The following is a 56846-nucleotide window of genomic DNA, read 5'->3' as shown; positions in this document are numbered from 1 at the left end:
CCCTTGCCTACTACGCGGCGCGCTTTCCCGGCACCGCCGCCATGCCGCCCGGCAAGTAGCCACCGATTCCGCAGCGCAACGCCGGCTAAAAGCGCGGCGCGGGGAACGCGCGCCTTTGCCGCCAGCCATTCACCCCACATCAACCCACACCAACTTATCGGAGCCGAATCTCTTGGAAGTTTCATTCAGCAAGGAAGTGCAATCGCTGCGCCTGGGCGCCGGCGACACATTCCACGGCGAGGGCATCCTCGCGATCACCAAAGGCCTGCTGCAATCCGGCGTGGCCTACGTCGGCGGCTACCAAGGCGCGCCGGTTTCGCACCTGCTCGACGTGATGGTGCAAGCCAAGACATACATGGACGAGCTGGGCGTGCACGTGGAGGCCTGCTCCAACGAGGCCTCCGCGGCCGCGATGCTCGGCGCTTCCATCCACTACCCGCTGCGTGGCGCCGTGACGTGGAAGTCCATCGTCGGCACCAACGTGGCGGCCGATGCGCTCTCCAATCTCTCGTCGCCCGGCGTGACGGGCGGCGTGCTGGTGGTGGTGGGCGAGGACTACGGCGAAGGGGCGAGCGTGATCCAGGAGCGCACGCATGCCTACGCGCTCAAGTCGAGCATGTGCCTGCTCGATCCGCGGCCCGACCTCGGCCAGATGGTGCGCATGGTCGAGCACGGCTTCCGGCTCTCGGAGGCCTCGAACATGCCATGCCTCATGGAGCTGCGCATCCGCACCTGCCATGTGCGCGGCAGCTTCGAGTGCAAGGACAACATTGCGCCGGCCGTCTCTACCCGGGCGCTGATGACGGAACCCGCGGGCTTCGACTACATGCGGCTCGCGCATCCGCCGGTCACCTTCCGCCACGAAAAGCTCAAGGGCGACGAGCGTATTCCGGCGGCGCGGCGCTACATCGTGGAGCACGGGCTCAACGAACTCATTCCGGGTAGTCGCCACGCCGACCTGGGCATCGTGGTGCAGGGCGGGCTCTACAACGCGCTGATTCGCAGCCTGCAGCAGCAGGGCCTGGCCGATGCCTTCGGCGAGACGGACATCCCGATCCTGGTGCTCAACGTGACCTACCCGCTGGTGCCCGAGCAGGTGGCCGACTTCTGCGTGGGCAAGCGCGCGGTGCTGGTGGTGGAAGAAGGCCAGCCCGAATACATCGAGCAGGACATCGCCACCTTGCTGCGCCGGCGCGACATCCAGACGCCGCTGCACGGCAAGGACATGCTGCCTTCGGCGGGTGAATACGGCGTGGAAGTGCTCGCGGGCGGCATCGGCACGTTCGCGGCCAAGTACATCGGGCCGGGCGAAGCCTCTTCGTCCGCCGCGGCCTGGCTGGCCGGCAACCGCGAGAGGCGCGAGGCCGTGGCGCGCCAGCTCTCCGCGCCGCTGCCCAACCGGCCGCCGAGTTTTTGCGTCGGCTGTCCCGAGCGCCCGGTGTTCTCTGCCCTGAAGCTCGCGCAGCAGGAAACCGGGCCGGTGCACATTGCAGCCGACATCGGCTGCCACGCCTTCGGCACCTTCGAGCCGTTCTCGATGGGGCATTCGATCCTGGGCTACGGCATGAGCCTGGCCAGCCGCGCGGGCGTGGCGCCGATGATGAACCGACGCACGCTGTCGATCATGGGCGACGGTGGCTTCTGGCACAACGGCCTGCTCACGGGCGTGCAGAGCGCGCTCTTCAACGACGACGACGCGGTGCTGCTGATTTTCAAGAACGGCTACACATCGGCCACCGGCACGCAGGACATCATCTCCACGCCCGACGACGAGATGAAGGAGCGCGCGGTCGACAAGCAGCAGAGCCTGGTCGACAAGAACCAGACCATCGAGGCCACGCTGACGGGCCTGGGCGTGAAGTGGATGCGCACCGTGACCACCTACGACGTGGAGCGCATGCGCAAGACGCTGACCGAAGCGCTTACCAGCGACTTCAACGGCCTGAAGGTGGTGATTGCCGAAGGCGAGTGCCAGCTGGAGCGCCAGCGCCGCATCAAGCCGTGGATTGCAAGCCTGCTCAAGAAAGGCGAGCGCGTGGTGCGCGTGAAGTACGGCGTCGACGAAGACGTGTGCAACGGCGACCACGCCTGCATTCGCCTTTCGGGCTGCCCCACGCTCACGCTGAAGGACAACCCCGATCCGCTCAAGGTCGACCCGGTGGCCACCGTGATCGATGGCTGCGTGGGCTGCGGCCTGTGCGGCGAGAACGCGCATGCGGCCACGCTGTGCCCCAGCTTCTATCGCGCCGAGGTGGTGCAGAACCCGAAATGGCACGAACGCCTGCTGCACTCGCTGCGCGGGGCCGTGGTGCGCGCCCTTCAACCCGCATGAGTCACGCCATGGAACAGAACCGACCCATCACCCTTCTCGTCTGCGCCCTGGGCGGCGAAGGCGGCGGCGTGCTTACCGAGTGGCTGGTCGACATTGCCCGCCACGCCGGCTATGCCGCGCAGAGCACGTCGATTCCCGGCGTGGCGCAGCGCACCGGCGCCACCACCTACTACATCGAAGTGTTTCCCGTGCCGCTCGCGCAGCTCGCCGGCAGGCGGCCGGTGTTCAGCCTGAGCCCGGTGCCGGGCGCGCTCGACGCCATCGTCTCTTCGGAACTGCTCGAGACCGCGCGGCAGATCGGCAACGGCATGAGCGCACCGCTGCGCACGCTGGTCATCAGCTCTTCGGCGCGCATCTTCACCACGGCCGAACGCATGCAGCCCGGCGACGGCCGCGCCGATGCGCAGCACCTGCTCGACGTGGTCAAGGCCTTCAGCCGCGAGCACCATGTGTTCGACATGAACGCCGTGGCGCGCGAGGCCGGCACGGTGGTCAGCGCCGTGATGCTCGGCGCCATTGCGGGCAGCGGCCTTTTCCCCTTTCCGCGCGAGGCCTACGAGCACGTGGTGCGCGGCGGCGACACCAGCGCGCCTGAAAAGCTGAACAAAATGGCCGCGGCCAGCCTGCGCGGCTTTGCCGCCGCCTTCGATGCGGTAAGCGCGCCGCGCGCGCAGGCCGCCTTCGTGAGCAGCATCATGGCGGGCGACACGGCCGACGCACCGCCACCGGCGCGCGCGCTGCCCGACGACGTGGCGCGGCGCTTTCCACCGGCGGTGCACGACATGCTCGCGCTCGGCCATGCGCGCGTGCTCGACTACCAGGACGCTGACTACGCCAAGCTCTATGCCGCGCGGCTGGCCAGGGTGCTCGATGCCGAGCGTGCCGCCGACCCGGCCGGTGCGCAGGGCTTTGCCATCACCCGTGAGGCCGCGCGCTGGCTCGCACTGTGGATGGCCTTCGACGACATCGTTCGCGTGGCCGCGCTCAAGGGCCGAGCAAGCCGTGCGCAGCGCGTGCGGCAGGAAGTGCGTGCCTCCGATGAAGACATCGTGAAGATCTACGACCACTTCAAGCCCGGCGCGCCCGAATTCGCCGCGCTGCTGCCGCCCGGCCTTTCGCGCCGCGTGACCGCATGGGACCGCACCCGCCAGACGCGCGGCCGGGAGCCCTGGGGCCTGCCGCTCAAGGTGGGCAGCCACTCGGTGCTCGGCATGGCGTCGCTGCGCCTTCTGTCTTCGCTCAAATGGCTGCGCCGGCGCGGCCAGCGCTTTGCCGAAGAACAAGCCTTGATCGAACGTTGGCTCGCGGCCGTGGAAAGCGGCACACGTGAAACCTGGTCACTGGGCCGCGAAGTCGCACTGTGCGGACGGCTCATCAAGGGCTATGGCAGCACCAATGAACGCGGCAAGCACAACCTGCTGCACGTGATCGACGAGCTCGCGGGCCGTACGGCCTTGTCTGCAACGAAGCGCGCAGAGGCGGTTGCCGCGGCGCGCGAGGCGGCCCTGGCGGACGAAGGCGGCAAGGCGCTCGACGCCGCGCTGTTGCGCCACGGCGCGGCACCCCGGCCATTGCAGGCGCAGCCAATCCGCTGGATGAAGCGGCCGCCTTCCACCACTGCCTGATGCAGATTTCATAACAACCAAGGAGACACAACACCATGCCCCAACCCACCCTTCCCTGGCGACGCCGCCTTGTTTTGACCGCCGCCTGCGCGCTCTTGGCCTGCACGCATGCGCAGACGCATGCTCAGGCGCAGTCCGGCGCATGGCCGGCCAAGCCGATCAAGGTGGTCGTCAACTTTCCGCCGGGCGGCGCCGCGGACCAGATCGCGCGTGCGGTCTCGCAGCCGCTGCAGGAATCGCTCAAGCAACCCGTGGTCATCGAGAACCGCGCCGGTGCCAACGGCAACGTCGGCGGTGAGTCGGTGGCGCGCGCGCCCGCCGACGGCTACACGCTGCTCATGAGTTCCGGTGGCATGGTGTCGGTAAACCCGCACCTGTATTCGCGCATGAGCTTCGACCCGGCCAAGGACCTGGTGCCGGTGGCAGCGGCCGCGCGCGTGCTGGTCTTTTTGGTGGCCAAGCCTTCGCTGCCGCCCACCAACGTGCGCGAATTCATCTCGTACCTCAAGGCCAACCCGGGCAAGCTCTCGTACGGCTCGCCGGGCAACGGCAGCTCGCCGCACCTGGCGGGCGAAATGTTCAAGAGCCAAGCCGGCGTCTTCGCGCTGCATGTGCCCTACCGCGGCGCCGCCCCTGCGCTGCAGGACCTGCTCGCGGGCCGGATCGACTATGCGTTCGATCCTGGCATCGGCCTGCAGCAGGTGCGCGCCGGCAAGCTGCGGCTGCTGGCGGTGGGCAGCCCGCACCGTTCGCCGCAGTTTCCTGATGTGCCCACGCTCGACGAGGCCGGACTGCGTGGCTTCGATGCCGACACGGTGTTCGGCTTCTATGCGCCCGCGGGCACGCCGCCCGAAGTGGTGGCGCAGCTCAATACGCAGATCAACCGCGCGCTTGCGCTGCCGGCCGTGAAGGAGCGCATTGCCGCGCTGGGCGGCGAAGCGTTGCCGGGCTCGCCGGCCGATTTCCAGCAACGCGCCGCGGCCGATTCGCAGCGCTTCGGGGCGCTGATCCGCGAACGGAAAATCGTTGCCGACTGAGCACCGCGACAATGAACAGATGAGCAGCAGCAAAGAAATCACCTACACCGCGCGCGTCGAGTTCGGCGACTGCGATCCGGCCGGCATCGTCTGGTTTCCCAACTTCTTCCGCTGGATCGATGCGGCTTCGCGCCACTTCTTTGCGGAATGCGGCGTACCGCGCTGGGAAGAAACCACCAAGACGCTCGGTGTGATCGGCACCCCACTGGTCGACACGCACACGCGCTTCGTCAAGGCCGCGAGCTACGGCGACACGCTGCACATTGCGGTGCGCATTGCCGAGTGGCGCGACAAGAGCTTTGTGCAGACCTACCGCGTGACGCGTGGCGACGAGCTGATTCTCGAGTGCGAGGAAGTGCGCATCTTTGCGGCCCGGCGCGAAGGCGGCGGTATCCGCGCGGTGCCGATTCCGCCGGAAATTCGTTCGCTGTGCGAATAAGTGCGCCGCGCCGCCGGGCGGCGAACCGCCTGCTCCTACTTAGAATGGCCTGATGAACCGGCACCTTCTTTTTCCGCTCGCCTTGCTTGTTGTTACCGGCTGCTCCTCGCCTCCCAACGAGGTGACGCCGTTTCGCGACGGCGCGCTGCGTGCCCCTACCTACGTGCAGGCCTCCGACTACTGCAGCGCACGGAATGCAACGCCCAAGTGGCTCGGCAGGGCGCCGGCCGAGTCGGGCGTGCTGTTTCAGTGCATCGCCAACTGAAGCCAGAAGGCGCTCCCGCACCTTCGGAGCCACCGCGCTGGCAGCGCGGAATATGCCGCCAAGGGTTGACGCACCTCATGACGCAGTGCAACAATCGCAAGATCTTCACTTCGGAGCCTCGTGCGTGGACAGTGCCAGTTGGATCAGTGACAAGACGCGTGCCTCGGCAGGCGTGACACATCCGGCCCTCTAGCGCAGGCTCTCTTGCGCTGCGGCCGCCGTGCACGCAGCGTGACCCGTTCGCCCATCAGGCCAGCGGTTCTCCCCTTCCGAATCCCGCCGTTCTGCGTCACTGACTTTTTCAGTCAGCTTGCGTGCGTCCGTGCGCGAGGCCCTTCACCGCGAAGGAGCCTTGCCATGCGTCAATTCCAATCTCGTCAGCAGCACCAGCAGCCGGTGCAGGACGCCGTTCGCCCGTCGGCGCACGCGCCTGCGCGCGAAGCCGCCAGCAGGCAGGACCTCGACAACGAGACGCTGGACCGCGCCGCCGCGCTCTGGACCACGCGGCGCATCCGCAGCTTCTTCCTGCTGCTGGAACAACCCTCCCGCACCACGCAACGCTGAAACGCAGCACCGCACAGCTCGGCACGCACGAATCAAGGAGGCCTTCCATGGACCCCGCTTCTCATTGGCGCCCCTGCGCGCCACCCATGTTCCGACCCATCGATAACAACAGTTTGCAGCGCACCGCGCCGCAAGGGGATTCCCACGCCTGATTGACGCGGGAGGTTCTTCCCTTCGCGGCCCGCGCCGCGAAGGAAAAAAGAATGAAGAACGTCCTGAAGTCCGTTTTCGAGAGCTTCCTGCGCAGCCGCCGCATGCTGCATCACTTCGAGCGCTGGCAGACGATGCTGGGCTCGAAGCCCGTCGGCGTAGCCTCCGCCGCCATGCCGCCGGACATTGCGAAGGCGCTGGCCGCCGCATCGCACGCCGATGCAAGCGAGCTGCTCGCCGCACTCGGCAGCTCGCCACAGGGCCTGGGCGAAGAGAAGGCACAGGCGCTGCGCAAGCGCCTTGGCAGCAACGAGGTTCGCCACGAGCAGCCTTTGCCGTGGTGGACGCACCTCTGGCAGTGCTACCGCAATCCGTTCAACCTGCTGCTCACGGTGCTGGCGCTCGTGTCTTACGTGACCGAAGACATGAAGGCGGCACTCGTGATCGGCAGCATGGTGGGGCTGTCGACGGTGTTGCGCTTTTTGCAGGAGTCGCGCTCCAACAAGGCGGCCGAGCGGTTGAAGGCGATGGTGAGCAACACCGCCACCGTGCTGCGGCCGGAACGGGGCGCCGCGAGCGCTCCGCGCGTCGAAGTGCCGATGCGCGACCTTGTGCCGGGCGACGTGATCGCGCTTTCGGCCGGCGACATGATTCCGGCCGACTGCCGCCTGCTGGGCGCCAAGGACCTGTTCATCAGCCAGTCCGCACTGACGGGCGAAGCCATGCCGGTCGAAAAATTTCCGACCACCGACCGGGGCAGCCCCGAAGCCGGCGTGCTGGAGCGCGAGAACCTTCTGTTCATGGGCACCAGCGTGATCAGCGGCACCGCCACCGCGCTGATCGTGCACACCGGCAACCGCACCTTCTTCGGCGCGCTCGCGCAGCGCGTGGCCGCCGCCGACCAGGGCACGAGCGCGTTCCAGGCCGGCATCAACCGCGTGAGCTGGGTGCTGATCCGCTTCATGCTGGTGATGGCGCCGCTGGTGCTGGTGATCAACGGCGTGTCCAAGGGCGACTGGTGGGAGGCGGCGCTGTTCGCGCTGTCGATCGCCGTCGGGCTCACGCCCGAGATGCTGCCGATGATCGTGACCGCCACGCTCGCCAAGGGCGCGGTGGTGATGTCGCGCCAGAAGGTGATCGTGAAGCGGCTCGAAGCCATTCACAACTTTGGCGCCATGGACGTGCTGTGCACCGACAAGACCGGCACGCTGACGCAGGACCGCATCGTGCTGGAGCGCCACACCAACGCCTGGGGCGAGGCGTCGAACCGAGTGCTGCAGCTGGCCTACCTGAACAGCTTTCACCAGACGGGCCTGAAGAACCTGCTCGACAAGGCCGTGCTGAACCACGCCGAGATGCAGCCCGAGACGCGGCTGCAGACGGCCTGGCGCAAGATCGACGAAGTGCCGTTCGACTTCTCGCGCCGCCGCATGTCGGTGGTGGTGGAGAACGGCGGCAGCGAGCACCTGCTGATTTGCAAGGGTGCGCTCGAAGAAATTCTTTCTGTGTGTACCGCGGTGGAGCGCGGCGCGGAAGTGCTGGCGCTCGATGGCGACTTGCTGGCGAGCATCCACCGCGTGGCATCGGAGCTGAACGCGCAGGGGCTGCGCGTGGTGGCCGTCGCCAGCCGTGCACTGAGAGCCAACGCCCGCAAGCCTGTCTACGGCGTGGCCGATGAATCCGGGCTCACGCTGCTGGGGTACGTGGCATTCCTGGATCCGCCGAAGGAATCGACCGCGCCCGCGCTGCGCGCCCTGGCGGAGCATGGCGTGGCGGTGAAGGTGCTCACGGGCGACAACGAACTGGTCGCACGCAAGGTTTGCGGCGACGTGGGCATCGAGGCGGGCCACGTGGTGCTCGGCCGCGAGATCGAGGCGCTGGACGATGCGGGGTTGCGCACGCTGGTCGAGCAGCACCAGGTGTTCGCCAAGCTCACGCCGGCGCACAAGGAGCGCATCGTGCACGCGCTGCATGCCAACGGACACGTGGTCGGCTTCATGGGCGACGGCATCAACGATGCGCCGGCATTGCGTGCGGCGGACATCGGCATTTCGGTGGACGGCGCGGTGGACGTGGCCAAGGAGTCGGCGGACATCATCCTGCTGGAGAAGAGCCTGATGGTGCTGGAGCAGGGCGTGATCGAAGGCCGCCGCACGTTCGCCAACATGCTCAAGTACATCAAGCTCACGGCGAGCTCGAATTTCGGCAATGTGTTCTCGGTGCTGGTGGCGAGCGCGTTCCTCCCATTCTTGCCGATGCTGCCGCTGCACCTCTTGGTGCAGAACCTGCTGTACGACGTGTCGCAGATTGCGATTCCGTTCGACAACGTCGACCCCGAGTTCCTGCGCAAGCCGCAAAGCTGGAACCCGGCCGACCTGGGGCGGTTCATGGTGTTCTTCGGGCCACTCAGTTCGGTGTTCGACATCCTGACCTACGCAGTGATGTGGTTCGCGTTCTCGGCCAACACGGTTGCTCACCAGACCTTGTTCCAGTCGGGCTGGTTCGTCGAAGGCCTGCTGTCGCAAACACTCATCGTGCACCTGATCCGCACGCGAAAGATCCCGTTCCTGCAAAGCCGCGCCGCCTGGCCGCTGCTGGCCATGGGCGCAGCGATTGCCGCGGCGGGTATCTGGCTGCCAATGGGGCGGCTCGCGCACTACTTCAGACTGCAGGCGCTTCCGCTGGCCTACTTTCCATGGCTGGCCGCGATGCTGGCCGGCTATGCAACGCTCACGCAGACGGTCAAGGGGTGGTATGCGCGCCGGTATGGGTGGCAGTGACGGTTTTTGGCGCTTGTTCTGGGCGCTGCTGTCCAGGGCTTGTGCAAAGGCCACCGGGTACTCCCCTCCGCGAATGTCCCCCGGGGCTGCGCCCCTCCTCCTTTATTTCGCTGCGGGGAGCACCCGATGCCCTGTGCACCTGGGCACGCTCTGGGTGTACCGCTGATCAACGACCGCTCTATGCAACGCACCCGCTGGCGGGGTGCCTTGCGCAGCGAAATAAAGGAGGAGCCGAAGGCGGGGGACATTCGCGGAGAAAGGTACCCCGTCGGCGGGTGCGCCGCCCTGAACAACGCCACCGCACTAAATAAAAAAGCGGCACCGCCGAAGCGATGCCGCCTTTTCGCAAGAACTCGAGCGATCTGAACGAACCGCTCAGATGCTCATGATCGAAACAGCCTTGGTGTTCAGGTAGGCCTCGAGAGCCTCCGGGCCGCCTTCCGAGCCGTAGCCCGAATCCTTCACGCCGCCGAACGGCATTTCGGGCGAGGGTGCGGCGGGCTGGTTGATCCACAGCATGCCGAGTTCGAGCCTCTGGCTCAGCAGATGCGCGTTCTTGATCGACTTGGTGAACGCGTAGCCTGCCAAGCCGAACGGCAAACGGTTGGCTTCGGTGATGGCTTCTTCAAGCGTGTCGAAACCGCGAATCGCTGCGATCGGACCGAAGGGCTCGTTGTTGAACACGTCGGCATCGAGCGGCACGTCCGTCAGCACCGTGGGTGCGAAGAAGTTGCCCGTGTCACCAACACGTTCGCCGCCGGCCGCAATGGTTGCGCCCTTCTTGCGCGCATCGTCCAGCACATGGGCCATGGCCGTCAGGCGGCGTGCGTTGGCGAGCGGGCCGATGGTGGTGCCTTCGGCCAGGCCGTCGCCGAGCTTCAGGCCTTCGGTGTACTTGACCAGCGTGCGGGCGAATTCTTCGCGCAGGCTGTTGTGCACCAGGAAGCGGGTGGGCGAAATGCAGACCTGGCCGGCATTGCGGAACTTGGCGGCACCCGCGGCCTTGACGGCCAGGGCGACGTCGGCGTCTTCAGCGACGATGACCGGTGCGTGGCCGCCCAGCTCCATGGTGACGCGCTTCATGTGCGCGCCGGCCAGTGCGGCCAGCTGCTTGCCGACCGGCGTGGAGCCCGTGAAGGTGACCTTGCGGATGATCGGGTGCGAGATCAGGTAGTTCGAAATCTCGGCCGGGTTGCCGAACACCAGGCCCACGGTGCCGGGCGGAATGCCGGCATCTACGAAAGCCTGCAGCAGCGCGGCGGGCGATGCCGGGGTTTCCTCAGGCGCCTTTACCAGGAACGAGCAGCCGGTGGCCAGCGCGGCGCCGAGCTTGCGCACGATCTGGTTGATGGGGAAGTTCCAGGGCGTGAAGGCGGCGACAGGGCCGAGCGGCTCCTTGATCACCAGTTGCTGCGCAGCCAGGTTGCGCGAGGGCACGATGCGGCCGTAGACGCGGCGGCCTTCGTCGGCAAACCATTCGATGATGTCGGCGGCGGCCAGCGTTTCGCCCTTGGCTTCGGCCAGCGGCTTGCCTTGTTCCTGCGTGAGCAGCCTGGCGATTTCGGGGGCGCGTTCGCGGATCAGGCCGGCGGCGCGGCGCATGATGGCGGCGCGCTCGTTGGCGGGCGTGTTGCGCCACTTTTCAAAGCCGCGCTGGGCGGCGGCCAGGGCGCGGTCGAGGTCGGCGATGCTGGCATGCGCCACCTTGCCGATGGCCTTGCCGGTGGCCGGGTTCACGACGTCCAGGGTCTTGCCGCCGGTGGCGTCGACCCATTCGTTGTCGATCAGCAGGCGGGTGTCGGTGTAGCTGGCGGTCATGGCGAACTTTTCCTTCGAGGACTGGATGGTGAAAAAGGGGAAATCTGGATGCGCGATGCGGCACCCGGAAGGTGCGCTTGCGACAGCGGCGGCAATTTGCCGCCGGGTGCATAGATTAACCCGAGTTCGCGAAGGCCGCCGGAGCCGGGAAACCGGCCCCTTTTGCCGTTGCAGCCGCTACAGAATCAGGAGCGCGCGGAAGTCGTTGACGTTGGTGTTCGTGGGGCCGGTCACGAACAGGTCGCCAATCGCGTCGAAGTAGCCGTACGCGTCGTTGCGGTCGAGGTGGTCCGACAGCTTGCGCCCGGCCGCGGCGGCGCGCGCCAGCGTGTCGGGCGTCACGAAGGCGCCGGCGTTGTCTTCCACGCCGTCGATGCCGTCGGTGTCGGCGGCCAGCGCCCACACCTGCGGCTGGCCCATGAGTGCGCCGGCCAGCCCCATGCAAAGTTCGCCGGCCCGGCCTCCGCGGCCCTTGGCCTGGCCGGGCTGCCGCGGCCGGATCGTGACGGTGGTTTCGCCGCCCGAAAGAATGACGCACGGCCGCGCAAAGGGCTGGCCGCGGTTCGCCACGGCGCGCGCCAGCGCCGCGTGCATCTTGCCCACCTCGCGCGATTCGCCTTCGATTTCGTCGCTGAGGATGTGCGCCTCGATGCCGGCTTCGCGTGCCGCCTTGGCCGCGGCTTCGAGCGACTGCTGCGGCGTGGCGATCATGTGGACTTCATGGCCCTTGAAGACCGCATGGCCCGGCTTCGGGGTTTCGAGTTCGCCGCTTTCGAGCTGGGCGCGCACCGGCGCCGGCACCTCGATGCCGTAGCGGTCGAGAATGGCCAGCGCGTCGGCGCAAGTGGTGGCGTCGGGCACCGTGGGGCCGCTCGCAATGACGGCCGCATCGTCGCCCGGTACGTCGCTGATGGTGAGCGTGACCACGCGCGCCGGCGCACAGGCCGCGGCCAGCCGGCCACCCTTGATGCGCGAGAGGTGCTTGCGCACGCAGTTCATCTCGCCGATGTGCGCGCCGCTGTCGAGCAGTTGTTTGTTGATGCGCTGCTTGTCTTCCAGCGTGAGGCCTTCGGCCGGCAGCACCAGCAGCGACGAACCGCCGCCCGAGATCAGGCACAGCACCAGGTCATCGGCCGTAAGGCCCTGCGTCAGCGCAAGGATGCGCTCAGCCGCCTGCTGCCCGGCCGCATCGGGCACCGGGTGCGCAGCCTCGACGAGTTCGATGCGCTGGGGCACGCCTTCGGGGCGGGGCGGAATGTGGTCGTAGCGCGTGACGACGAGGCCCGACAGCGGCGCATCGGCCGGCCACAGGGCTTCGAGCGCCTGCACCATCGAGCCGCCCGCCTTGCCCGCGCCGAGCACCAGCGTGCGGCCTTTCTTCGGGTCCGGCGGCTTCGGCAGATGCGCGCCCAGCGTGGAAAGCGGCAGCGCGCGGTCTACCGCCACGCGGTAAAGATGTTCGAGGAAGGCGCGCGGTGCTTTGCGCGGGTCAGGGGTGGGGCCGAAAGAAGGGCTCGATGCGGTCATGGCTTGCTTTGTCTCCATCCGGCAATTGTGCGGCGAACGGCGGTCCGCCCTCTTGACCGCGGTCTATCCCTGCGTCTAGTTCGTCTTGGCGCCGGCCTGGAACCAGCGGCCGATCAATGCGCGCTCTTCGTCGGTCATGCTCGTTGTGTTGTTCATCGGCATGATCTTCGTCACTACCACCTGCTGGTAGATGGCTTGGGCATGCGCCGCCACCTGGTCGGGCGTGTCGACGCGCACGTTCTTCATTTGCACGGCGGCGCCGTGGCACATGAAGCAGCGCTGCTCGAGCACCTTCTGCACGTCCTTGAACGCCACGGCGGGCGCTGCTGCTGCAGCCGCGGGCGCCGCAGCCGGCTCGGGCTTCATCCACACGATGGTGAGGCCCAGCACCACGATGCCGACCAGCGCATAGGGCAGCGGGTTGCCCGCGTTGCCGAGCTTGAACCGATGCCGCACCACGAAGAACTGGCGAATGGCCGCACCGCCCAGCATGATGAGCAGCAGCACGATCCAGTTGTACTTGTGCGTGTAGGTGAAGCTGTAGTGGTTGCTCAGCATGGCAAACAGCACCGGCAGCGTGAAGTAGGTGTTGTGCACGCTGCGCTGCTTGCCGCGCTGGCCGTGCACCGGATCGACCGCCCGGCCTTCGCGCAGCGCCTGCACGTTCTTGCGCTGGCCCGGAATGATCCAGAAGAAGACGTTGCCGCTCATCGTGGTGGCCATCATCGCGCCCACCAGCAAGAAGGCCGCGCGGCCCGCGAACCACTGGCAGGCGAGCCAGGTGGCAAAGGCAATGAACACCGCGATCAGCACGCCGACGATGGTGTCGCCGTGCTTGCGGCGCCCGAAGATCTGGCAGATGCCGTCGTACACCATCCAGAACACGACGAAGAAGGCCAGCGCCACGCTGATGGCCGCGCCGGGCTGCCAATCCATCTTGCTCTTGTCGATCAGGTAGGTGCTGGCGTTCCACAGGTACGACATGGTGAAGAGCGCAAAGCCCGTGATCCACGTGCTGTAGCTCTCCCAGTACGACCAGTGCAGGTGGTCCGGCAGCTTCTTGGGCGCCAGCGCGTACTTCTGCATGTTGTAGAAGCCGCCGCCGTGCACGGCCCACTGCTCGCCGCCCACGCCCTTGTCGAGCGACTCCTGGTCCTGCGGCTTCTCGAGGCTGTTGTCCAGCATCACGAAGTAGAAGGAGGCGCCGATCCAGGCGATGGCGGTGATGACGTGGACCCAGCGCAGCAGCAGGTTGGCCCAGTCGAGGTAGTAACTTTCCATGTGAGGTGCTCTCTCTCAACCCCTTGGGCGCGTGGGGGCGTCGCCAAGGGGTTTCTTCAGCCTGCTCACCACTGCGGGCGCTGTAAGCAGAGAAAGTGCCGCGAACGCAGGCTCCATGACATGGGCCTCGCTCCGCTGCGGCTTGTTGTGGACTGAAAGTGTATACAGTTTTGGCAAGTGGCGGTTTGCTTTTTTGAAGGCGTCGCCGCCGGGAAAACCCTGTTCAACCCAGCGATTGCAACAACTGTGCCGCCACCGCCACGGCAATCACTTCCGGCTCCTTGCCGGTGATGCCGGGCACGCCGACGGGGCAAGTGATGCGCGCCAGTTCTTCGGGCGTGAAGCCCCGCGCCTCGAGCCGGTGGCTGAAGGTGGCCCACTTGGTCTTGCTGCCGATCAAGCCGATGTAGGGCAGGTCGTTATGCGTGCGCAGCCGCTTGAGGCAGGCGATGACGATGTCCAGGTCTTCGGCATGGCTGAAGCTCATGATCAGCACGCGGCTGCCCGGTGCGAGCGCGGCCACGGCGTCCTGCACGGGCTCGGAATGCTCGGTGTCGATCTGTGCCGGCAGCGCCTCGGGGAACACGCCGTCACGGCTGTCGATCCAGCGCACGGTAAACGGCAGGCTGGCCAGCAGCCGCGCGAGCGCAGCGCCCACATGGCCGCCGCCGAACAGCGCCACGGGCTTGAGCTGGGCGACCAAGTCGCGTTGCAGCGCCGGGGCATCGGCGGCCGTGATGCGCCGGTACAAGAGAAACACCACGCCGCCACAGCACTGCCCCAGGCTCGGGCCGAGCGGGTAGCGCTGGATGCCGTCGATGGCGCGCTGGCCTGCGAGCAGCTCACGCGCTTCCTGCGTGGCCTGGAACTCGAGCTGGCCGCCACCGATGGTGCCCGTGAGCCCTTCGGCCCACACCGCCATCCATGTGCCGGCTTCGCGCGGCGCCGATCCTTGGGTCGATTCGACGCGCACCAGCACCGCGTCTTCGCGCGCAAGGCGCGTGAGCAATTGATCGACCATGCCGTTCATTTCCGATACCTTCGGTTGCGGGGTTGCACGAGACTCACGGTATAAACCCGGCGATGAATCGTCAGCTTACGCCCCGTCGCCTTGCCTTGGCGGCATCCGTTCTTTCTTGCGCTCTCTGGCTTGCCGGCTGCGGGAGCACCGGCACCGTTCCGGGACAGCTGAGCGACGTCAAGACCGATCGCGGAGGGGCCGGCGCCGCGCCCCGCGCTTCGAATGCCGCCACCGCGCGCGAGTACCGCCGCGATGCCGCACGCCACATCTACGAAGCCAACAGGTCGCGCATCTACAGCGGCCAGTTGCCGCCCCTGCTGTACGCCGTCGGCACGTTGCAGGTCAACCTCGATGCCGGCGGCAAGGTGGTGTCTCTGCACTGGATGCGCGCGCCCAAGCACGCGCCCGAGGTCATCGCCGAAATCGAACGCTTCGTGCTGCAGGCCGCGCCCTTCCCTGCGGCCACGCGCCTGGGTGCCGTCACGTGGACCGACACCTGGCTGTGGGACAAGAGCGGGCGCTTCCAGCTCGACACGCTCACCGAAGGGCAGCTGCAAGGCGACTGACCCTCAGGAGCCGCGGTACGTGGAGTAGCTCCACGGGCTCACGAGCAGCGGCACGTGGTAGTGCTGGTCGGTGTGCGCCACGCCGAAGTCCAGCGACACCTTGTTCAGGAAATTTGGCTCGGGCAGCTTCACGCCGCGCGCCTTGAAATAACCCGCCACGTCGAACACCAGCCGGTAGGTGCCGACCTTGAGCGAGTTGTTGTCGTAGAGCGGCCCGTCGCTGCGGCCGTCTGAATTGAGCGTGAAACGCTTCACCAGCGTCGCGGCGTCGCCTTGGGTGGTGTACAGCGCCACCTCCATGCCGGCGGCGGGGCCGCCGTGCATCGTGTCCAGTACGTGGGTGCTCAGGCCCATGGGGCGCTCCTTCAATGATGGAACCGAGGTTCGGATGGGGCGGGAAATTCCGGTGGACAAAAGTGTATACAGTTACCGGCTTTGGGTCTATCATGAAAAACATGGAGTCCTCCACCACCCGTTCGATCGTCGACGCGCTCACCAAGGCAATCGTCGAGCACCGGCTGCAGCCCGGCACCAAGCTGGCCGAGCAAAAGCTGGCCGACCACTTCGGTGTGTCGCGCACGCTGGTGCGCCAGGCGCTGTTCCAACTGTCGCAGAACAAGCTCATTCGCCTCGAGCCCGCGCGCGGCGCCTTCGTGGCGGCACCGGCTGTCGACGAAGCCCGGCAGGTGTTCGCGGTGCGCCGAATGCTCGAGGCCGAGATGACGCGCGAGTTCGTGCGCACCGTCACGCCGGCGAAGATCAAGGCGCTCAAGGAACACGTGGCGCTCGAAAAGTCCGCCGTGTCGGGCGAAGACATTTCGGGCCGCACCGAGCTGCTGGGCGACTTCCACGTGCGCATGGCCGAACTCATGGGCAACCAGGTGCTGGCGCAAATTCTCGGCGAGCTGATCTCGCGCTGCGCCCTCATCACGCTCATGTACCAGAGCACCAGCGCGGCCGAGCACTCCAACGACGAGCACGCCGACATCGTGAAGGCGCTGGCCGCCCGCGACGAAGAGCGCGCCGTGCGCCTCATGACCGAACACCTGGAACACGTCGAGGCCAACCTCACGTTCGACCGCAAGGTTCCGACCAACGACATCTCGCTTGCACTGTCCTGAAGATTCCATGACCCCATGACTGTCTACGACACCACCCTGCCCTACCCGCGCGACCTCGTCGGCTACGGCCGCAACCCGCCGCATGCCCAATGGCCCGGCGGCGCGCGCATTGCGGTGCAGTTCGTCCTCAACTACGAAGAGGGCGGCGAAAACGCCACGCTGCACGGCGACGCGGGCTCCGAGCAATTTCTCTCCGAGATGTTCAACCCGGCGAGCTTTCCGGACCGGCACATCAGCATGGAAGGCATCTACGAGTACGGCTCGCGTGCCGGCGTGTGGCGCATCCTGCGCGAATTCGAAAAGCGCGGCCTGCCGCTCACGGTGTTCGGCGTGGGCATGGCGCTGGAGCGCTACCCCGAGCTCACCGCCGCCTTCAAGGAACTGGGCCATGAAATCGCCTGCCACGGCTGGCGCTGGATTCACTACCAGAACCTCGACGAAGCCACCGAGCGCGAGCACATGCGCCTGGGCATGGAAGCGATTGAAAAGCTCACCGGCGAACGCGCGCTCGGCTGGTACACCGGCCGCGACAGCCCCCGCACCCGCCGCCTCGTGGCCGACTACGGCGGCTTCGAATACGACAGCGACTACTACGGCGACGACCTGCCCTTCTGGATGAAGGTGCAGAAAACCGACGGCACGGTGGTGCCGCAGCTCATCGTGCCCTACACGCTCGACTGCAACGACATGCGCTTTGCGCTGCCGCAGGGCTACTCGCATGCCGACCCGTTCTTCCAATACATGAAGGACACCTTCGACGCGCTCTATGCCGAAGGCGATCCCGCCGGCGACAACAGCCCCAAGATGATGAGCATCGGCATGCATTGCCGGCTGCTCGGGCGGCCCGGCCGCATTACCGCGCTGCAGCGCTTTCTCGACCACATTGGCCAGCACGACCGCGTGTGGGTCTGCCGGCGCGTCGACATCGCGCGGCACTGGAAGCAGGCGCATCCCTTCGAATCTGCCGCCTCAGGAAGCTGACCATGAGCCTCACCATTGCCCAACTCAACGCGGCCGTACCGGCCGAAGCCGTGGCCCTCCTCGACGGCATCTACGAGCATTCGCCCTGGATTGCGCAACGCGCACTCGCCGCGCGCCCCTTCCGCTCGCTCGCGCACCTGAAGCATGCGCTGGTACAGGCATTGGCCGCTTCGTCGGCCGAAGAAAAGATCGGCCTCATTCGCGCCCACCCCGAGCTCGCGGGCAAGGCCATGATCAGCAAGACGCTCACGGCCGAATCGACCAACGAGCAGAGCAAGGCCGGCCTGACCGACTGCACGCCCGAAGAGTTCGCAAAGATCCAGAAGCTCAATGCCGACTACAACGCGAAATTCGGCTTTCCCTTCATTCTTGCGGTGCGCGGGCCCCGCGGCACGGGCCTTTCGAAGCGCGAGATCATCGACACCTTCGAGCGCCGGTTGTTCAACCACCCTGAATTCGAGCTCGGCGAAGCGCTGCGCAACATCCATCGCATTGCCGAGATTCGCCTGGACGACAAGTTCGGCGCCGACATCTCTCTTGGCAACGACGTGTGGGACTGGCACGAAGCACTCTCGGCGCATACCGATCCGGGCTACGCCGAAAAAGGCCAGCTCACCGTGACCTACCTGACCGACGCGCACCGTGCCTGCGCGCAGCAGATTTCGAGCTGGATGCGCGACTGCGGCTTCGACTCCGTGCACATCGATGCGGTCGGCAACGTGGTCGGCCGCTACGAAGGCGCAACGCCCGATGCCAAGACCCTGCTCACCGGCTCGCACTACGACACCGTGCGCAACGGCGGCAAGTACGACGGTCGGCTGGGCATCTTCGTGCCGATGGCCTGCGTGCGCGAACTCAAGCGCCAGGGCAGGCGCCTGCCCTTCGCCTTCGAGGTGGTGGGCTTTGCGGAGGAAGAAGGCCAGCGGTACAAAGCCACCTTCCTGGGCTCGGGCGCGCTCATCGGCCACTTCGATCCGCGCTGGCTCGACCAGAAGGACGCCGACGGGATCACCATGCGCGAAGCCATGAAGCACGCGGGCCTGGACGAAGCCGACATCCCGAAGATCCAGCGCGACCCGGCGCGATACCTCGGCTTTGTCGAAGTGCACATCGAACAGGGCCCGGTGCTCACCGAGCTCGACCTGCCGCTGGGCATCGTCACGGCCATCAACGGCGGCGTGCGCTACGTGGGCGAGATCATCGGCACGGCCAGCCACGCGGGCACCACGCCCATGGACCGCCGCCGCGATGCGGCCGCCGCTGTGGCCGAACTCATTCTCTACACCGAGCAGCGTGCGGCAAAGGACGGCGACTCCGTCGGCACCGTGGGCATGCTCGAAGTGCCGAGCGGGTCGATCAACGTGGTGCCGGGGCGCTGCAAATTCAGCCTCGACCTGCGCGCGCCAAACAATGCGCAACGCGATGCGCTGGCCGACGACGTGCTGGCCGAACTCAAGGCCATTTGCGAACGCCGCGGCGTGCGCCATGAGCTCGAAGAAACGATGCGCGCCTCTGCCGCGCCCAGCGCGCCGGACTGGCAGCAGCGCTGGGAAAAGGCGGTCGATGCGCTGGGCATTCCACTCTTTCGCATGCCTAGCGGCGCCGGTCACGACGCAATGAAGCTGCACGAGGTGATGCCGCAGGCCATGCTCTTCGTGCGCGGCATCAACTCGGGCATCAGCCACAACCCGCTCGAATCGAGCACCAACGACGACATTCAGCTGGCCGTACAGGCCTTCCAGAACCTGCTGGACAACCTTGCCGCCGAACAAGCGCACTGAAAAGAAAACACATGACCGACTACGCCAAGCTCGACGCCTGGATCGACGCGCACTTCGACGAAGAAGTGCAGCTCCTGCAGCAACTGGTGCGCGTGCCCACCGACACCCCGCCCGGCAACAACGCGCCGCACGCCGAGCGCACGGCCGAGTTGCTGAAGGACTTCGGCCTGGACGCCGAGAAGCACGCCGTGCCGGAGCAAGAGGTGAAGGACTATGGCCTCGAGTCGATCACTAACCTGATCGTTCGCCGCCCCTACGGCGCCGGCGGCCGCACCGTGGCCCTCAATGCACATGGCGACGTGGTGCCGCCCGGCGAAGGCTGGACGCACGACCCGTACGGCGGCGAAATTGCCGACGGCAGCCTTTACGGCCGCGCGGCCGCCGTGAGCAAGAGCGACTTCGCGAGCTTTACCTTCGCGCTGCGCGCGCTCGAAGCCGTGGCCAAGCCGACCAAGGGCAGCGTCGAGCTGCACTTCACCTACGACGAAGAGTTCGGCGGCATCCTCGGCCCGGGCTGGCTGCTCAAGCAGGGGCTCACCAAGCCCGACCTGATGATCGCGGCCGGCTTCAGCTACGAAGTGGTCACCGCCCACAACGGCTGCCTGCAGATGGAAGTGACGGTGCACGGCAAGATGGCGCATGCGGCCATTCCCACGACCGGCGTCGATGCGCTGCAGGGCGCGGTGAAGATCCTCAATGCGCTCTACGCGCAGAACACGCTCTACCAGCAGGTCACTTCGAAGGTCGAGGGCATCACGCACCCGTACCTCAACGTGGGGCGCATCGAAGGCGGCACCAACACCAACGTGGTGCCAGGCAAGGTGGTGTTCAAGCTCGACCGCCGCATGATCCCCGAAGAGAACCCGGTCGAGGTCGAAGCCACGATCCGCAAGGTGATTGCGGATGCCGCGGCGGAGAGCGCCGGCATCACGGTCGAGATCAAGCGGCTTCTGCTCGCCAATTCGATGAAGCCGCTCGCGGGCAACAAGCCGCTGGTCGATGCGATCCAGAAGCACGGCCAAGACGTGTTCGGCGAACCGATCAAGGCCATGGGCACGCCCCTTTACACCGACGTGCGCCTTTATGGCGAGGCAGGCATTCCGGGCGTGATCTACGGCGCCGGCCCGCGCACCGTGCTCGAGTCGCATGCCAAGCGTAGCGACGAACGCGTGGTGCTCGAAGACCTGCGCCGCGCCACCAAGGTGATTGCGCGCACGCTGAGCGACCTGCTGGCCTGAGCCCCCGGGGCGGGGTCACCTGCCGAACGGCCTGCGTTGCGGCCGTCCGACGCAGCGCATCAGCGGCCACCTACACCCGCCGGCAGGCACAGGCGCGCAGCATGGGGCGCATGACCGAACGCAGTTCCTCCATGTCCGCCCTGCCCGCCGATGCGCATGCGGTCTCGCATCGCTTCATCGATGTCGACGGGATGCAGATCTTCTACCGCGAAGCCGGACCGCGCGATGCGCCGGTGCTGCTGCTGCCGCACGGCTATCCGTGCTCGTCTTTCCAGTACCGCCGGCTCATGCCGGCGCTGGCCGACAAGTGGCGGCTGATGGCGCCGGACTATCCCGGCTTTGGCCTGAGCGGCACACCGCCGGCCGATGCCTTCGGCTTCGACTTCGACGCCTATGCGGGCTTTCTCGAGGCCTTCTGCGACAAACTGGAGATCGGCAGGTACGGCCTGTACCTGCACGACTACGGTTCGCAGGTTGGCCTGCGCCTGGCGATTCGCCATCCCGAGCGCGTGGCCGCGCTCATCATCCAGAACGGCGACATCTACGAGGACACGCTCGGCCCCAAGTACAAGGCCATCCAGGAATTCTGGCGCGACCCGTCGGCAAAGAACCGGGCGGTGCTCGAAGAGGCGGTGAGCGAAGACGGCTTTCGCGCCGAGTTCGTCGGCGAGGTGTCCGAAGCCCAGGCCGCGCAGATCCCGCCCGACCTGTGGAAGCTGCATTGGCCGCTGATGAACACGTCGCCGCGGCGGGAGCTTGCGCGTAAGCTGATGGAAGGCCTGAAGCAGAACCTCGAGTGGTTTCCGCGCTACCAGGCCTATCTGCGCGAACACCAGCCGCCCGCCCTCATCGTCTGGGGGCCGAACGACGGCTACATGCCCGAGGCTTCCGCGCGCGCCTACCTGCGCGACATTCCGAAAGCCGAACTGGTACTGACGGACGGCGGGCACTGGCTGCTCGAGACGCACCTGGAGCAGGTGGTTCCGGTCATCCGGCGGTTCCTGTCCTCCGCCCTTTCGCGCTGAGGGCAATCTCCTGCGTCACATGGAGAAACTTCTCCATGTCGGCCAGAGAGTTGCAATGCAGCGGTGAGACGCGCACCGTGCCTTCGAGCCCGAACGAGTCGAGCATGCGCTTGGAGTAGATGCTGCTTGCCACGCGCTCGTACACCGTCACGCCGCGCTTGCCGTACTCGACCACCGCCTGCGTGCAGTCCAGGTGATCGAAGCCGATGCCGATGATGAGGTCGCGCTTCGTCAGGTCCGGATGGTCGAGGAAGACCTTCACGCCTTCGATGTGGCGCAGGCCGGTCGCCGCGGCGTTGCCGTCCAGCAGCGCCGCAAGCAAGGCGCGCTCGTGCAGCTCGATGTGCGCGATGCCGGCTTCGAACAGCGCCCGCCGCTCGGCAGCGTCCGAAAAATGGCCGCCGAGCCAGCACACGTAGTCGACGATTTCGGTGACCACCGCAAACTGCCATGGGGCCGAGCTTCCCAGGTCCCAGAAGTCGGGCTTCTTGCCCGCGAGCTTGTGGTGCGGCAGCAGCGCCGCGCGGTCCGACACCCACGACAGGCCCGAGCCCCGGCAACCGAAGAACTTGTAGGGCGCCATGTTGATGCCGTCCACCGGCGTCTTCTGCAGGTCGATCAGCCCGTGCGGCGCGTGCTGCACCGCGTCCACCACGATGTAGAGATCGGGCTTGATCTCCCTTGCACGCCGCACGATCTGCTCCAGGTCGAGCTTGGCGCCCGAGATGTTCGATGCGTAGATGACGTTGAGCAGGCAGGTTTCCTTGTCGACCAGCCGCACGATCTCGTCGGCATCGACGCCGCCGGTCTCGGGGTTGCTCCCGGCTACCCGCAGCTCGCGGCCAGCCCGTTGGGCATAGAGGCTCATCGCGTCGAACGACGAGGGATGCTCCAGCACGGTGGTAACCATGTTCGTGCCGGGCACGTTCTCGGCCACCGCGCGCACCATGTCGAACATGGCGCCCGATGCGGTGAGCGATGCATAGACGCTGCCACCCTGCGCATTGAAGATGGTGCGTACATCGGCCGTGCCCCGGGCCTGGATCTCTTGCAGTTCGACAGCGGCGGCGTGAATGCGCTCCGCGTTGTCGGGAATGGCATCGACCTGCGCAAACCGCTCGACGGCCGCCTTCAGCCGGAACGAGCCGCCCGCGTTGTCGAAGTAGAGGCGCTCGCGCCCGTGGTGGTCGTGGTCGACGTTGAGAAAGCGCTGCTTCACCGCGCGCATGAGCGCTTCGGGAAACGCCAGCCCGTTGGCGTGGTGTGTGGTTGCCGGCATCCTCAAACGCCCTTGTTGTTCGGGTTCTTGTAGGCCTCGCGCACCGCATCGGACATCGGGAAATTGAGGTTCACGTTGCGCGGCGGGATCGGTGACATGAACCACTTGGCGTAGAGCTTGTCGATGGCGCCCGACTTCATCATCTCGGTCACGGCCTGGTCGACGATGGCCTTGAACTCGGGGTCGTCCTTGCGCATCATGATGCCGTAGGGCTCCTGCCGCAGCACGTCTTTCAGCAGCTTGTAGTCGGAGGCATTGGGCTGGTTGGCAATGAGGCCGGCGAGCTGCACGTCATCGAGCACGTAGGCCACGGCGCGGTCGCTCGCCAGCAGCAGGAAGGCGTCGGCCGTGTCCTTGCCCGCGATCTCCTGCACCTCGATGTTCTCGGTCTTGCGGAAGCCGCGCAGCAGCTGCATCGAGGTGCTGCCGGCCACGGTGGCCACGCTCTTGCCCTGCAGGTCGGCAATCGAGTTGATGCCCGAGTTCTTCTTGACCGCGGCGGTGATGTTGGTGACGAAGTGGCTCGGCGCAAAGTCGACCTGCTGCTGGCGCTGCACGGTGTTGGTGGTGGTCGCGCAGTCGAGGTCGACCGTGCCGTTCTGCACCAGCGGAATGCGGTTGGTTGAATTGAGCAACGTGTAGCGCACGTCGATCTTCTGCATGCCCAGCTTGGCCTTGATGGCGTCGACCACCTTCAGGCAGATTTCGTTGGTGAAGCCGATGGGCGCGCTTTCTGCACCCGTCTTGTAGGAGAACGGAATCTGCGTGTCGCGGCTGCCGATCTGCACGGTGCCGCTTTCCTTGATCTTGCGCAGCGTGGGGCTTTCTTGCGCCGCCGCGGCACCGCAGGCCAGCGCGATGCCGGCGCCAAGCACGAGGGACAGTTTGAAGTTCATGGAATGTTCCTTTGAAGATGAAGCAGGAAGTACACGGGGCAGCACGGTGCGAATCTTCAGTGCGGCTTCAAATTTCCAAAAGCGATTTTTTGTGATTGAATTACATGAATAAAAGTATTCAGTTCAGGAGCCCGCACGCACCGTGATGACCTTCAAGCAGCTCGAGGCCCTGTACTGGATCGCCAAGCTCGGCGGCTTTGCGCAGTCGGCCAACCAGCTTCACACCTCGCAATCGGCCGTGTCCAAGCGGGTGCATGAACTCGAGCTGCTGTTCGACACCGAGCTTTTCGACCGAACCCAGCGCACCGCGCGGCTGACCGAAAAAGGCGAAGAGATGTTCGTGCTTGCGGCCCGGCTGCTCGAGCAGCGCGATGCCGCCGTCGAGCAGTTCAGCAAACCGGGCGTGGTGGAGCGGCGGCTGCGCATCGGCGTGACGGAACTCACCGCAATGACCTGGTTGCCCCGGCTGGTGGGGCTGATCCAGCGGCACTACCCCAAGGTCATTCTCGAGCCCGACGTGGACGACAGCCTGCAGCTGCGCGACAAGCTGCTGGCGGACGAACTCGACCTGGTGATCGTGCCCGACACCTTTGCCGATTCGCGCATGCAGAGCAAGGCCATCGGCAAGGTGCAGAGCGCCTGGATGTGCAAGCCGGGCGTGGTGGCCGCCGCCGGCACCGTGCGGCTGCACGAACTCGCCCGGCACCGCATGCTGGTGCAAGGCAGCAACTCGGGCACGGGCCGCGCCTACGACGCGTGGATGAAGGACCAGGGCGTGCAGCCTTCCGACACCATCGTGGTGAGCAACCTCGTGGCGCTGACCGGGCTCACGGTATCGGGCCTGGGGGTGAGCTACCTCCCGCGCCAGTGCCTCGACCCGCTCGTTTCAGCCGGCATGCTCGCCGTGATCGACGTGATGCCCGCCCTGCCCGCGGTGCATTACGTGGCCATGCACAAGGGCGAGCACCGCAGCGCGCTCACTTCGTCGATCGTGATGCTGGCGCAGGAGTGCTGCGACTTCACGCGCATGTTCCAGGCCCAAGCTGATGAAGAACACGACAAAAAACGCGAGGAAGAACGCAAGCAATGAGCAAGGTGGCTGGTGCACACTTGGGCCCATGAAACGCCGCAAGCAAACCTCGTCCACGCCGTTCATCCGCGTCGGGCCCAGCGGAGTGCACGGGCTCGGCGCCTTTGCAACGCGCGACTTGCCCGCCTACGCATTCCTCGGGCTCTACGAAGGCCGCCGCTACACGCAGCAGGAAATCGCCGCCGGCGCGTGGAACGACCAGCTCACCTACCTCTTCACCCTCTCCAACCACGAGACCATCGACGGCGGCAAGGGCGGCAACGGCACGCGCCACCTCAACCATGCCTGCGACCCCAACTGCGAGGCGGTCGAAGAGTACGACGATGCGGGCGAGCTGGTGCTGAAGTTCCAGACCATCGTGCCGGTGGATGCGGGCGACGAGCTGTTCATCGACTATTCCCTGACCGCCGACGATGGGTCGCCAGCCTCCAAATACCCGTGCCATTGCGGTTCGCCCAACTGCCGCGGCACCATGCTGGCCCCGGTCGAGGCGGAGTGACCGCGCGCTGATCCGTTCACCTGGCGGCGGGGCGTGCTACGCTTGAACGGCCCCCAACAATGCCATGGCACTCGCGCCGCAAAAGCGAGCTTCCCCGAATGAAATCCGCCTTTCACATCGCGGTCCTCGACGACGAAGTCGACATCACCCAGCTGCTGGCCAACTACCTTCAAAGCCACGGCTTTCGCGTGACGCAGCTGCACGACGGCGCCTCGCTCATGAAGCTGATGGGCAGCGATCCGGCCGACCTCGTTCTGCTCGACCTCGGCCTGCCCGGCGAAGACGGCTTTTCCATCGCCCGCCGCATGCGCGAAAACTGGCGCTGCGGGCTCGTCATCGTCACCGGCCGCGGCGACGCGGTGGACAAGGTCGTCGGCCTGGAGGTGGGCGCCGACGACTACGTGACCAAGCCGTTCGACCTGCGCGAGCTGGTGGCACGGGTCAAGGCCGTGCTCAGGCGCCTGGCGCCCGAAGGCGGCCCGGTTGTTGCAACCGCCGCTCCGGCATCGGCAGCTTCGCCTGCTGCACCCGACCGGCTGCGCTTTGCGGGCTGGCAGCTCGACCTTGCCGCGCGCAGCCTTGCCAACCCAGAGGGGCAAGCCGTGCCGCTCACCGGCGGCGAATTCGACCTGCTGCGCGCGTTTGCCCGGCACCCCGGGCGCGTGCTGTCGCGCGACTTCCTGCTCGAGCAGACGCGCGGACGCGAAGCCGCTCCCTTCGACCGCACCATCGACGTGCAGGTCGGCCGGCTGCGCAAGAAGATCGAAGCCGATCCGGACGATCCGCAGATCATCAAGTCGGTGCGGGGCGCGGGCTACATCCTGGTTCCGCCGGTCACCCACGGCTGAGCCGAGCGTATGGCCAACCCCTCTTCGCCCAAGACTGCCGAGCCGGCGCTTGCCGCCTTGCAGGGGCTGCCTTCCGGCATCGAAGAGAGCAGCGTCTTCCGGTCGCTCTTCATCGCCTATCCCGATGCCCTGCTGCTCGTCGACCAGGCCGGCGGCATCGTGCTGGCCAACCCTTCCGCGGCCAGCCTGCTCGGCTTTGCGGTGGACGAGTTGGTGGGCCTGAACGTCGACGCCCTGGTGCCCGACAGCATCCGCCCGCGCCATGCCGCCTACCGCGAAGCCTATGGCCGGGCACCCCGCGCGCGGCCCATGGGCACGCAGATGGAGCTCGTGGCCAAGCGCAAGGACGGCAGCGAGGTCATGGTGGAGATCGCACTCAGTCCGCTGCAAAGCCACGGCCTGCCGTTCGTGGTGGCCGCCATCCGCGACATTGGCGCCTACCCGCGCGTGAAGCAGGCGCTGCAGCGGGCGCGCTACAGCGACTACCTCGCGCAGCTGGGCCGACTGGCGGTCGACACGCGCGACCCGCAGGTGATGCTCGACCACGTGCCCACCATTGCGGCGGAAGCGCTGGAGGTCGAGGTGGCCATGGTGCTGCTGCTGGAAAGCAGCCGCCTCGAATTCCGCGTGGCGAGCGGCGTGGGCCTGGTGCCCGGCGAAGAAATCGGCGCGCGCATTGCGAGCCATGCGAACACGCCGCCCGGTTTCGTGTTTGCCGAGGCTCAGCCCGTGGAAGTGCCCGACTACGGCAGTGAGCGCCGCTTCGCCGTGCCGCAGGCCTACCTCGACGCCGGCCTGGTGAGCGCACTGGCCGTGCCCTTCTACGACCGCGGGCGCTTCATCGGCGTGTTGACCGTGCACTCGCGCCAGGCCAAGCGCTTTGGCGACGAGGAACTGCGGTTTCTGGAATCGCTCTCGAACTTGCTGGCCACCAGCCTGCAGCGGGTGCAGACCGAAGAGGCGCTCAGCCACGCCCAGCGGCTCGAAAGCGTCGGCCAGCTCACGGGCGGCATTGCGCACGACTTCAACAACCTGCTCACGGTCATCCAGGGCAACCTGCAGGTGCTCGAAGAACTGCCCGCCATTGCCCAAGACGGCTATGCGCAGCAGCTGGTGGGGGCCGCGGCGCGGGCCTCGCGGCGCGGCGCCGAGCTCACGGGCAAGCTGCTGGCGTTTTCACGCCGGCAGATGCTGCAGCCCAACGCCGTGGACCCGCATGCCATGCTGCATTCGCTGGCCGACATGCTGCGGCGTACGCTCGACCAGCGCATCGGCATTGCGATCGACGCCACGCCGGATTGCCCGCCCGTTCTTGCCGACCCGGGGCAGCTCGAATCGGCGCTGTTGAACATTGCCATCAACGCGCGCGACGCCATGCCCGAAGGCGGCAAGCTGCACTTTCGCGCCGAGGCCTGCGGCGCGCTGCCTCGCGAAGTGCTCAATGAACTGGGCGAGGCCGGCGAACACGGCAGCTTCGTTGTCATTTCGGTTGCAGACAGCGGCACCGGCATGACCGAGGAAGTGAAGGAGCGCGCGTTCGAGCCATTCTTCACCACCAAGGAAGCCGGCCGCGGCACGGGCCTTGGCTTGAGCACGGTGTACGGCTTCGTGAAGCAGTCCAAGGGCGCCATTGCCATCGCAACCCAGCCGGGCGCGGGCACCACGGTCACGCTGTACCTGCCCCAGCTGTTCGACGCGGCGCCTCCCGTCGCGCCCGACGACGACGACGGCGAGCAGGCACTGCCCGCCGGGCTGCGCGTGATGCTCGTCGAAGACGACGCCGAAGTGCGCAAGGTGGTCCACACGTTCCTGGCCACGCTCGGCTGCGAAGTGGTGGCGGCGGAAAACGCCGAGCAGGCCCTTGTGCAGATGGAATCGGACACGGGCGCTTTCGACGTGCTGCTGAGCGACATTGCGCTCGGCCCCGGCATGCGCGGAACGCGGCTTGCCGCCGAGGCGCAGCAGCGCTTTCCGCGGCTCGCGATTCTTCTCATGTCGGGCTTCTCGTCGGAGCTGCTCGATGCCGACCGGGAGGCGCCGCCGAGCTGGGAGCTGCTGCGCAAGCCCTATTCGCGCGCAGAGCTTGCGCGCGCCCTGGCCCGGGTGCTCGCCGCGCGGCCTTGACGGCCCCGCGCCGAAGCTGTTCAGCGCACCAGATCCTGGAAGCGGTAGTAGGCACCGACGATCGGAAGAAACCACGGCTTGCCGAAATGCCCGGGAATTGCGGGCCACTCGAAGTCGCGCCACGGGTTCAGGTCGGCGCGGCCATTCAGCACTTCGGCCATGATCGCGCCCATGTAGGTCGACATGTGGGTTCCGTGCCCGCTGTAGCCCATGGAATAGAAAAGCCCGTTGCGCTCTCCGGCGCGCGGCAGGCGGTCGCGTGTCATGTCGACCATGCCGCCCCAGCAGTAATCGATACGGGTGTCTCTCAACTCGGGAAAGACTTGCACGAGCGACCGCTGCAGGATGGCACCGCTCTTCACGTCCGACTTGGGGTTGGTCGCCGCAAAACGCGCGCGGCCACCGAACAGCAGGCGGTTGTCCGGCGTCACGCGAAAGTAATTGACGAAGTTCTTCGTGTCCGTCGTCATGCGGCGGCGAGGCGTCAGCCGGTCGAGCACTTCGACCGGGAGCGGCTCGGTCACGATGATGAATGCACCCACTGGCACGATGCGGCGGCGGAACCACGCGAGCGGCCCCACGGCCGATGTGCCGGTCGCAAGCAGCACCTGCCGGGCGCGGGTGCTGCCGCCGGGCGTTTCGACCTGATGCACCGAACCGCCCTGCCGCTTGAGGCCCACAACGGGCGCGTTCTCGTAGATGCGCACGCCGCGCTTCGCGGCCGCCACGGCAAGGCCATGACCGTAGCGCCCCACGTGCATGCCCGCGCTCTTGCCGAAGACCATGCCGCCGAAATATTGGTCAGACCCGATCTCGCTGCGCAGTTCGGCCCGCGTCACCATGTGGGTGTCGGGATCGCATTCCTTCGCCATCAGCGCTTGCGAGCGGGCCAGCTTGTCGTAGTGTTCCGGCTTGGCGGCGAGCTTGAGCTTGCCGACACGCTTGAAGTCGCAGTCGATGCCCTCCTCCGCAATCAGCGACTCCACCTTGGAAACGCCCGCGTCGAACGCGCGATAGAGCATGTTGGCCCGCTCGCGCCCGAGCTTGCCCGACAGCGCGCAATAGTCTTGCGCGAAGCCGTTGTTGCACATGCCGCCATTGCGGCCGGAGGCGGCACTGCCCACGTTCCCGGCGTCGAGCACCGCAACGCTTGCACCCTTCTTGGCCAGTGCGATGGCCGCGGACAAGCCGGTGAAGCCCGCACCGACCACCGCCACATCGACATCGCCGCCGGGCGCCTCGGCCTGGCCGCCGGTAAACCTGGGCGCGGTATCTAGCCAGTAGGGCATCAGCTTCATAAGTGGATTTCCGTCATGTCAGGGGAACGCTTGGGTGTGCCGAGCCGGCGGCTCAGCCGAACGACTGGTTCGAAAGGGCGAACAGGCGCGGGTGGGCATCTGCCAGGGCATCTGCAACGGGAGCGGCATCGGCTGTGCGACGCTGTACATCGCGCACCATCGGTACCGCATGGCCGACGCAGGGCAGCCCGATTCGGGCGAGCCATGCCGACAGGCCGCTGTCCTCCGTCACGTCGATGCGAACAAACCGGCCGCGAAAGCGGTCCGCGAGCGCGGCGATGAGGTCCCTTGCATCGGCCGCGCTGCTGGCGCCCGATGCGACCACCGGGCCGATCACCACGCCATGCCCGAACTCCCTTGCCGAGGCGTAGGCCGACACACGGGCACCGCGGTCGACGACCATCGTCGTTCCGGCCGCGAGCAATGCATCGAGCAAAGCGGTGCGGTCCATTCCCGTGGCAGCCAGGTCCAGCCGGCGCAGGCTCTCGCCGTCTGCCGGCTGCATGGGCCGCAGGTGCGGCGGCGCGGCAGGCAGAGCGGCTTCAGGCGGCAGTGCGGCCTGGTGCTGGAACACCTGCCCGCGGGCGACGAACCCGAGTTGCGTATAGAGCGGAAGCCCTTCCTGGGTGGAGTTGAGGAACACGGTGCGGTTGCCCGCCTCGCGGAGCAGCTTCTCCATCAGGGCACGCCCCAGGCCGCGCCCCTGCATGGCCGGGTCCACGATGATCATGCCCACCGAGGCGTGGGTCTCGCCATAGGGCCACCACATCGCCGTGGCCACCAGGCGGCCGTCGGCCTCCACCGCGAAGCCGCTGCCGAGTTCGAAGGCAAAGTGCCAATCGGCCTCGCGATAGGGCCACCCCAGTGCGGCGGACTGCCGGACGGCGTCGGGCAAGTGATCCGCGCGCAGCACGGTGAGCCGCGGCGTCATGGCTGTCTTCAGAAGTCCGCGACCTTGCCCCACGCCGACGACAGGAATCTGTCCGGGTGGTAGGGGCGCGGATCGACGATGGGTTCGGTGCCGCTGACGATGTCGGCAATCAAATGGCCGGCCCCGGGGCCGATGCCGAAGCCATGGCCGCTGAACCCGGCCGCCAGCACGAATCCGGGCAGGTTCGACATCTCGCCGATTCCGGGAACGCCGTCGGGCGTGCTGTCGACATAGCCGGCCCAGGCAGCGCTGACCGAACTCTGCTTCAGCTCCGGCACCAGTTCCACCGCCCGCTTGTAGGTGAGGCTCACCACCGATGCGTCCACCTTCGGGTCGAGAACACGCATGCGCTCCATCGGCGTCGGCTTGTCGAGCCGCCAGCGGGACCAGCCCTCATGCCCCGAGCGGACGCCTTCGAGCCCGCCGGGCGCGAGATTGCGCCACCGCCGCTGGAACATGGGCAGGAACTGCGGCGCAAAACGCAGCAGCTGCGGCGTGGGGTCCACGCGTCCCCGGCCGCTGATGGCCAGGGTGTATCCGCCGTCCACGCGCCGCGTCATGGAAACACCGGTCGTGTGGAGCGCAGCCGGTATGTCCTTGCCGCCCGTGGCAACCGACAGCACCGTCTGCCGGATGGCAGCCTGCGGAAACCGGATGCCGTATTGGCGGCAGAACGAGGACGCCCAGGCGCCGCCGGCGAGCACCGCGACCTTGGTGCGGATGGTTCCCTTCTCGGTGACCACGGCCGAAAGCCGGCCGCCCTCGGTTTCTACACCGCGCGCGGCGCAGCCCTGGTGTACCGTGCCGCCCAGTTTCATGAGCGCCCGCACCACGGCCGGCGCCGCACGCGACGGGTCCGCGGTGCCGTCGGTTGGCGCAAAGACGCCGCCCTTCCAGGCCTTGCCGGTTGCGCGGCCGCGCTGCGCCGCTTCGTCCGCGGTCAGCATCTGGGTCTTGACGTCGACGGTGCGCGCAAACTCGCCCCACCGCGCCCAGCCTTCCAGTTCTTTCTCGCTGTTGCTGAGGTAGAGCAACCCGCATCTCTGGAAGCCCGTCACCTCGCCGGTTTCTGCGGTGAACTGCTCCCACAGGTCCAGGCTTTTGGTGGCCATCGGCAATTCGCGCGCATCGCGGTTCTGCTGGCGGCACCAGCCCCAGTTTCGGCTCGACTGCTCGGCGCCGACGCGGCCCTTTTCCACCAGCGCCACCTTCATGCCGCGCTTGGCCATGTAGTACGCGGCAAAAGCGCCGATGATGCCGCCGCCAATCACGACGACGTCCGCATGCGTCGGCAGGTTCGGGCTCGACTCGACTGGAAATAGAGGTGCAGGCATTCTCGGGATGTCCGTTGAGGGATCGATGAAACTGGTCAGTAGCCGACGACCGCCTTGGTCTCGAGATACTCCTCGAGCCCATGCACGCCGTATTCGCGTCCGTTGCCGGACCGCTTGTACCCACCGAACGGCGCATGGCTGGTCCATGCCGGGTAGTTGATGTGCACCTGGCCGGCGCGAAGCTGCGCCGCCACGCGCCGCGCCCGCTCGCGGTCGCCGGACTGCACGCTGGCGCTGAGTCCGTAGACGGTGTCGTTCGCAATCGCGATGGCCTCGGCCTCGTCGGCGTAGGGAATGATGACCAGCACGGGGCCGAAGATTTCTTCCTGCGCCACCCTCATGCGGGGTGCCACATCCGAAAACACCGTGGGCCGTGCAAAGTAGCCGTGTGCCAGGCCGCCAGGCCTGCCCAGGCCACCGCAGACGAGCTTGGCGCCCTCTTCGATGCCGCTGGCGATCATCGCTTGCACCCTCGCGTATTGCGCGGCGTTGGCGATGGGGCCCATCGTCGTTTGTTCATCGCGCGGGTCGCCGAGCGTGATGTCGGCCACGGCTGCGGCGGCCAATGCTTCCACCTCGGCCAGGCGTGACGCGGGCACCAGCATGCGCGTCGGTGCGCTGCATGACTGGCCCGCGTTGCGCATGCCGGCCAGCACGCCCTTTGCCACCGCCTGCTCGAAATCGGCGTCGTCGAGAAGAAGGTTGGGCGACTTGCCGCCCAGCTCCTGCACCACGCGCTTGACCGTCACCGCGGCCGCCTGCGCCACGAGCACGCCCGCGCGGGTCGATCCGGTGATGGAGATCATGTCGACGCCCGGGTGTGCCGCCAGTGCCGCACCGACGACCTCGCCCGTGCCGCCGACGACGTTGAACACACCGGGCGGCGTGCCGGCATCGTGCATCACCTGCGCGAAGAGCTGCGCGCTGTAGGGCGACAGCTCGCTGGGCTTCAGCACCACCGTGCAGCCCGCGGCAATTGCCGGCGCGACCTTGGCCGTGAGCTGATACAGCGGCCAGTTCCACGGCGTGATCAGCGCACACACGCCGATCGGCTCCTTCGAAATCGCCATGCCGTTTTCGACGGAAAGAAACTTGTAGCCCTGCAGCACCTCGATCTGCGCGCGGACATGCGCAACGGCAAAAGGCACATGGGCAGCCCGGGCGAAGGCGATGGGAGCCCCCATCTCTGCCGCGATGGCTTGCGCGAACAGTTCCGCGCGCTCTTCCAGCAACGCCAGGATACGGCCCAGCAGCGCAAGCCGCTCGCCGGCGGTGCTTTGCGAGAACGTTTCAAAGGCGCGCCGGGCCGCGGCAACGGCAAGGTCGACATCCGCCGGCGAGCCGGCCGCGATGTGCCCGACGATCTCTTCGGTAAACGGGTTGACGACGGCGATGCGCGCGGCATGGGCGCGGTCCTGCCAGGACCCGTCGATGTAGAAGCGGGCATCGTCCATGCGTGGCTCGGCTGTGGTCACGGTGCTTTCCGGTCAGGCGATGACCCACACCTTGCGCACTGTCTCGATGGTGCGCCATGTGCCGATGTAGCCCGGCTTCATGATGAAGCAGTCGCCGGCCCTGTAGGTCTGCGGCGGCTGGCCTTGCTCGGTGATCTCGACCACGCCCGAAAGAATGTGGCAGAACTCCCAGGTGTCGCCCTTGATGGAGTGATTGACGCCGACGGTCGACTCGAACACGCCGGCGCGCACCGCGCCATCCTTCGCGCTGTCGACGTCCCAGTTGCGGCACACGACGTCGCCCTCGATGACGCGCTCCGCCGGCGGGCGGTATTCACGCGGCTCGCCGAGCTGGTCGAGTTTGAAGGGGACGAGAAGATTGGACATTGGGTGCCTGTTCGCAGAGGTCTGATGGTGGGCCAATGCTAAAGAAAGCACCGCCCGGGCCGATGCTGAACCGGGCCCCTGTAAAGGTGCGAAATGTGCGATTGCGGGCCTCCAACAGCGGATCGTGCGGCGGCGGGATCTCAGGGAATCTACGGATATATGATTCGCCGGACGGGGTTGATTGCACACCGTTTTTGTATACAAATAACGCACCCGATTCCACGACGCCCAGCTTGCGCCGGAAAAGCGGTCCCTCAATCCACCATTCGCACGAGGAAAGACCATGAGCACAGTTGTCAGCCAGGCCCCCGCGGGGGCGAGCGAAGCCGGCCATGCGCCGCATGCCGAATCCAACGCGCTGATCAAGCCGGGCTACCACCCGCGGCTGACCAACGAAGACCTGGCCCCTCTCAAGAAACAGACCTGGGGCCAATACAACATCTTTGCGTTCTGGATGTCCGACGTGCACAGCGTGGGCGGCTACATCACGGCCGGCAGCCTGTTCGCGCTGGGCCTCTCCAGCTGGCAGGTGCTGGTGTCGCTGCTGGTGGGCATCGTGATCGTGCAGTTCTTCTGCAACCTGGTGGCCAAGCCCAGCCAGGTGACGGGCGTGCCCTACCCCGTGGTGTGCCGCGCCTCGTTCGGCGTGCTGGGCGCCAACATTCCGGCCATCATCCGCGGGCTGATTGCGGTGGCCTGGTACGGCGTGCAAACGTACCTCGCATCGGCCGCCTTCATGGTGTTGGCACTGCACATGTTCCCCAACCTCGCGCCGTATGCCGACGTGGCGCAGCACGGCTTTGCGGGCCTGTCGACACTGGGCTGGGTGGCGTTCATGATCATGTGGGTATTGCAGGCCTTCGTGTTCTGGCACGGCATGGAAGCGATCCGCAAGTTCATCGACTGGGCCGGCCCGGCCGTGTACGTGGTGATGGCCATCCTCTGCGGCTGGCTGGTGTGGAAGGCGGGCTGGCGCAACATCGACCTGAACCTGGGCGGCATCAAGTTCCAGGGCTGGGACGCGCTGCCCGTGATGCTCTCCGCCATTGCGCTGGTGGTGAGCTACTTCAGCGGGCCGATGCTCAACTTTGGCGACTTCTCGCGCTACGGCAAGAGCTTCGACGCGGTGAAGAAGGGCAACTTCTGGGGCCTGCCGATCAACTTCGTGTTCTTCTCGCTGCTGACGGTGATCACCACCGCCGCCACGCTGCCGGTGTTCGGCGAGCTGATCACCGATCCGGTGCACACCGTGGGCAAGATCGACAGCACCACCGCCGTGGTGCTGGGCGCGCTGACTTTCATGATCGCCACCATCGGCATCAACATCGTGGCCAACTTTGTGTCGCCGGCCTTCGACTTCTCGAACGTGGCGCCGCAGCACATCAGCTGGCGCACGGGCGGCATGATCGCCGCGGTGGGCTCGGTGTTCCTCACGCCGTGGAACCTCTACAACAGCCCCGAGGTCATTCACTACACGCTGGACGTGCTGGGTTCGTTCATCGGCCCGCTGTTCGGCATCCTGATTGCCGACTACTACATCGTGCGCAAGCAGCGCATCGACGTGGACGCGCTCTACACCATGAGCCCCAAGGGCGAGTACTGGTACAGCGGCGGCTACAACCCGAAGGCCATACAAGCCATGATCCCGTCCGCGCTGGTGCCGATTCTTTGCGTGATGGTGCCCGCGCTGCGGGGTGGCGCGAACTATGCATGGTTCATCGGCATGGGCCTGGGCTTTGTCATCTATGCCCTGCTGAACCGCAGCAAGACTTGAATTACTGAAAGAGAAGAAAGGGCCGCGCCGTGCGCATCAAGATCATCAATCCCAACACCACCTGGAGCATGACCGAGAAGATCGGCGCCTGCGCCCGTGCGGTGGCGCAGCCCGGCACGGAAATCGTCGCGGTCAGCCCGGCCATGGGGCCGGTCTCCATCGAGAGCCACTATGACGAGGCGCTGGCCGTGCCCGGCCTGCTGCAGGAAATTGCGGCCGGCGAGCGCGACGGCATCGACGGCTACGTGATCGCCTGCTTCGGCGATCCGGGACTGAAGGCCGCACGCGAACTGGCGCGCGGGCCGGTGGTGGGCATTGCCGAAGCCGCCATGCACCTGGCCAGCATGGTGGGCAGCCGCTTCAGCGTGGTGACCACGCTGGGCCGCACCATGGGGCAGGCCTGGCACCTGGCCGAGATCTACGGCATGGAGCGCTTTTGCGCCAACGTGCGCGCCTGCGAGCTGCCGGTGCTCGAGCTCGAGGAGCCCGGCTCCAACGCACGCGAGCGCATCGTGGACGAATGCCGCCGCGCGCTGGAGGAAGACGGCTCCGACTGCATCGTGCTCGGTTGCGCCGGCATGACCGACCTGTGCGAGCACATCGGCGGGCTGCTCGGCGTGCCGGTGATCAATGGCGTCGCGGCGGGCACCAAGCTCATCGAATCGCTGGTCGCGCTGAAGCTGCAAACCAGCAAGCGCGGCGAACTGGCGCACCCGCTGCCCAAGACCATGAAGGGTGCGCTCGAGGGTTTTACCCTGCCCAGGTAGCTGGGCGTTCGGGGCGCGGCAACGGCCTTGCTGGGCCACAATCTCCGCATGCCTCGCGCCAGCTCCAAATCATCCGCCCCTGCCATCTCTCCCACTCCTGACGCTGCTGCCACCGCCGCGGCAGAAAACGCCGCACCTGCCGCAGACAAGGGCAGTTCCATCGAAAGCATCGCGCAGGACATCGCCACCGCCATCGTCGAGAAGCGCCTGCCTCCGGGCACTTGGCTGCGCGAAGAAGCGCTGGGGCGCGTCTATTCGGTGAGCCGCACCAAGATCAGGGCTGCCCTGCTCATGCTGTCGAAAGACAAGCTCATCGAGATCATTCCCGACAAGGGTGCATTCGTGTGCCAGCCCACGGTGCAAGAGGCACGCGAGGTGTTCGCGGTGCGCCGCATTCTCGAAAGCGAAGTGGTGCGCCTGTTCATTGCCAACGCCCGCACGCGCGACTACCAGGTGCTGGAGCAGCACATCCGCTTCGAGCGCACGGCGCTGCGCCAGACCACCACCACGGGCACCGTGCGCGAGAAGGTGCTGGGCGACTTCCACGTGGCGCTGGCCGAGGCCACGGGAAACAAGACCCTGGCCGAACTGGTGCGCGAACTGGTGGCGCGCAGTTCGCTGATTGCCATGCTCTACCACTCGTCGAACGACCCGCATTGCTCGTCGGACGAGCATTCGGAGTTTCTGCGCATCTGCCGCAAGGGCGACGTGGAAGGTGCGGTGCTTTGCATGATCGACCATCTGCAGCGCATCGAGGCCAGCCTGGAGCTGGGCACCGAAAAGCCGGACCGGCAGCTCGACCTGGTGAAGGCGCTGCTCGCCTAGAAAGCAAGCCGCCGCGGTGCGGGTTTTCCTGCATCCAGTTTGCCGCATAAATTGTATACAGTTTGGCGTACACACATTGTGGACGCCACGCCAAGCCGCGCCGCCCACGCATGTTCCCCTTGCTTCGCCAGGAGATGCACGATGACGGCCGAGACCTCTTCCCCTGTTCGCACAGTTCATCCGGTGGACCAGCGGCTGCCTTCCGGCAAGCTCGCGGCGCTCGGCCTTCAGCATGTGCTGGTGATGTATGCGGGCGCCGTCGCGGTGCCGCTCATCGTGGGGCGTGCGCTCAAGCTGTCGCCCGACGAGGTCGCGCTGCTGATCTCGGCCGACCTGTTCTGCTGCGGCATTGCCACGCTGATCCAGGCGCTAGGCGCCACTCAATGGTTCGGCATCAAGCTGCCGGTGATGATGGGTGTGACCTTCGCATCGGTCGCGCCCATGGTGGCCATTGCCAACGCCAACCCCGGCCAGAACGGCGCGCAGCTGCTGTTCGGCGCCATCATCGGCGCGGGCGTGGTGTCGATACTGATCGCGCCGATGGTGAGCCGCATGCTGCGCTTCTTTCCGCCGGTGGTCACGGGCACCATCATCGCGGTGATCGGCATCAGCCTGATGCGCGTGGGCATCAACTGGATCTTCGGCAACCCGGTGGGGCCGACGGCGCCCGCGCTGGTGGACCCGGTGTACGCCAAGTGGCTCGCGGAGGTCACGTCGCCGGGCAGTTCGATCCCGGCGGTGCCCAAGGGCTTTGCCATCATGCCCACGGTGCCCAACCCCAAGTACGCGGACCTGCCGGGCTTCGGCGTGGCGGCGCTGGTGCTGGTGTCCATTTTGCTGATCGTCAAGTACGCCAAGGGCTTCATCGCCAACATCTCGGTGCTGATGGGCATCGTGATCGGCGCGGTGGTGGCCTCGGCCACGGGTCTCATGACCTACGAGAAGGTCGGCAAGGCGGCGTGGGTGGACGTGGTGCTGCCCTTTCACTTCGGCATGCCGCAGTTCGACCCGATCCTGATCCTCACGATGACGCTCATCATGATCGTGGTGATGATCGAGTCGACCGGCATGTTCCTCGCGCTCGGCGAAATGACCGACCGCAAGATCACGCAGAAGGAACTCGCCAAGGGCCTGCGCACCGACGGCCTGGGCACGCTCATCGGCGGCATCTTCAACACCTTTCCGTACACCAGCTTTTCGCAGAACGTGGGGCTGGTGGCCGTCACGGGCGTGAAGAGCCGCTACGTCTGCGTGGCCGGCGGCGTGATCCTCGTCGTGCTCGGCCTGCTGCCCAAGATGGCGGCGCTGATCGAATCGCTGCCCACGGTGGTGCTTGGCGGCGCGGGCCTGGTGATGTTCGGCATGGTGGCCGCCACCGGCATCCGCATTCTTTCGGGCGTGGACTTCAAGGGCAACCGGCACAACGCAATGATCGTCGCGGTGTCGATCGGCATTGGCATGATTCCGCTCATTGCACCCAACTTCAAGCAGTGGATGCCGCATGGGATCCACTCGCTGGTCGAATCGGGCATTCTGCTGGCGTCGATCAGCGCGGTGCTGCTGAACCTGTTCCTGAACGGTGCCAAGCACGACGAGCAGGCGGTGATTGCCGCGGCCAAGCAGGCCGAAGCGCACTGACCGCCGCCCGTCAGTTCAGATCATCGCGAGCGGTGCCTTGCGCCGGGGCGGTGGATGGAGGCGGTCGAGCTCGGCGAGCGTGGCCGCGTCGAGCTCGAGGTCGGCGGCAGCAAGGTTCTCCTGCAGATGGGCGCTGCGCACCGCCTTCGGTATGGCAACCACGCCGGGCCTGGCGATCACGGCCGCAAGGGCGAGCTGCGCGGCGGTCACGCCGAGTCGCGCAGCCAACACTCCCAGCGCCTTGTCCGAAGCCAGCGCGCCCTGGTCGATCGGGCTGTAGGCCATCAGCGGCATGCCGCGTTCGCGCAGCCAGGGCAACAGGCTGAACTCAGGGCCGCGTTCACCCAGCGAAAGGTAGACCTGGTTGGCCGCGCAGCCAGGGCCTGGGCCCACCGCCTGCGCGAGTTCTTCCATGTCGTCCGTGTCGAAGTTGCTTACGCCCCAATGGCCGATGCGCCCCTTGGCGACCAGTGCCTGCATCGCATCGGCCGTTTCGCGCAGCGGATGGCTGCCGCGCCAGTGCAGCAGGTAGAGGTCGATCATGTCGAGCCCCAGGCGCTTCAGGCTGCGCTCGCAGGCTTCGGGCGTGCCGCGGCGGCTTGCGTTGTGCGGGTAGACCTTGCTGACGATGAAGAGCTCGTCGCGCCGCACGTCGCCGGCGCGCAGCGCCTCGGCCACGGCCTGGCCAAGCACCGTTTCGGCGCCGCCCTCGCCGTACATCTCGGCGGTGTCGATCAACCGGTAGCCCATGGCGATGGCGTCGCGCACCGCGGCCACTTCTGCCGCGCGGCGGTTCGCCGCCTCGCCCATGCGCCAGGTGCCGAAGCCGAGCACCGGAATGTCGCGGGCATTGGAGATAGGGAGTGTTCGCATGGCCAAATCGTAGCGGGTCGCATGCCCGAGGCAAGACTGTCGGTTGTCGGGCCAATTCCTACACGGCTTCAGCATCCCGCTGACAGAAGCCAAGGCTGCAACGGCGCAGTCTGGTTTCGGACGTGGTGAGCTCCTCTGGGTCCGGACAGTGCTTTTAGTGAGATTTGAGCAAGCACGATGTACCCGCAGCCAGACATGCCGGCGGACAAGCCAATGAGCCGCGCTCGTGGGCCAAAGCGCATGACATGAAAAGCACACCACGCCCCTCGCCCGTTCCGCCATCACAAGGAGAACACCATGGGCCACCAAGACCCTGCCTCCCGGCACGGGGGCACGCACCACTACATGATGTTTGCGCTGAACATGCTGCTCAGCCTCGTCATCATGTACTTCGTCATGTTTTCGATGATCGACGGCTGGGGCGACTTCCGCAACAACCTCAACATGTTCTACATGGCGCTCACCATGGTCGCGCCCATGGGCATCATCATGCTTGCGACGATGCGCGGGATGTACCCCAACAAGGCGGTCAACGGCGTGCTGTATGCCGCGCTTGCGATCCTCTTCGTCGCCGCGCTTGCCGGCACGCGGCAGCAGAGCGTGATCGGCGACAAGCAGTTCGTCGCCTCGATGGTGCCCCACCACTCCGGCGCCATTCTCATGTGCCGCGAGGCCAGCCTGAAAGACCCTGAGCTGGTCAAGCTGTGCGGCCAGATCTCCGATTCCCAGCGCAGCGAGATCGAACAGATGAATGCGATACGGGCCCGGTTGAACACCATGTAGGGCCCGGCGACTCAAGCGATCTCAGTGGCCTCCGCCCACATCCTGTTGAAAAAAGACTCCCGGGCCTTGTCGAACACGGCGCTTGAGTGAAGACCGACCGCGGACTCTATCCGCGTGGTCTTGCCGAAGTCAGCGCTGGAGACCCAGACCGTGTCCGGCGCCACGAGCACGACTTTGGCGTTGTTGCTGTGATGCAGCGCCACGCGTACATCGGGGAAGCGGAGCTTGAGCGCCCTCGCCTCCTTTTGCGCATCGGCATTCGCAATGATGAAGATGTCTCGCGGGCGCTTGCCCAAGGTCTGGGCGATGTATTCCGGGTCGGGAAGGGCCCCGGTCATGACCAGGACGGGGCCGACCACGCGCGCGATCTGCGACAGGCGCTTGTTCCACGTGCTTGTGCAAACGGAGATCTTCGCGTCTTCGCAGGAGAACGCAAAGCCGCCACTGTCGTCTCTGAAAATCATGGTGCTTCGAAAAATTGATGCGAAGGTAGCGGCTCAAGCACGAAGGCCGGCGCGCGCAAGGCCCACGGTTCCGATCAATGCGACAGCCAGGATGCTCAACGCCATCGCACCTCGCCAGGCCGCGCTCTCCGGACGTATTGCCACAGGCTCGAACATGGGCAGCTTGTCGTAGTGCTCCGCAGTCAACCCGCGGTAGCTCATGACCCGGGGCACGAAATAGGCACGCCAGGCGTCCTCGTATGAATTGACGGCTTTCACATGCCGCGCGTAGCGCGGGGCATCGATTCCTGCAAGCCGGTCGGCCGTCATCGCGAGCGCCATGCCCGGCGAAAGCCAGGACCATCGCTCGAGCAGAACAAAACGGCGCGCGCGGGTCTCGTCGAACTCCGCCATCAGCGGCCGGATCTCGCGGTCCTGGGCCAGGTACCTCGGCAGGAAGCTGACCGGCCAGGTATGGGTGCTGCGCCCGGCCGGCCGGTCAGCCGGGTGAGCGGCGTACCAGGCGGCCAGGTGCTCCTCCATATGCACTTCGGCGTCCTGCTGGGCCGCGCGCAGTTCGGCAACGGCCGTCAACCGCGATGGCATCGGCGCCTCACTGTCGGCAATGCCCGCCAAGGCCGCGGGTACGACGAACGTGGCCAGCAGCCACGCACCGAGCATGCCGAGCGCGGCAGCGCCGGACGACACCGGCAGCAAGCAGAACAGCCCGGCCAATGCGGTCCAGCAGACGGTGAACGCGCCCAGTGTCGCCAGCCAGACCACCGCGGCGTGCCAGGTCGAGCCCGGGTCCAGCGCAAACGCCAGCAGCGACGCACCGGCGGCCAGTGACCAGGCCGCCGCCGCGCGAATGCAGAGCGCGATCGCGAACACCCTCCAGGGTCGCGCGCATTGCGCAACCACGAGCCGCCACCGGCCCTGCTCCCGGTCCTCCTGCACCAGTCCGTAGCAAAGCCCCAGGATGGCGAGCGGCAGCAGCAGCGCGACCAGCGTCGCGAAATCAGGCGGGCCCAGGTCTTCGAGCAGCGGGTTCGAGATCCGGTCGCTCTTGCGGGCGTCGGTATGCCGGCTCTCGGCCGTGACGCGCATCGTCGGGCTCAGCAACTCGAATGCTCCGGTTCCAAGGGCAAGGCCGCCGAGCGCAGGCAGATGCGCGGGCGGCGCGTTGAGCCGGGCGAACTGGAATGCGGCCATCATTGCCTTGGCGTCACCCCTCGGCGCGGCGGCGCTCGTTTTGGCTGCCGCCTCGCGCGCCTGTGTTCGCGCCTGTTCCCACGTGGCCATCTCCTGCGCATTCAGGAGCCGCAATTCCCTGGCGGCAAGCCCTGACCAGAGCGCACTCACGCACAGCAGCGCGGCGAAAACACCCGACACCCAGAGATGCGTGCGCTGGCGAACGAAGCGCCGCCATTCCGCACGCAAGATGAGGTTCATCATGGCCGCAGCCTCCGCACGGCAAGCACCAGCAAGCCGCAGGCCGCCATCGCCCAGGCGAGCAGCAAGCCGAGGTCGGGCAACGCTGCGCGCAATGTGAAAGCGATGTTGGGCGGCGTGTAGTGAAACGCATCGACCGACCGCCACAGCGCGTCGCCGGCGTACTTGTCGTCGAACGAAGTCAGCCCGCGGGTGTTGTCCATGTCCCACTGGTCGATCTTGATGTTCGCGCGGCGGCGGTACTGCTCGGCCGCTTCCTCGAAGTGGCGCTGATGCGCGAGGTCGGTGCCCGAGAGCTTCATCGAGATCGCACGCATGGCCGTCGTCGGGCTGAGTGCCGAGGCAATGCGCGCAACGCTCTCCTGCATTGCGTAGCGATCCCAGAGGCGACCGAAGTGGATCGCATGCACGCGGTCGGCGTAGGCGTCGCGCTCCATCCGGCGCAGCGCATAGGCGCCGAAGGGTAGGTCTTCCAGGCGACGCACGTTGTGCTGGCGCAGAAGCTCCGCATCGAAACGTTCGTTGCGCACGGCCAGCGCGCCATCGCCCGGCAGGCCTTCGGCGTAGTCGCGCTGGATGTCGCCCCAGAAGCGCTCGGCCGTCGGCAGCGGTGCAGCGGCCTGCGCGCTCGCGGCACCCAGGCGCGGCACGACGAAGACGAAGGCGATCCACAGGCCCAGCAAGACGAACAGCGCGCGCCGGCTGCTCGCCACCATGGCTGACACCGCCAGCGCCAAGGCTGCAAAGACACCGCAGTAGATCAAGAAGGTGCCCGCCAGAACGGCCGCGCGCCATACGGTGTCCGCGCCAGGCGATGCGCCTGCCGTCACCAACGCAAGACCCGCCCCCACTGCGGCCAGCGGAACCAGCGAGACCACCGCGAGCAGCGCCAGGAACTTTCCTGCCAGCAGCGTGCGGCCCGGCAAGCCGGCGCTGTGCAGCATGCGCAAGGTTCCGCTTTCCCGTTCCAGGCTGACGGCGTTGAAAGCCAGGGCGACGATCAGCAACGGCAGCAGCGCCTGCAGCACGAAGGCCGGAGTGAAAAACCCGAAGCGCACCGACGGCGGCTCGTCGGCCGCCGGACGGAAGCGCGTCATGTTGCGCCGATGCGGTTCGAGCCAGAGCGCCTGGCCCAGGTAAGGGCCGAGACCGGGATCGACCACGGCCAGCGGCGAGTCGGGGCGGAAGGCGTAGAGGCCGAAATGCGCGCCACGATGCGGGTGCTTGTCGCCCTGCGAATCCCACTGCTGGCGCACCAGTTCACTGACCTGCGCCTTCTCGTGCGCAAGCCGCCGCTGCTGCTGGGCCGAAGCGAACAGCAGGCTGGCCAGCAGCAGCGACATCGAGACGGCAAGCACAACAAAACGCCCGTCGCGAACGAGCGCGCGCAGTTCCTTTCGCAGCACGGCGGCGGCCATCATGCGACCGACTCCAAGGGCGCCGCGCGCGTGTGAGCCAGATAGGCGCGCTCCAGCTCGTCGTGGCTGACGGTGTGCGTATCGAACTGCGCGACGAGACGCCCTTCCTTCATGATTCCGATGCAGTCCGCAACCTGCTTGGCGTTGAACAGGTCGTGCGTGGCCATCAGCACGGCCATGCCGGCGTCGGCAGCGGCGCGCACGCGCTGTGCAAAGTCGTTCGCGGCACCAGGGTCGAGGCCCGAGGTGGGCTCGTCGAGCAGCATCGCCTTTGCATGTTTGGCATGCGCAATGGCAAGGCCGACCTTTTGCCGCATGCCCTTCGAGTAAGTCGCGACACGCGCTGTGTGCGACGCCGCTTGCAGACCGGCCTGGTCCAGCAGGGCACGTGCGGCCGCATCGGCCAGCGGCACGCCACCCAGCGCACAGAAGTACTGAAGGTTCTCGATGCCGCTCAGGTACGGATACAGCGCCACGTTCTCGGGCAGGTAGGCCAGATGGCGCCGCGCCGCAGCAGCGTTGCGGAGCGGATCGACCCCGGCGACCTGGACGCTTCCGGCCGACGGCGCCACGAAACCCAGCAGTGCGTTCAGCGTGGTTGTCTTGCCCGCCCCGTTGCCGCCGAGCAGCGCGTAGACGCTGCCGGCCGGCACGCTCAAGTCGAGTCCGTCGATTGCGCGGCGCCCGCCCAAGGTGACGACCAGCCCTCGCGCCGAGAGCACTTCGTGATCCATGCGGCGCCTCAGAAAAAGTACCGCATGGACGCGCCGACCTGCGTGCGCGGCTGCGGCGACACCAGCAAGCCGGCCGCGGTGCCGTAGGCGATGTCGCTCGCAAACCGCCGCGGCTGAAAGATCGCGAAGACCGAGAACTGAAACTGCTGCCAGTCGTAGGTTGCCTTGAGGTCGTAGCGCGTATAGGTCGGCATGGTTCGCAGCTGGGTCTGCGGCGTGCCTTCGTAGTACGGATTGCCGGAGGTCAGATAGGCGTCGGCATTCACGGTGAGCCGGCCTTCGCCCAGGCGTTGGCGGTACTCCGCTCCCAGCTTGACCTGGTGCCGCGGCACCGACAACCGCTCGCCGGTGTTGGGCAGCGGGTTGTTGACGCGCGCCTCGAGCACGCGGCCGTAGCTGCCGTAGACCGACCATGCGCTGTCGATCCGCAGCCGCGATTCGAGCTCGAAGCCCTTGCGCGTGGTCTCACCCACAGACTTGAACGAGCCATCCGCCTGCGCGACGATTTCATCTTGGTTGAGCGTGTGATAGACCACGCCCGAAGCGCTCCACGATGCGGTGGGCGACACCGTGAAGCCCAGGTCGTGGGACTTGACCTTCGAAGGCGCCACGTCGAACACCGCGCCGCCGCGCGCGCCCAACGGCCCGGTCGCGCCGCTGCCGCTGATCTGCTCCGCGGCGGGCGATCGAAAGCCCTCGGCAATGTTGGCGAAGATGTCGAGCTTCGGCGTCACGCTCCACACCGCACCGATCTTCGGTGTCGTCACGGCACTGGTGTAGTCGGTGGAGGCGGCGGGCAGTTTGCGGTTTCCGATGTCGTAGTCGAGCCAGTCGCGCCGCACGCCGCCGAGCAGCTTGAAGTTCTGCGCGAGCTTGTACTGCCCTTGGGCAAACAAACCATAGGTCAGCAGATCCAGCTCCTGGTTGTTGATGTAGCTGGCCGTCGGCACGCCATTGCGCCAGACGCGGCGCAGCGCATCGCCCTTGTCGCGCCGCAGTTCGCCTCCCACGAAAAGCGAGGCCGCATCGCCGAAGACGAAGTTCTGCGCCAGCCGCCCGCCGTAGAAGTGGCGGTCGTCCTCGCCCACTGTTTGCAGAACGCTGCTTGTCGAGGTGCCGCGCACCCGTTCGAAAGTCTCGCCATAGGCCGTGGCGTACCAGCCTGCCTCGCCGCTGGCTGGTGCGCGATTGAAGACCAGTGCCGTGCGTTCGCCGCTGCCGAAGCCCGGCAGGTTGAATTGGGTCGATCGGGGGTCCACAGTGCCGCGCTGCAGATCGGGCAGCAGCAGGTAGCCGGGCGCTCTCGACTCGGAGCGGTAGTGGTTCACGCGCAGGCTGTACAGGCCATCGCCCAGCTGGGTCGAGAGCTTCCAGAACAGGTTGTCCCGCTCGATGCGGCCATCGCGCCGGTAGCTGTCCGTGCGATAGGCATCGGCAATGAAGAGCGACTGCACGTCGTTGAAGCGGTTGGACAGCACCAGCGACCCGCGGCGCCCGCCGTAGCTTTCGAGCGAGATTCCGACGCTCGACGAGGCGGGAACCGTTTGCGTCGTGATGCCCACCGCGCCGGCGCGGTTCTGGTCCCCGTACAACGCCGAGACCGGTCCCTTGATCACGTCGATGCGACCGATCATGTCGGGCGTCAGCCACTCCAGGAAGGCGGGGCCATGGCCGGCGCCGGCCTGGCTGGACGGCATGTTCTGGGGCACGCCGTCCACATACACGGCGGTGTCCGCGCCGTGCGTTCCCTGGGTGGCGAAGCCGCGCATGCGAAAGCCGTTGCCCGTGTCGCCCTGGTCGATGTTGTTGGCGACCACGCCGGGTACGCGGCGAAAGATGTTCGAGATGTCCCGCCCGACGTTGAGCGTGCCGAGCTCTTCGGGCGTGATGACCGTCACGCCCGCGGGCAGGCCGGTGCTGTCGGTGGTGACTTGCGTGCGCTTGCCTTGAAGGCCGACGCGGTCGCCTTCGGCGGTCACGCGCACTTCGTTCAGCGTGCCGGCCGGCGCTTGCGTCTGCGCTGAAGCGAGCAAGGGCGTCGCAAGGGCGAATGCGAAGGCCATGGGTGCACGGCACCCCAGAGATGGTGAGTTCATGAAAGGAGGAAAGAAGACGTCAGGCAGCAGCCACGCTGGCGCGCGGCCAGCGTCTGCAACGAACTCAGGTGGGCCGCGCTGCTTGCGCGGCGGCCTCAGACGCTCTGTGGCGGGCCCCGAGGCGAGGCGCCCCGATACACGGGGGCTGCAATGACGTGCGCCGGCGCCTGGCGTTGGCGCTGGAGACGTGCAGGCGGTGGGCTGGCCGGCAGCTCAGGCCTGGAAGCCAGCAGCACCTGGTGGGCGTGCGCCATGCACCCGCTGCAATGGCAGGGCGCCTCGCCACCTTCGTTGCCGTCGTCTTCGCTTCCGCCATCCGCGCTGTGGAGATGCTGGAAATGCCCGGACGCCGAAGCCTGATGTCCGCCCCCCGTTTCCGCACCATGCGGCGTGCCCGCGCCCGCGTTGATGAACGCGACCGCAAGAACCAGCCAGAGAAGAAAACGAGAAATGCGCATGGCGGAAAAGCGTGGATCATAGCGACGAACCCGCTAATTGCAAATCCATTCTCATTTGCGATTACCATCGGCGCGTGGAACGTCATACACGCCAACGCGATGCGGTATTGACCGCGCTGTCCGTCAGCCGGCGGTCTCTTACCCCGCAGGAGATCTGCGAGCTTGCGCAGCGCTCGGTCCCTCGCCTGAGCCTTTCAACGGTCTATCGGCAACTGAAGAGCCTGCTGGAGGACGGTGAAATCGTGGGCGTCGATCTGCCGGGCCAGGCCACGCGCTACGAGGCGCTGTGCGAGTCCGATCATGGCGAGCCCGGCCACCATCACCATCACTTCCACTGTGGCGATTGCGGGCGCGTGTTTCCGATTCACGGCTGCCCCGGACGCATGGAAGACCTGGCGCCCAAGGGTTTTCTGGTGCAGCGCCACGATCTGACGCTGCACGGGCGATGCGCGGATTGCGCGAGTGCCCGCTCTCGCCGGTGACGCTGAGCATGCCCTCGAGCGGAACTCTGCGCGGCATCACCGCAATGTTGTTGGCCTGCGCCTTCTTCGCCTGCATGGACGCGCTGCTCAAGAACCTGGCCGGGCACTACCCGCCCGTGCAAGTGATGGCACTGCGCGGCCTCACGGCGCTACCGCTGGTGTGCCTGTACATCGCGTGGCGGCGCGAGGCAGCAGGCGTTTTCAACCGTCGGCTGCGTTGGCGCCTGCACCTGCTGCGCACCGGGCTGAACATGACGATGCTTGTGCTCTTCGTCCATGGCCTGAAGTCCTTGGGCTTGGCAGAGGCCTACACCCTTACTTTCATCGCTCCGCTGCTGATGGTGCTCATCGCCGTGCCGATGCTGGGCGAGCCAGTCCTGCCGCGGCACTGGGTCGCCATCGGGCTGGGCTTCGTCGGTGTCGTGATCGCGCTGCGGCCCGAGCAGGGGGCCTTCCTCTCGGTGGGCGCTCTGGCGATCCTGGCGGCCGCAGTGTGCTACGCGCTGTCGAACATGCTGGGCCGACTCATCAGCCGCACCGAATCGAGCGCCGCGCTGGTCTTCTGGACCACCGCCGGCATGGCTGTGGGTGGTTGCCTGCTATCGGCGCCGCAGTGGGTGCCGATGCAGCCCCAGCACACGTGGGTGCTGGCGGGTTTGGCCATCAGCGGCTTTCTGGGCCAGATGGCCATCGCTGAAGCCTTCCGCCACGGCCAGGCCGCCGCCATCGCTCCCTTCGAATACAGCGCCCTCGCCTGGGCGCTTGTGCTGGACTGGGCATTCTGGCAAGCCACGCCCGATGCATGGACGCTGGGTGGCGGTGCGCTGATCGTTGCGAGCGGACTGTGGGTGGCGCGAATCGAGGTGCCAAGGCCCGCGCGGCAATCCGAATAGGCTCTGGGGGTGCATTGGAACGGCTCGTCGACGATGGCGGCCAAACCTACAGCTCAACACCAACTCAGTGGTTGTGCCGTCAGCTTGTAATTGCGGCCGGAGAGTCGAAGCAGCTTGAATTCGTTCTTGCGGTCGAGGCTCAGATGCGTACGGATTTGCGACACGCACGTGGAAAGCGCGCGTGAAGGATCGGAGGCTCGAGAACTTTTCCAATAGGAATTCAGGAGAAATTCCTGGGAAACGGCCTGCTCCAAGTTGCAGAAAAATGTAAAGGCGACGGCGAACTGCCGCGGGTGCAGGTGAAGTCGCTCGCCTTTCACGAGAACGAGATTGCTGCCATTCAACGCGAAGTGATAGTCACCCCAAGTCGCTGCCTGTATCGGGCTGGGTCCGAATGTCCCTGCAGCGGAGGGCCCAACGACGGAGCGATGCCCGCAGATGCCCACGAGACGCTGAATCGTCTCGTTCTCGATGTAACGAGCGTCCTGAATGGTGTTCTCCTTCGGGGCCGACATGCAAACAGCAATGCGACGGTGTTGTCGCGACAGACTCACGACCTTCCGCCTCCAGGGTCGACGGAATGTCGCAGCCGGCCCGCGTGTCCCGAGGTATTCCCCGGGACTGCTCCTATCAACAGGAGCATGCAGGTCGGTTGCAAACACCCGCACCCAACCGACTGAGGGCTGCCGGTGAGTTACTTGGCCGTCGCTTTGGACACGAGATCCAGGCACTGCTTCCGGCGCCAGACGGTCTCCCGCACGGTTTTCTTTCCTTCGTCGAACACGACCTTGTATTGGCACACGAGGTAGTTGCTGGATTCGGGCAGGCGGAACTTGAAGTTGTAGTCCCATTCCGGACCACGCGGCCCCTGCGAATCACGCAGCGGTTGCCCCAAAAGGCTTTGCACCTGGGCCGCTGCCACGCCTACAGTGATCTGCCGGAATGCCGCCGGCTGCGTGACCACACCATCGCGCAAGAAGGGTTCACGGAAATCGGGGCGCCGCGCATCGACGTCGCGGTATTCAAGCTTGTTTGGGTTGCTGACCGGATCGACCGGATTGTCCCGTGCAGCAGCAGGAAGCGCTCCTGCGATCAGCGCGAGGCTCAGCACGAGGCCGGACACGGGGTTGATTCGGAAAGAATGCATGGAAAGGCTCCTCATATTTCAGGGTGGTTGCAGGAATGGATCAACGCTCACGCAGCGCTTCTCGCGCGCGGTTCAGTGGTTTGGTCAGGTAGTCCCAGACGGTTTTCTGGCCGGTCCGGATGTCGGCCGTGGCGACCATCCCCGGCACAATGGGAAAGCGCTTGCCGTTCTTGCTGACCAGCGCATCCGAATCGGTGCGCACCAGCACGGGGTAGTAAACGACTTCGGGCTTGACCTCGTCACGCAGGGTGTCCGGGGCGATGTTCACGACCTTGCCGTCCAGGCCACCGTAGATTGAGTAGTCGTATGCGGTGATCTTCACCAGTGCGTTCTGGCCGGGATGAATGAACGCGATGTCGCGTGGCGAGATGCGCACTTCCACCAGCAATTGGTCATCGAGCGGTACCAGCGTCAACAACGAACCGTTGGGCGGCACCACGCCACCGATCGTGGTGACGTCCAGGCTCTTGACCACGCCACGCACGGGCGACTGCAGCGTCAGTCGATCCAGCATGTCCGCCCGCCCACGCACCACGGAAGACAGCGACTTGACCTCGGCATCCGCCTTGGCCAGTTCCTCGCGGCTGCGCACCATATAGCTGGAGCGCGCTTCCGCAATCTTGAGCTCGAGTTCGGCACCCTGGCGCTGCAAGCGGATCAACTCGACATTGCTGGCGGCCCCGCTGGCGACCAGAGAGCGGGTGATCTCCAGCTCGCGGCGCACCAGCCCCAACGCTTGGCTCAAGCCGCCCACGGTCTCGGCGAGGCCCGCACGCCGCGAACGGAACAGGGCCGCCTCCGAGGAGGTCAGCTGCGGCCAATCCTTGAGCTCAGCCGGAAAGTTGAGCTCCCCCTGCCCATTGACTTCCGCGCGCAGGCGCGCACTGCTGGCGAGCGCCGCGCGATATCGCGCCGCGGACTCTTCCACGTTCGACTCGCCGCGGGTTGGATCGAGCTGGGCGAGCACCTCGCCCTTCTCGACGATCTGACCTTCACGCACGCGCAGTTCGGTCAGGATGCCGCCTTCGAGGGACTGGATGCGCTGTTCGCGCGAGCTGGGAATCACCTTGCCTGTGCCGCTGGATACTTCGTCGATCTGGAAGTACCAGGCCCAGGCGAAGAACGCCGCCAGGAACACCGCTGCCAACCACACGATTCGACCGGACTTGCTGGCGCGAACTTCATCGTAGTCGTCCAGGTTCGCAACGCCCGCTGTTCGGCGCATCGCATCTGCAGCCGGGTGAGGCCTGATCTTCAGACCTGCGTTCATGATGCATTTCTCCCAGATTGTTCGTCCTGCGTGCGCGTGGCCTGGCCCTGCACCTGCACGCGATGGATGACCCGTGGCAATTCCGGCTTCGCAGCTGCGTCCGGAGAACTCGCGGATGCACCTTTGCGCAGTTGCGCCAGCACGTCGTCGCGCCTGCCGTCCATCACGACGGTGCCGCGATCGACCACGATGACACGGTCGACTGCATCGAGCACGGCCGGGCGGTGGGTCGCCACGACGAGCGTTCGACCGGGCGCCATGGAACGCAGTGTCGCGATGACCTCGCGTTCCGACACTTCGTCCAGCGTGGCAGTCGGCTCGTCGAGCAGCAGCACGCGCGGCTCTCGCAGCATCAGGCGTGCGAGAAGCAGACTCTGCCGCTGACCGCCGGAGAGGCTCAGGCCTCCCTCTTGCACTGGATGATCCATGCCCGCAGCAAGCTGACACACGAAGGCCCATGCGCCCACGGCGCGCAACGCAGCGATCAGTTGGGCGTCAGTGGCATGCGGCGCGCCCAGCGTGAGATTTTCCCGAAGCGTGCCGTGAAAGAGCCGGGCGTTCTGCGTCAGGAGGGCAACGTCCCGCCGCACGTCGGCAGGATCGATATGCGCCAGGGCCACGCGATCCAGCAGCACCGTGCCGGCTGCGGGCTCGAGCAACCCCGACAGCGCCTGCAGCAGCGTGGACTTGCCCGCGCCGTTGCGTCCGAGTATGGCGATGCGCTCTCCCGCGCGGATGTTCAGCGTCTTCACGCTGAGCACCGGCGTTCGGCCATCATGGGTGAACGCGGCCTCCCGGAGCTCGTAGTCGCCTTGCAGAGAGGGACGATGGATGCGCGTGCTGTCGGGCGCATGGTCGACCGGCAATTGCATCAGCTGGTCCAGGCCCTGGCTTGCAACCCGGGCCTGCTGCCACCGATTGAGCACCTGGGTCACGCCCGCCAGCGGTGCGAGCATGCGGCTCACCAGGATCGAGGCGGCCACCAGCACGCCCGTGCTCATCTCGCCGGCAATCACCATCGGGGCACCGAAGAAGATCACGACGGCGAACGCCCCCCCCTGGACCGTTTGCAGCCAGTTGTTCAGGCCGTTGAGCAGCGCGCGCAGCTTCAGGCCCGATTCGGCGTTGACGGCGTTGTAGTGATTCCATTGGTTCTGGAACCGGGGTTCCGCCTGGAGCACCTTGATGTCCTCGATGCCCTGCACCGCCTCGACCAGCATGGCACTGCGCAGCGACGACTCGCGCATGCTGGCCTGTGCGAGCTCCCGCAACCGGCGCTGTGCCAGCAGGCTGGGAAGCAGCAGCAGCACGAACGCCGCCAATGGCACCAGAACCAGCGGACCGGCGATGAACCAGAACACCACGCTGAACAGCAGAAAGAACGGCAGGTCCGCCGCCGCCGTGACGGTCGTGGAGGTGAGCATTTCGCGCACAGGTTCCAGCTCTCTGATCTGCGAGATGAAGGTGCCGGTCGCGCGAGGGCGCGCCGTGTTGCGCACGCGCAATGCGTGCCCGAAGACGCGGTCCGAGATCCGCAGGTCGGCGCGCTTTCCAAGCGCATCGGTGATGTGCATACGCGCACCGCGCATCATCGATGCGAAGAGCAGTGACAGCAGGACGCCGCCGAACAGTACCCAGAGCGTCGGCGTCGACTGGGCTGGCACCACGCGGTCATAGACCTGCATGGAGAACAGCACACCCCCCAGGGCCATCAGGTTCGTGATGAACGACGCGATCAGAATGTGCGCGAAGGGCCGCAGGTCGGCGAGCACGATGCGGCGCAGCCAGTGGCGCTCGACCGGCTTGATATAGCCGTCCACGCGCGAATCCGGTGCCGACTGCAATGGGCGAAGCACGGCCATTGCCTGCACATGAGGCTGAAGCTCTTCGATGGTGCGCGTACTCTCCGCCCCCTGATCTCCGCAGAAGGCCAGACGCAGCCCCTCGGCCGTGATGGCCGTGACCACGGCCACCTGATCGCCATCGAGCTGAACGACCACGGGGAGACGCCAGGGACTGAGTGCATCCAGGCGAGGCGCCATGTCGCGCAGTGCGAGGCCGGCCTGCTGCGCCATCCGGCGCACGCTCTCTTGCAGCGTCAGGCTGCTGTCCCAGTCCGCCGCGACGCGGATGCGTTCGCGCGACGCATCGAGCTGGTAGTGAGCGGCCACGGTCAGCACCGCGTCCATCCAACCCTGCGCGACGCCGGAGCGTCCACGTGCAGCCGCTGCCGGTGAGGCCTCCACTGCCTCGTTGTTCCGGGTCGGCGAGACGTTGGCACTCATCGCACGCTCCCGGCCACGCTGGCGCTCAGATCGTCGATGCCGAACGCCGCGCGCAACCGCCCCGTCTGATAGAGGCATTGCACCGAGAGGCGCTGCAGCTCGTGCGCGCTTTCTACTTGCTCGAAACGCACGGCGTGGTACTCCTGCTCGGCATTGAGCAGATCAAGGAGCGAGCGTGTTCCCAGCTGCAGGTACTGTTGCTTGTACAGATCGCGGGTCGAACGGATGCTGTCGGCCCGGGCCGCCAACACGGGCAAACGCTGGACCTGGCCCTGCGATTGGGCGAGCGCATCCTCGAGCGACTGACGCGCCGCCAGCTCTGCCTGGGCCCGCGCCGCATCTGCCGCGCTCAGCGCGTGTGCAGCGGCGCGCTTGCGCGCCTGGTTGCCGCCGCCTTCGTACAGCGGCGCGGAGAAGTTCAATCCCACGGTGGTGTTCAGGCCGTTCTCGCCCGGCAGGCGTGAGCGGGCATCCAGGCCCCGGCCCGCCGAACCCTCCAGCGACAGCGTGGGCAGGAGCTGCGCCTCGGCAGCGCGAAGGTCCGCCTTGGCGATCTCGCGCTGGGCGTCGGCAAGCTGCACAGCGGGTGGATTGATCTGTTGCGTGTCCGTGCCCGCTCGGCAAGCCGCGTCGAGGGCGGCCGGAGGCGCATCGGTGATGTCGACCTGCGAGCGAGAGCCCGTGAGGTGCATCAGATTCACGCGCCACCGGGCGAGCTGCGCATCCGCAGTCAGCTGCTGGGCACGGGCCGCCTCTACGCGGGATTGGGCCTGGACCACATCCGAGCGCGAACTCGCGCCCATCCGGCCGCGCTCCAGCACCAGATCGGCCAGTGCCTGAACACCATGGATTTGTTCGCGCGCGATCTGAGCCAGTTCCTTCTGCCGGTGGATCTCGATCCACGAGAAGGCGGTCTCGCGCGCCACATCATCCGCGGACAGCAGGGATTGCGCCTTGGTGGCAGCCACCGAAGCCTCTGCCTGTTGCACCGCGCTTGCGACTTTGCCGAAGTCGTAGAGCATTTGAGACACGGACAGTTCGATCGTATTCAACCGGCGGCTCTCATAGGAGCCGATGTTCCGATTACTCAGTTGCGAGTTGATGCCGCCGCGCAATTGAGGGTAATAGCCCGCACGCGCGGTTTCGATGCCTTCGGCCGCCTGCAGGATCTGCTGCGCGGTGGTCCGGACACTGGGATGCCATTCGACCGCTGCCCGCATGGCCTGGGGCAGACTCAATCGCATGGATTGCACCGCGTCGGCTGGAACCTGCGGATGTCCGGGTGAGCCTGGCATGACCTGCGCCTGTACCACGCCCGACAGCGCCAGCAAGCAGGCTCCGACCGCCGCGGGAGCAGTCGCACGCTTGCGCCGAGCGCCTATGAGAAAAGGAAGCATGGAATGAGAAGAGAAAAAAAGAAAACCGGACGAATGACCTGCAGAGAACGGGTGAGCCCCTCGACTTTCATCGCCATCCACCAAGCAGCCTCGCTGCCACCTGCCGAGCGGTTGCTCGGCGAGGTGGCATCCGCCCTTGGCGGCAAGCGGCTCTGCGGAGCAGCGCCGCGCCACTTGGTCAGCTGCTAGGCGTACATTGCCGCAGCGTGGTGCAGCTCGTCGTCGAGCGCAGTCGCCACCGGCGGAACGAAGGTCGGCGAATCTGCGCTGAACGATCCTGCGCCGGTCACCGTGTGCACGCCCGTCGCCGTATGCGTCGAGAGGAAAGCGGCGTTGAGCAGTCCATCGAAGGACGACCCGGAACTGTCGCCCGAACTCAGCAGATTCGCCTTCCACGCGGCGTAGTCCATTTGGCTCGCGTCCTCCTGCGCTTCGAGGCCATCCACAGCCTGCAGCCCCAGCGAGTCGGCGGCCATGAAACTGAAAGTGGAGGGTGGCGCAGCATTGCCGAATGTGACGTTCAGCGTCTGGGTCGCAACGTTGCTCACATCGCCATCCCGGTCCGTGACCTGATAGGTGATGGTTTCCGTGTAGTTGGCCGGCAGCGCCTGGTAGTTGAATTCGCCTGTCTCGAGCTCCACGGACAGCGTCCCGCCTGCCTCTGTGGTCACCGTCAGCGTTTTCGCAATCGCATCGAAGACGTAGTCGGGGGCGCTTCCATCCGGCGTCACGATGAGCTGGCCGGTGGCGGTGTCGTAGGCATAGACGTCGCCGTCGATTGTCAACGTGGAGACATAGCCGCCATCCCCTCCGAATCCTTGGCCCTCTCCGAGGCCGCCGGTCAGCAGGTTGCCCACGGCCGGTGGACTGATCGTGCCTTGGAGCACATCGTCCAGCTCGCTGGTGTCGCTGATGATCAGGCCGTCCTTGTCGGTGCCATCCGGATCCGTGCTGCCGTCGTAGGCAATCGGATTGACCTGCGCCGCGTGTCCCGCATTGAGGCTGTTGCCGATGCCGACCGCGTACGAATCGATGTCCCTGCCGGCCAGGAACGCAGTCCATGTCGCTTCCCGGTCGGGCGTGATGCCTGCACCGGCGTTGGGTTCGCCGTCGGTGAAGAAGTACGAGACATTCTGAACATCAGGCCCAACCAGCTTGCCAGTGGAGTCGTAGCCGGTGGCACTCATGGCAGCCTGCAGCGCGGACCAATAGTTGGTCGTTCCACCGGAGGATAGTGCATTGATGGTCGAGATCGCCGTCCCCGCGTCCATCCAGTTCTCATAGGCCTGGCCGCTCGTGCTGAAGGTCACCAGCTTGACCATCACGTCGCCGTAGTCGTCATAGCCTTGGATCAGCTTCTGGATGGCCTCCTTGGCACGCTGGAGCCGGGTGGGGGCCTCCATGGCCATGCTGCCCGACAGGTCCAGCACCACCATCAGGTTCGTCTGGAGCGGCTCGACGTTCACGGAGATCTGACCGTCGCCGAGCACCGGCGCGTCGTCTTGCACACCGACATTGAAGGTCGCCGGCGCACTGTTGTTCACGCCGTCGCCGACGGTGGCCGTGAAGGCGAGGGACAGCGCGTCCGTTCCACCTGCCGGGTGGTCCATGGGGCCTGTCAAAGTAGCCGTATACGTCGCTGCAAAATTGCCCGGGCTCGTTTCGCTCACGGAGCCCACCTGCACCGTCATGATCGAGGTCACAACCCCGCCGATCACCGCGGTGCCGGTCAGCGTGCTCGAGGCGGCATCCCAGTTCCATGTCACGGGTTGCCCCTGGGCGGTGATGCCGGCCGGGCCACCGAGCGACACGACAAGATCGGAGGCCACGGTGCCCGAGTCGCCATCGGCGAACGAGAGTGTCCCCTGCGTCACGGCGGAGTGGTCGGAGCCCTCGTAGATACCGCCAGGCAAGGCATCCTCGTAGACAGGCCCTGCCGATGTCGCGCTCACCGTGGGCGCTTCATTGAGGTCCTGCTCCGCGAGGTTGACAGTGATGTCCGTCGCGCCGCCGCCGCCGTCGGTGGCCCGCACGGTGAGCGTGTGGACGTTGGGGCCGGCTTCATAGTTGTTGGCCTGCGCACTCACACCCGTCGCAGTCAGGGTAATGCGGCCATCGGCGTCGATCGCATACCACCCGTTTTCGTTGCCGGCCGTGATGGCGTAGGTGGTCGACGGGCCGTCCACGTCGGTTGCTCTCACAACGCCCAGGACGTCTGCTTCCGTGCTGTTTTCGTCGTACGAGAACGAATAGCTGCCGGTCGGATTGTTGTCTCCACCGACGAACACAGGCGCATCGTTGACCGGATTGATCGTCACTTCCACGGTGCTCGTGGTCGTGCCACCGTTGCCGTCGCTGACAACGACAGTGAAGCTGTCGGTGCCGTTGAAGTTCGTGCCCGGCGTGTACGTGTAGGTGCC

At 66.4% G+C, this 56846-nt stretch carries 50 protein-coding genes (1 of these 50 cut by a window edge); 25 read left to right on the top strand and 25 right to left on the bottom strand.

What is annotated here, in order from left to right:
* The 8 genes from V9K97_RS04050 to mgtA all read left to right on the top strand — a co-directional run.
* Positions 1-59: the final stretch of a c-type cytochrome gene (locus V9K97_RS04050; RefSeq protein WP_337316385.1), read on the top strand. The gene continues 553 nt to the left of window position 1, outside the view; 59 of the gene's 612 nt are visible here — the last part of the coding sequence; its start codon lies beyond the left edge, outside the window; its stop codon occupies positions 57-59.
* Between the two features lie 113 nt (positions 60-172).
* Positions 173-2332, top strand: a complete 2160-nt coding sequence (locus V9K97_RS04045) for an indolepyruvate ferredoxin oxidoreductase subunit alpha (RefSeq protein WP_337316383.1) — start codon at positions 173-175, stop codon at positions 2330-2332.
* Between the two features lie 8 nt (positions 2333-2340).
* Positions 2341-3957 carry an indolepyruvate oxidoreductase subunit beta family protein gene (locus tag V9K97_RS04040; protein WP_337316381.1) on the top strand — a complete coding sequence of 539 codons (1617 nt, stop codon included), beginning with the start codon at positions 2341-2343 and terminating at the stop codon, positions 3955-3957.
* Between the two features lie 35 nt (positions 3958-3992).
* The gene (locus V9K97_RS04035) at positions 3993-4994 is read left to right on the top strand and encodes a Bug family tripartite tricarboxylate transporter substrate binding protein (protein ID WP_337316379.1); all 1002 of its coding nucleotides are present in this window, start codon (positions 3993-3995) and stop codon (positions 4992-4994) included.
* Positions 4995-5013: 19 nt separating this feature from the next.
* The gene (locus V9K97_RS04030; RefSeq protein WP_258501776.1) at positions 5014-5433 is read left to right on the top strand and encodes an acyl-CoA thioesterase; all 420 of its coding nucleotides are present in this window, start codon (positions 5014-5016) and stop codon (positions 5431-5433) included.
* Positions 5434-5485: 52 nt separating this feature from the next.
* The gene (locus tag V9K97_RS04025) at positions 5486-5698 is read left to right on the top strand and encodes a hypothetical protein (protein WP_258501777.1); all 213 of its coding nucleotides are present in this window, start codon (positions 5486-5488) and stop codon (positions 5696-5698) included.
* A 357-nt stretch (positions 5699-6055) separates the two neighbouring features.
* Entirely contained in the window at positions 6056-6262 is a 207-nt protein-coding gene (locus tag V9K97_RS04020) for a hypothetical protein (protein WP_337316376.1), read from the top strand.
* Between the two features lie 203 nt (positions 6263-6465).
* On the top strand, positions 6466-9192 hold the full coding sequence (gene mgtA / locus V9K97_RS04015; RefSeq protein ID WP_337316374.1) for a magnesium-translocating P-type ATPase: 2727 nt from the start codon (positions 6466-6468) through the stop codon (positions 9190-9192).
* A gap of 375 nt (positions 9193-9567) precedes the next feature.
* Here the strand turns inward: mgtA and V9K97_RS04010 are convergent, their stop codons facing one another.
* From V9K97_RS04010 to xdhC, 4 genes are all read right to left on the bottom strand, one after another.
* Complete coding sequence (locus V9K97_RS04010) at positions 9568-11010, bottom strand: NAD-dependent succinate-semialdehyde dehydrogenase (protein WP_337316372.1); 1443 nt, start codon at positions 11008-11010, stop codon at positions 9568-9570.
* A gap of 177 nt (positions 11011-11187) precedes the next feature.
* Positions 11188-12537, bottom strand: a complete 1350-nt coding sequence (locus tag V9K97_RS04005; protein WP_337316370.1) for a glycerate kinase type-2 family protein — start codon at positions 12535-12537, stop codon at positions 11188-11190.
* 75 nt (positions 12538-12612) lie between these two features.
* Positions 12613-13818 (bottom strand): urate hydroxylase PuuD, encoded by a 1206-nt coding sequence (locus tag V9K97_RS04000; RefSeq protein ID WP_337316368.1) that lies wholly within the window; start codon positions 13816-13818, stop codon positions 12613-12615.
* A gap of 223 nt (positions 13819-14041) precedes the next feature.
* The gene (gene xdhC / locus V9K97_RS03995) at positions 14042-14848 is read right to left on the bottom strand and encodes a xanthine dehydrogenase accessory protein XdhC (protein ID WP_337316366.1); all 807 of its coding nucleotides are present in this window, start codon (positions 14846-14848) and stop codon (positions 14042-14044) included.
* A 53-nt stretch (positions 14849-14901) separates the two neighbouring features.
* Here xdhC and V9K97_RS03990 point away from each other — a divergent pair, with 53 nt between their 5' ends.
* Complete coding sequence (locus tag V9K97_RS03990) at positions 14902-15405, top strand: hypothetical protein (RefSeq protein WP_258501785.1); 504 nt, start codon at positions 14902-14904, stop codon at positions 15403-15405.
* Between the two features lie 3 nt (positions 15406-15408).
* Here the strand turns inward: V9K97_RS03990 and uraH are convergent, their stop codons facing one another.
* The gene (gene uraH / locus V9K97_RS03985; protein WP_337316364.1) at positions 15409-15759 is read right to left on the bottom strand and encodes a hydroxyisourate hydrolase; all 351 of its coding nucleotides are present in this window, start codon (positions 15757-15759) and stop codon (positions 15409-15411) included.
* A gap of 101 nt (positions 15760-15860) precedes the next feature.
* Here uraH and V9K97_RS03980 point away from each other — a divergent pair, with 101 nt between their 5' ends.
* The 5 genes from V9K97_RS03980 to V9K97_RS03960 all read left to right on the top strand — a co-directional run bounded on the left by V9K97_RS03980 (position 15861) and on the right by V9K97_RS03960 (position 21551).
* On the top strand, positions 15861-16526 hold the full coding sequence (locus V9K97_RS03980; RefSeq protein WP_225612662.1) for a GntR family transcriptional regulator: 666 nt from the start codon (positions 15861-15863) through the stop codon (positions 16524-16526).
* A 15-nt stretch (positions 16527-16541) separates the two neighbouring features.
* On the top strand, positions 16542-17507 hold the full coding sequence (puuE, locus tag V9K97_RS03975) for an allantoinase PuuE (RefSeq protein ID WP_281146400.1): 966 nt from the start codon (positions 16542-16544) through the stop codon (positions 17505-17507).
* 2 nt (positions 17508-17509) lie between these two features.
* Positions 17510-19288 (top strand): 2-oxo-4-hydroxy-4-carboxy-5-ureidoimidazoline decarboxylase, encoded by a 1779-nt coding sequence (gene uraD, locus V9K97_RS03970; protein ID WP_337316362.1) that lies wholly within the window; start codon positions 17510-17512, stop codon positions 19286-19288.
* A gap of 11 nt (positions 19289-19299) precedes the next feature.
* Positions 19300-20526: a M20 family metallopeptidase gene (locus tag V9K97_RS03965; protein ID WP_337316360.1), complete on the top strand. Its 1227-nt coding sequence runs from the start codon at positions 19300-19302 to the stop codon at positions 20524-20526.
* 131 nt (positions 20527-20657) lie between these two features.
* A complete protein-coding gene (locus V9K97_RS03960; RefSeq protein ID WP_443302540.1) occupies positions 20658-21551 on the top strand; it encodes an alpha/beta fold hydrolase in 894 nt (297 codons plus the stop codon).
* Here V9K97_RS03960 and V9K97_RS03955 read toward each other — a convergent pair.
* Positions 21514-22830, bottom strand: coding sequence for an aminotransferase class V-fold PLP-dependent enzyme (locus V9K97_RS03955; RefSeq protein ID WP_337316356.1), 1317 nt, complete (start codon positions 22828-22830; stop codon positions 21514-21516). The genes V9K97_RS03960 and V9K97_RS03955 overlap by 38 nt on opposite strands.
* Before the next feature lie 2 nt (positions 22831-22832).
* Positions 22833-23726 carry an amino acid ABC transporter substrate-binding protein gene (locus V9K97_RS03950; RefSeq protein ID WP_337316354.1) on the bottom strand — a complete coding sequence of 298 codons (894 nt, stop codon included), beginning with the start codon at positions 23724-23726 and terminating at the stop codon, positions 22833-22835.
* Positions 23727-23871: 145 nt separating this feature from the next.
* Between V9K97_RS03950 and V9K97_RS03945 the strand changes: the two genes are divergently transcribed.
* The 4 genes from V9K97_RS03945 (at position 23872) to V9K97_RS03930 (ending at position 28287) form a co-directional block, all read left to right on the top strand.
* Complete coding sequence (locus V9K97_RS03945; RefSeq protein ID WP_337316487.1) at positions 23872-24816, top strand: LysR family transcriptional regulator; 945 nt, start codon at positions 23872-23874, stop codon at positions 24814-24816.
* A gap of 28 nt (positions 24817-24844) precedes the next feature.
* Complete coding sequence (locus V9K97_RS03940; RefSeq protein WP_185868136.1) at positions 24845-25315, top strand: SET domain-containing protein; 471 nt, start codon at positions 24845-24847, stop codon at positions 25313-25315.
* Between the two features lie 98 nt (positions 25316-25413).
* Positions 25414-26163, top strand: coding sequence for a response regulator transcription factor (locus tag V9K97_RS03935; protein WP_337316352.1), 750 nt, complete (start codon positions 25414-25416; stop codon positions 26161-26163).
* Between the two features lie 9 nt (positions 26164-26172).
* Positions 26173-28287, top strand: coding sequence for a PAS domain S-box protein (locus tag V9K97_RS03930; protein ID WP_337316350.1), 2115 nt, complete (start codon positions 26173-26175; stop codon positions 28285-28287).
* Positions 28288-28307: 20 nt separating this feature from the next.
* Here V9K97_RS03930 and V9K97_RS03925 read toward each other — a convergent pair whose 3' ends face one another.
* Genes V9K97_RS03925 through V9K97_RS03905 form a run of 5 tightly spaced genes read right to left on the bottom strand, consistent with a single transcriptional unit; the run spans position 28308 to position 33691 of the window.
* Entirely contained in the window at positions 28308-29585 is a 1278-nt protein-coding gene (locus V9K97_RS03925; RefSeq protein ID WP_337316348.1) for an NAD(P)/FAD-dependent oxidoreductase, read from the bottom strand.
* Between the two features lie 52 nt (positions 29586-29637).
* Positions 29638-30516 (bottom strand): GNAT family N-acetyltransferase, encoded by an 879-nt coding sequence (locus V9K97_RS03920; protein ID WP_337316346.1) that lies wholly within the window; start codon positions 30514-30516, stop codon positions 29638-29640.
* Between the two features lie 8 nt (positions 30517-30524).
* Positions 30525-31850 carry an NAD(P)/FAD-dependent oxidoreductase gene (locus V9K97_RS03915; RefSeq protein WP_337316344.1) on the bottom strand — a complete coding sequence of 442 codons (1326 nt, stop codon included), beginning with the start codon at positions 31848-31850 and terminating at the stop codon, positions 30525-30527.
* 35 nt (positions 31851-31885) lie between these two features.
* Positions 31886-33304 carry an aldehyde dehydrogenase family protein gene (locus V9K97_RS03910; protein WP_337316486.1) on the bottom strand — a complete coding sequence of 473 codons (1419 nt, stop codon included), beginning with the start codon at positions 33302-33304 and terminating at the stop codon, positions 31886-31888.
* 33 nt (positions 33305-33337) lie between these two features.
* Positions 33338-33691, bottom strand: coding sequence for a cupin domain-containing protein (locus V9K97_RS03905; protein WP_258501808.1), 354 nt, complete (start codon positions 33689-33691; stop codon positions 33338-33340).
* A gap of 283 nt (positions 33692-33974) precedes the next feature.
* Between V9K97_RS03905 and V9K97_RS03900 the strand changes: the two genes are divergently transcribed.
* The 4 genes from V9K97_RS03900 to V9K97_RS03885 all read left to right on the top strand — a co-directional run bounded on the left by V9K97_RS03900 (position 33975) and on the right by V9K97_RS03885 (position 38695).
* Positions 33975-35465: an NCS1 family nucleobase:cation symporter-1 gene (locus V9K97_RS03900; RefSeq protein WP_337297875.1), complete on the top strand. Its 1491-nt coding sequence runs from the start codon at positions 33975-33977 to the stop codon at positions 35463-35465.
* A gap of 29 nt (positions 35466-35494) precedes the next feature.
* Entirely contained in the window at positions 35495-36232 is a 738-nt protein-coding gene (locus V9K97_RS03895; RefSeq protein WP_337316342.1) for an aspartate/glutamate racemase family protein, read from the top strand.
* A gap of 48 nt (positions 36233-36280) precedes the next feature.
* Positions 36281-37057, top strand: a complete 777-nt coding sequence (locus V9K97_RS03890; protein ID WP_258501811.1) for a GntR family transcriptional regulator — start codon at positions 36281-36283, stop codon at positions 37055-37057.
* Positions 37058-37198: 141 nt separating this feature from the next.
* Positions 37199-38695: a nucleobase:cation symporter-2 family protein gene (locus V9K97_RS03885; RefSeq protein ID WP_337316339.1), complete on the top strand. Its 1497-nt coding sequence runs from the start codon at positions 37199-37201 to the stop codon at positions 38693-38695.
* Positions 38696-38710: 15 nt separating this feature from the next.
* Here the strand turns inward: V9K97_RS03885 and V9K97_RS03880 are convergent, their stop codons facing one another.
* Positions 38711-39568, bottom strand: coding sequence for an aldo/keto reductase (locus V9K97_RS03880; RefSeq protein ID WP_337316337.1), 858 nt, complete (start codon positions 39566-39568; stop codon positions 38711-38713).
* Positions 39569-39865: 297 nt separating this feature from the next.
* On the opposite strand from V9K97_RS03880, the gene V9K97_RS03875 reads away from it, so the two are divergent.
* A complete protein-coding gene (locus V9K97_RS03875; RefSeq protein WP_337316335.1) occupies positions 39866-40351 on the top strand; it encodes a DUF305 domain-containing protein in 486 nt (161 codons plus the stop codon).
* 11 nt (positions 40352-40362) lie between these two features.
* On the opposite strand, the gene V9K97_RS03870 is transcribed toward V9K97_RS03875, so the two are convergent.
* From V9K97_RS03870 to V9K97_RS27270, 6 genes are all read right to left on the bottom strand, one after another.
* Positions 40363-40815 (bottom strand): hypothetical protein, encoded by a 453-nt coding sequence (locus tag V9K97_RS03870; RefSeq protein WP_337316333.1) that lies wholly within the window; start codon positions 40813-40815, stop codon positions 40363-40365.
* Between the two features lie 33 nt (positions 40816-40848).
* A complete protein-coding gene (locus tag V9K97_RS03865) occupies positions 40849-42249 on the bottom strand; it encodes a DUF3526 domain-containing protein (protein WP_337316330.1) in 1401 nt (466 codons plus the stop codon).
* Positions 42246-43667 carry a DUF3526 domain-containing protein gene (locus V9K97_RS03860; protein ID WP_337316328.1) on the bottom strand — a complete coding sequence of 474 codons (1422 nt, stop codon included), beginning with the start codon at positions 43665-43667 and terminating at the stop codon, positions 42246-42248. The genes V9K97_RS03865 and V9K97_RS03860 overlap by 4 nt, the downstream gene beginning before the upstream one ends.
* Positions 43664-44398, bottom strand: coding sequence for an ABC transporter ATP-binding protein (locus tag V9K97_RS03855; RefSeq protein ID WP_337316326.1), 735 nt, complete (start codon positions 44396-44398; stop codon positions 43664-43666). The genes V9K97_RS03860 and V9K97_RS03855 overlap by 4 nt, the downstream gene beginning before the upstream one ends.
* Positions 44399-44406: 8 nt before the next feature.
* Positions 44407-46494: a TonB-dependent receptor gene (locus tag V9K97_RS03850; protein WP_337316324.1), complete on the bottom strand. Its 2088-nt coding sequence runs from the start codon at positions 46492-46494 to the stop codon at positions 44407-44409.
* A 95-nt stretch (positions 46495-46589) separates the two neighbouring features.
* A complete protein-coding gene (locus V9K97_RS27270) occupies positions 46590-46952 on the bottom strand; it encodes a DUF2946 family protein (protein ID WP_443098608.1) in 363 nt (120 codons plus the stop codon).
* A 74-nt stretch (positions 46953-47026) separates the two neighbouring features.
* On the opposite strand from V9K97_RS27270, the gene V9K97_RS03840 reads away from it, so the two are divergent.
* Positions 47027-47434 (top strand): Fur family transcriptional regulator, encoded by a 408-nt coding sequence (locus tag V9K97_RS03840; protein WP_337297885.1) that lies wholly within the window; start codon positions 47027-47029, stop codon positions 47432-47434.
* A gap of 8 nt (positions 47435-47442) precedes the next feature.
* A complete protein-coding gene (locus V9K97_RS03835) occupies positions 47443-48327 on the top strand; it encodes a DMT family transporter (protein WP_337316484.1) in 885 nt (294 codons plus the stop codon).
* Between the two features lie 53 nt (positions 48328-48380).
* Here the strand turns inward: V9K97_RS03835 and V9K97_RS03830 are convergent, their stop codons facing one another.
* The 6 genes from V9K97_RS03830 to V9K97_RS03805 form a co-directional block, all read right to left on the bottom strand.
* The gene (locus V9K97_RS03830) at positions 48381-48842 is read right to left on the bottom strand and encodes a winged helix-turn-helix domain-containing protein (protein WP_337316322.1); all 462 of its coding nucleotides are present in this window, start codon (positions 48840-48842) and stop codon (positions 48381-48383) included.
* A gap of 179 nt (positions 48843-49021) precedes the next feature.
* Positions 49022-49474, bottom strand: coding sequence for an outer membrane protein assembly factor BamE domain-containing protein (gene bamE, locus V9K97_RS03825; protein WP_337316320.1), 453 nt, complete (start codon positions 49472-49474; stop codon positions 49022-49024).
* A 40-nt stretch (positions 49475-49514) separates the two neighbouring features.
* Positions 49515-50744 (bottom strand): HlyD family efflux transporter periplasmic adaptor subunit, encoded by a 1230-nt coding sequence (locus V9K97_RS03820; RefSeq protein WP_443302529.1) that lies wholly within the window; start codon positions 50742-50744, stop codon positions 49515-49517.
* A complete protein-coding gene (locus V9K97_RS03815) occupies positions 50741-52933 on the bottom strand; it encodes a type I secretion system permease/ATPase (RefSeq protein WP_443302576.1) in 2193 nt (730 codons plus the stop codon). The genes V9K97_RS03820 and V9K97_RS03815 overlap by 4 nt, the downstream gene beginning before the upstream one ends.
* A 92-nt stretch (positions 52934-53025) precedes the next feature.
* The gene (locus V9K97_RS03810) at positions 53026-54426 is read right to left on the bottom strand and encodes a TolC family outer membrane protein (protein ID WP_337316316.1); all 1401 of its coding nucleotides are present in this window, start codon (positions 54424-54426) and stop codon (positions 53026-53028) included.
* 185 nt (positions 54427-54611) lie between these two features.
* Positions 54612-56846, bottom strand: a 2235-nt coding sequence (locus V9K97_RS03805; protein ID WP_337316313.1) for a VWA domain-containing protein, incomplete at its 5' end; no start/stop codon positions are given.

Source organism: Variovorax sp. CCNWLW186 (genome assembly GCF_037203865.1).
In the GTDB taxonomy this organism is placed as follows: domain Bacteria; phylum Pseudomonadota; class Gammaproteobacteria; order Burkholderiales; family Burkholderiaceae_C; genus Variovorax.
The sequence above is the reverse complement of the archived record's forward strand: the minus strand, read 5'-3'. Positions and strand labels throughout refer to the sequence as shown.

Bases quoted from the DNA above. Each gene is read 5' to 3' on its own strand.
- V9K97_RS03860 (WP_337316328.1), bottom strand. From the start codon at position 43,667: ATGATGGCCGCCGCCGTGCTGCGAAAGGAACTGCGCGCGCTCGTTCGC.
- V9K97_RS03920 (WP_337316346.1), bottom strand. From the start codon at position 30,516: ATGACGCCGCGGCTCACCGTGCTGCGCGCGGATCACTTGCCCGACGCC.
- V9K97_RS03945 (WP_337316487.1), top strand. From the start codon at position 23,872: ATGACCTTCAAGCAGCTCGAGGCCCTGTACTGGATCGCCAAGCTCGGC.
- V9K97_RS03925 (WP_337316348.1), bottom strand. From the start codon at position 29,585: ATGAAGCTGATGCCCTACTGGCTAGATACCGCGCCCAGGTTTACCGGC.
- V9K97_RS04005 (WP_337316370.1), bottom strand. From the start codon at position 12,537: ATGACCGCATCGAGCCCTTCTTTCGGCCCCACCCCTGACCCGCGCAAA.
- V9K97_RS03900 (WP_337297875.1), top strand. From the start codon at position 33,975: ATGAGCACAGTTGTCAGCCAGGCCCCCGCGGGGGCGAGCGAAGCCGGC.
- V9K97_RS03980 (WP_225612662.1), top strand. From the start codon at position 15,861: ATGGAGTCCTCCACCACCCGTTCGATCGTCGACGCGCTCACCAAGGCA.
- V9K97_RS04010 (WP_337316372.1), bottom strand. From the start codon at position 11,010: ATGACCGCCAGCTACACCGACACCCGCCTGCTGATCGACAACGAATGG.
- V9K97_RS03990 (WP_258501785.1), top strand. From the start codon at position 14,902: ATGAATCGTCAGCTTACGCCCCGTCGCCTTGCCTTGGCGGCATCCGTT.
- V9K97_RS03875 (WP_337316335.1), top strand. From the start codon at position 39,866: ATGGGCCACCAAGACCCTGCCTCCCGGCACGGGGGCACGCACCACTAC.
- xdhC (WP_337316366.1), bottom strand. From the start codon at position 14,848: ATGAACGGCATGGTCGATCAATTGCTCACGCGCCTTGCGCGCGAAGAC.
- bamE (WP_337316320.1), bottom strand. From the start codon at position 49,474: ATGCATTCTTTCCGAATCAACCCCGTGTCCGGCCTCGTGCTGAGCCTC.
- V9K97_RS03890 (WP_258501811.1), top strand. From the start codon at position 36,281: ATGCCTCGCGCCAGCTCCAAATCATCCGCCCCTGCCATCTCTCCCACT.
- V9K97_RS03950 (WP_337316354.1), bottom strand. From the start codon at position 23,726: ATGAACTTCAAACTGTCCCTCGTGCTTGGCGCCGGCATCGCGCTGGCC.
- V9K97_RS03885 (WP_337316339.1), top strand. From the start codon at position 37,199: ATGACGGCCGAGACCTCTTCCCCTGTTCGCACAGTTCATCCGGTGGAC.
- puuE (WP_281146400.1), top strand. From the start codon at position 16,542: ATGACTGTCTACGACACCACCCTGCCCTACCCGCGCGACCTCGTCGGC.
- V9K97_RS03880 (WP_337316337.1), bottom strand. From the start codon at position 39,568: ATGCGAACACTCCCTATCTCCAATGCCCGCGACATTCCGGTGCTCGGC.
- V9K97_RS03855 (WP_337316326.1), bottom strand. From the start codon at position 44,398: ATGGATCACGAAGTGCTCTCGGCGCGAGGGCTGGTCGTCACCTTGGGC.
- uraD (WP_337316362.1), top strand. From the start codon at position 17,510: ATGAGCCTCACCATTGCCCAACTCAACGCGGCCGTACCGGCCGAAGCC.
- V9K97_RS03915 (WP_337316344.1), bottom strand. From the start codon at position 31,850: ATGCCTGCACCTCTATTTCCAGTCGAGTCGAGCCCGAACCTGCCGACG.
- V9K97_RS04030 (WP_258501776.1), top strand. From the start codon at position 5,014: ATGAGCAGCAGCAAAGAAATCACCTACACCGCGCGCGTCGAGTTCGGC.
- V9K97_RS03905 (WP_258501808.1), bottom strand. From the start codon at position 33,691: ATGTCCAATCTTCTCGTCCCCTTCAAACTCGACCAGCTCGGCGAGCCG.
- V9K97_RS03955 (WP_337316356.1), bottom strand. From the start codon at position 22,830: ATGCCGGCAACCACACACCACGCCAACGGGCTGGCGTTTCCCGAAGCG.
- V9K97_RS03870 (WP_337316333.1), bottom strand. From the start codon at position 40,815: ATGATTTTCAGAGACGACAGTGGCGGCTTTGCGTTCTCCTGCGAAGAC.
- V9K97_RS03930 (WP_337316350.1), top strand. From the start codon at position 26,173: ATGGCCAACCCCTCTTCGCCCAAGACTGCCGAGCCGGCGCTTGCCGCC.
- V9K97_RS04035 (WP_337316379.1), top strand. From the start codon at position 3,993: ATGCCCCAACCCACCCTTCCCTGGCGACGCCGCCTTGTTTTGACCGCC.
- V9K97_RS03865 (WP_337316330.1), bottom strand. From the start codon at position 42,249: ATGATGAACCTCATCTTGCGTGCGGAATGGCGGCGCTTCGTTCGCCAG.
- V9K97_RS03810 (WP_337316316.1), bottom strand. From the start codon at position 54,426: ATGCTTCCTTTTCTCATAGGCGCTCGGCGCAAGCGTGCGACTGCTCCC.
- V9K97_RS04040 (WP_337316381.1), top strand. From the start codon at position 2,341: ATGGAACAGAACCGACCCATCACCCTTCTCGTCTGCGCCCTGGGCGGC.
- V9K97_RS27270 (WP_443098608.1), bottom strand. From the start codon at position 46,952: ATGCGCATTTCTCGTTTTCTTCTCTGGCTGGTTCTTGCGGTCGCGTTC.
- V9K97_RS04020 (WP_337316376.1), top strand. From the start codon at position 6,056: ATGCGTCAATTCCAATCTCGTCAGCAGCACCAGCAGCCGGTGCAGGAC.
- V9K97_RS04025 (WP_258501777.1), top strand. From the start codon at position 5,486: ATGAACCGGCACCTTCTTTTTCCGCTCGCCTTGCTTGTTGTTACCGGC.
- V9K97_RS03820 (WP_443302529.1), bottom strand. From the start codon at position 50,744: ATGAACGCAGGTCTGAAGATCAGGCCTCACCCGGCTGCAGATGCGATG.
- V9K97_RS03940 (WP_185868136.1), top strand. From the start codon at position 24,845: ATGAAACGCCGCAAGCAAACCTCGTCCACGCCGTTCATCCGCGTCGGG.
- V9K97_RS03815 (WP_443302576.1), bottom strand. From the start codon at position 52,933: ATGGACGCGGTGCTGACCGTGGCCGCTCACTACCAGCTCGATGCGTCG.
- V9K97_RS03935 (WP_337316352.1), top strand. From the start codon at position 25,414: ATGAAATCCGCCTTTCACATCGCGGTCCTCGACGACGAAGTCGACATC.
- V9K97_RS04000 (WP_337316368.1), bottom strand. From the start codon at position 13,818: ATGGAAAGTTACTACCTCGACTGGGCCAACCTGCTGCTGCGCTGGGTC.
- V9K97_RS03960 (WP_443302540.1), top strand. From the start codon at position 20,658: ATGTCCGCCCTGCCCGCCGATGCGCATGCGGTCTCGCATCGCTTCATC.
- V9K97_RS03910 (WP_337316486.1), bottom strand. From the start codon at position 33,304: ATGGACGATGCCCGCTTCTACATCGACGGGTCCTGGCAGGACCGCGCC.
- V9K97_RS03965 (WP_337316360.1), top strand. From the start codon at position 19,300: ATGACCGACTACGCCAAGCTCGACGCCTGGATCGACGCGCACTTCGAC.
- mgtA (WP_337316374.1), top strand. From the start codon at position 6,466: ATGAAGAACGTCCTGAAGTCCGTTTTCGAGAGCTTCCTGCGCAGCCGC.
- V9K97_RS03830 (WP_337316322.1), bottom strand. From the start codon at position 48,842: ATGTCGGCCCCGAAGGAGAACACCATTCAGGACGCTCGTTACATCGAG.
- uraH (WP_337316364.1), bottom strand. From the start codon at position 15,759: ATGGGCCTGAGCACCCACGTACTGGACACGATGCACGGCGGCCCCGCC.
- V9K97_RS03835 (WP_337316484.1), top strand. From the start codon at position 47,443: ATGCCCTCGAGCGGAACTCTGCGCGGCATCACCGCAATGTTGTTGGCC.
- V9K97_RS03850 (WP_337316324.1), bottom strand. From the start codon at position 46,494: ATGAACTCACCATCTCTGGGGTGCCGTGCACCCATGGCCTTCGCATTC.